The 55,710-nt window shown below is 64.6% G+C and carries 57 protein-coding genes and 2 tRNA genes (1 of these 59 cut by a window edge); 48 read left to right on the top strand and 11 right to left on the bottom strand.

Annotation, left to right across the window (positions count from 1 at the left end):
• Positions 1 to 270: 270 nt before the first annotated feature.
• The 4 genes from M8R19_RS18120 to ntrC all read left to right on the top strand — a co-directional run bounded on the left by M8R19_RS18120 (position 271) and on the right by ntrC (position 4,110).
• Positions 271 to 816 carry a DUF4124 domain-containing protein gene (locus M8R19_RS18120; protein ID WP_249918506.1) on the top strand — a complete coding sequence of 182 codons (546 nt, stop codon included), beginning with the start codon at positions 271 to 273 and terminating at the stop codon, positions 814 to 816.
• Entirely contained in the window at positions 816 to 1,370 is a 555-nt protein-coding gene (locus tag M8R19_RS18115) for a DUF4124 domain-containing protein (protein ID WP_074980089.1), read from the top strand. The genes M8R19_RS18120 and M8R19_RS18115 overlap by 1 nt, the downstream gene beginning before the upstream one ends.
• Positions 1,371 to 1,600: 230 nt before the next feature.
• Positions 1,601 to 2,683: a nitrogen regulation protein NR(II) gene (gene glnL, locus M8R19_RS18110; RefSeq protein WP_074980092.1), complete on the top strand. Its 1,083-nt coding sequence runs from the start codon at positions 1,601 to 1,603 to the stop codon at positions 2,681 to 2,683.
• Positions 2,680 to 4,110 carry a two-component system response regulator NtrC gene (gene ntrC, locus M8R19_RS18105; protein WP_009613816.1) on the top strand — a complete coding sequence of 477 codons (1,431 nt, stop codon included), beginning with the start codon at positions 2,680 to 2,682 and terminating at the stop codon, positions 4,108 to 4,110. The genes glnL and ntrC overlap by 4 nt, the downstream gene beginning before the upstream one ends.
• Before the next feature lie 389 nt (positions 4,111 to 4,499).
• Here ntrC and trmL read toward each other — a convergent pair whose 3' ends face one another.
• Complete coding sequence (gene trmL / locus M8R19_RS18100) at positions 4,500 to 4,961, bottom strand: tRNA (uridine(34)/cytosine(34)/5-carboxymethylaminomethyluridine(34)-2'-O)-methyltransferase TrmL (RefSeq protein WP_074980097.1); 462 nt, start codon at positions 4,959 to 4,961, stop codon at positions 4,500 to 4,502.
• A 52-nt stretch (positions 4,962 to 5,013) separates the two neighbouring features.
• On the opposite strand from trmL, the gene M8R19_RS18095 reads away from it, so the two are divergent.
• Positions 5,014 to 5,409, top strand: coding sequence for a hypothetical protein (locus M8R19_RS18095; RefSeq protein WP_249918505.1), 396 nt, complete (start codon positions 5,014 to 5,016; stop codon positions 5,407 to 5,409).
• Between the two features lie 704 nt (positions 5,410 to 6,113).
• Here the strand turns inward: M8R19_RS18095 and secB are convergent.
• The 3 genes from secB to M8R19_RS18080 are packed head-to-tail and all read right to left on the bottom strand — an operon-like array spanning position 6,114 to position 7,318.
• A complete protein-coding gene (gene secB, locus M8R19_RS18090) occupies positions 6,114 to 6,599 on the bottom strand; it encodes a protein-export chaperone SecB (RefSeq protein WP_009613819.1) in 486 nt (161 codons plus the stop codon).
• A gap of 40 nt (positions 6,600 to 6,639) precedes the next feature.
• Positions 6,640 to 6,894, bottom strand: coding sequence for a glutaredoxin 3 (gene grxC, locus M8R19_RS18085; protein ID WP_009613820.1), 255 nt, complete (start codon positions 6,892 to 6,894; stop codon positions 6,640 to 6,642).
• Position 6,895: 1 nt separating this feature from the next.
• Positions 6,896 to 7,318 (bottom strand): rhodanese-like domain-containing protein, encoded by a 423-nt coding sequence (locus tag M8R19_RS18080; RefSeq protein ID WP_058070782.1) that lies wholly within the window; start codon positions 7,316 to 7,318, stop codon positions 6,896 to 6,898.
• Positions 7,319 to 7,463: 145 nt separating this feature from the next.
• Here M8R19_RS18080 and gpmI point away from each other — a divergent pair, with 145 nt between their 5' ends.
• The 4 genes from gpmI to M8R19_RS18060 all read left to right on the top strand — a co-directional run bounded on the left by gpmI (position 7,464) and on the right by M8R19_RS18060 (position 12,487).
• Positions 7,464 to 8,999, top strand: a complete 1,536-nt coding sequence (gene gpmI, locus M8R19_RS18075; protein ID WP_249918504.1) for a 2,3-bisphosphoglycerate-independent phosphoglycerate mutase — start codon at positions 7,464 to 7,466, stop codon at positions 8,997 to 8,999.
• Between the two features lie 107 nt (positions 9,000 to 9,106).
• Positions 9,107 to 10,393 (top strand): murein hydrolase activator EnvC family protein, encoded by a 1,287-nt coding sequence (locus tag M8R19_RS18070; RefSeq protein ID WP_249918503.1) that lies wholly within the window; start codon positions 9,107 to 9,109, stop codon positions 10,391 to 10,393.
• Between the two features lie 27 nt (positions 10,394 to 10,420).
• Positions 10,421 to 11,725, top strand: a complete 1,305-nt coding sequence (locus tag M8R19_RS18065) for a S41 family peptidase (protein WP_249918502.1) — start codon at positions 10,421 to 10,423, stop codon at positions 11,723 to 11,725.
• 3 nt (positions 11,726 to 11,728) lie between these two features.
• Positions 11,729 to 12,487 carry a divergent polysaccharide deacetylase family protein gene (locus M8R19_RS18060; RefSeq protein ID WP_249918501.1) on the top strand — a complete coding sequence of 253 codons (759 nt, stop codon included), beginning with the start codon at positions 11,729 to 11,731 and terminating at the stop codon, positions 12,485 to 12,487.
• A gap of 309 nt (positions 12,488 to 12,796) precedes the next feature.
• On the opposite strand, the gene M8R19_RS18055 is transcribed toward M8R19_RS18060, so the two are convergent.
• The 7 genes from M8R19_RS18055 to hisB form a co-directional block, all read right to left on the bottom strand.
• Positions 12,797 to 13,555 carry a substrate-binding periplasmic protein gene (locus M8R19_RS18055; RefSeq protein ID WP_043269104.1) on the bottom strand — a complete coding sequence of 253 codons (759 nt, stop codon included), beginning with the start codon at positions 13,553 to 13,555 and terminating at the stop codon, positions 12,797 to 12,799.
• Between the two features lie 148 nt (positions 13,556 to 13,703).
• The gene (locus M8R19_RS18050; RefSeq protein ID WP_116425084.1) at positions 13,704 to 14,450 is read right to left on the bottom strand and encodes a substrate-binding periplasmic protein; all 747 of its coding nucleotides are present in this window, start codon (positions 14,448 to 14,450) and stop codon (positions 13,704 to 13,706) included.
• Between the two features lie 183 nt (positions 14,451 to 14,633).
• Complete coding sequence (gene hisF, locus M8R19_RS18045; RefSeq protein ID WP_009613829.1) at positions 14,634 to 15,404, bottom strand: imidazole glycerol phosphate synthase subunit HisF; 771 nt, start codon at positions 15,402 to 15,404, stop codon at positions 14,634 to 14,636.
• 98 nt (positions 15,405 to 15,502) lie between these two features.
• Positions 15,503 to 16,246, bottom strand: a complete 744-nt coding sequence (hisA, locus tag M8R19_RS18040; RefSeq protein WP_116425085.1) for a 1-(5-phosphoribosyl)-5-[(5-phosphoribosylamino)methylideneamino]imidazole-4-carboxamide isomerase — start codon at positions 16,244 to 16,246, stop codon at positions 15,503 to 15,505.
• Between the two features lie 41 nt (positions 16,247 to 16,287).
• Positions 16,288 to 16,548, bottom strand: coding sequence for a DUF2164 domain-containing protein (locus tag M8R19_RS18035; protein WP_043268350.1), 261 nt, complete (start codon positions 16,546 to 16,548; stop codon positions 16,288 to 16,290).
• A gap of 4 nt (positions 16,549 to 16,552) precedes the next feature.
• Entirely contained in the window at positions 16,553 to 17,191 is a 639-nt protein-coding gene (hisH, locus tag M8R19_RS18030) for an imidazole glycerol phosphate synthase subunit HisH (protein ID WP_074980117.1), read from the bottom strand.
• Complete coding sequence (gene hisB, locus M8R19_RS18025) at positions 17,191 to 17,784, bottom strand: imidazoleglycerol-phosphate dehydratase HisB (RefSeq protein WP_043256084.1); 594 nt, start codon at positions 17,782 to 17,784, stop codon at positions 17,191 to 17,193. Before hisB ends, hisH begins: the two co-directional genes overlap by 1 nt.
• 151 nt (positions 17,785 to 17,935) lie before the next feature.
• On the opposite strand from hisB, the gene M8R19_RS18020 reads away from it, so the two are divergent.
• The 39 genes from M8R19_RS18020 to M8R19_RS17830 form a co-directional block, all read left to right on the top strand.
• Complete coding sequence (locus M8R19_RS18020) at positions 17,936 to 18,334, top strand: acetyl-CoA sensor PanZ family protein (protein WP_249918500.1); 399 nt, start codon at positions 17,936 to 17,938, stop codon at positions 18,332 to 18,334.
• A gap of 44 nt (positions 18,335 to 18,378) precedes the next feature.
• Entirely contained in the window at positions 18,379 to 18,615 is a 237-nt protein-coding gene (locus tag M8R19_RS18015; RefSeq protein WP_249918499.1) for a helix-hairpin-helix domain-containing protein, read from the top strand.
• Entirely contained in the window at positions 18,612 to 19,712 is a 1,101-nt protein-coding gene (locus M8R19_RS18010) for an NAD(P)/FAD-dependent oxidoreductase (RefSeq protein WP_249918498.1), read from the top strand. Before M8R19_RS18015 ends, M8R19_RS18010 begins: the two co-directional genes overlap by 4 nt.
• Before the next feature lie 62 nt (positions 19,713 to 19,774).
• Positions 19,775 to 22,012: an AsmA family protein gene (locus M8R19_RS18005; RefSeq protein ID WP_249918497.1), complete on the top strand. Its 2,238-nt coding sequence runs from the start codon at positions 19,775 to 19,777 to the stop codon at positions 22,010 to 22,012.
• A complete protein-coding gene (mutY, locus tag M8R19_RS18000; RefSeq protein WP_249918496.1) occupies positions 22,009 to 23,076 on the top strand; it encodes an A/G-specific adenine glycosylase in 1,068 nt (355 codons plus the stop codon). The genes M8R19_RS18005 and mutY overlap by 4 nt, the downstream gene beginning before the upstream one ends.
• A complete protein-coding gene (locus M8R19_RS17995) occupies positions 23,073 to 23,345 on the top strand; it encodes an oxidative damage protection protein (protein ID WP_074980133.1) in 273 nt (90 codons plus the stop codon). Before mutY ends, M8R19_RS17995 begins: the two co-directional genes overlap by 4 nt.
• Before the next feature lie 77 nt (positions 23,346 to 23,422).
• Positions 23,423 to 23,498, top strand: a tRNA-Phe gene (locus M8R19_RS17990).
• Between the two features lie 208 nt (positions 23,499 to 23,706).
• Positions 23,707 to 24,921, top strand: coding sequence for a tyrosine-type recombinase/integrase (locus M8R19_RS17985; RefSeq protein ID WP_249918495.1), 1,215 nt, complete (start codon positions 23,707 to 23,709; stop codon positions 24,919 to 24,921).
• Between the two features lies 1 nt (position 24,922).
• The gene (locus M8R19_RS17980; protein WP_249918494.1) at positions 24,923 to 25,462 is read left to right on the top strand and encodes a hypothetical protein; all 540 of its coding nucleotides are present in this window, start codon (positions 24,923 to 24,925) and stop codon (positions 25,460 to 25,462) included.
• Positions 25,463 to 25,559: 97 nt separating this feature from the next.
• Positions 25,560 to 25,775: a helix-turn-helix transcriptional regulator gene (locus M8R19_RS17975; protein WP_249918493.1), complete on the top strand. Its 216-nt coding sequence runs from the start codon at positions 25,560 to 25,562 to the stop codon at positions 25,773 to 25,775.
• 92 nt (positions 25,776 to 25,867) lie between these two features.
• Complete coding sequence (locus M8R19_RS17970; protein ID WP_249918492.1) at positions 25,868 to 26,122, top strand: hypothetical protein; 255 nt, start codon at positions 25,868 to 25,870, stop codon at positions 26,120 to 26,122.
• 275 nt (positions 26,123 to 26,397) lie between these two features.
• On the top strand, positions 26,398 to 26,658 hold the full coding sequence (locus M8R19_RS17965) for a hypothetical protein (protein ID WP_249918491.1): 261 nt from the start codon (positions 26,398 to 26,400) through the stop codon (positions 26,656 to 26,658).
• Positions 26,655 to 26,924 (top strand): hypothetical protein, encoded by a 270-nt coding sequence (locus M8R19_RS17960; protein ID WP_249918490.1) that lies wholly within the window; start codon positions 26,655 to 26,657, stop codon positions 26,922 to 26,924. Before M8R19_RS17965 ends, M8R19_RS17960 begins: the two co-directional genes overlap by 4 nt.
• On the top strand, positions 26,921 to 27,235 hold the full coding sequence (locus M8R19_RS17955) for a hypothetical protein (protein WP_249918489.1): 315 nt from the start codon (positions 26,921 to 26,923) through the stop codon (positions 27,233 to 27,235). Before M8R19_RS17960 ends, M8R19_RS17955 begins: the two co-directional genes overlap by 4 nt.
• Complete coding sequence (locus tag M8R19_RS17950; protein ID WP_249918488.1) at positions 27,216 to 27,683, top strand: hypothetical protein; 468 nt, start codon at positions 27,216 to 27,218, stop codon at positions 27,681 to 27,683. Before M8R19_RS17955 ends, M8R19_RS17950 begins: the two co-directional genes overlap by 20 nt.
• A gap of 983 nt (positions 27,684 to 28,666) precedes the next feature.
• Complete coding sequence (locus tag M8R19_RS17945) at positions 28,667 to 29,893, top strand: phage major capsid protein (RefSeq protein WP_249918487.1); 1,227 nt, start codon at positions 28,667 to 28,669, stop codon at positions 29,891 to 29,893.
• Positions 29,894 to 30,051: 158 nt separating this feature from the next.
• Positions 30,052 to 30,252: a hypothetical protein gene (locus tag M8R19_RS17940; RefSeq protein ID WP_249918486.1), complete on the top strand. Its 201-nt coding sequence runs from the start codon at positions 30,052 to 30,054 to the stop codon at positions 30,250 to 30,252.
• Between the two features lie 9 nt (positions 30,253 to 30,261).
• Positions 30,262 to 30,606, top strand: coding sequence for an HNH endonuclease (locus M8R19_RS17935; RefSeq protein WP_249918485.1), 345 nt, complete (start codon positions 30,262 to 30,264; stop codon positions 30,604 to 30,606).
• A 70-nt stretch (positions 30,607 to 30,676) separates the two neighbouring features.
• On the top strand, positions 30,677 to 31,159 hold the full coding sequence (locus M8R19_RS17930) for an HK97-gp10 family putative phage morphogenesis protein (RefSeq protein ID WP_043272278.1): 483 nt from the start codon (positions 30,677 to 30,679) through the stop codon (positions 31,157 to 31,159).
• A 9-nt stretch (positions 31,160 to 31,168) separates the two neighbouring features.
• The gene (locus tag M8R19_RS17925) at positions 31,169 to 33,487 is read left to right on the top strand and encodes a phage tail tape measure protein (protein WP_249918484.1); all 2,319 of its coding nucleotides are present in this window, start codon (positions 31,169 to 31,171) and stop codon (positions 33,485 to 33,487) included.
• A 350-nt stretch (positions 33,488 to 33,837) separates the two neighbouring features.
• Positions 33,838 to 36,147, top strand: a complete 2,310-nt coding sequence (locus M8R19_RS17920; protein ID WP_502942905.1) for an LTA synthase family protein — start codon at positions 33,838 to 33,840, stop codon at positions 36,145 to 36,147.
• A gap of 291 nt (positions 36,148 to 36,438) precedes the next feature.
• Positions 36,439 to 37,212: an ABC transporter ATP-binding protein gene (locus M8R19_RS17915; RefSeq protein WP_043268338.1), complete on the top strand. Its 774-nt coding sequence runs from the start codon at positions 36,439 to 36,441 to the stop codon at positions 37,210 to 37,212.
• A gap of 14 nt (positions 37,213 to 37,226) precedes the next feature.
• Positions 37,227 to 37,979, top strand: coding sequence for an ABC transporter substrate-binding protein (locus M8R19_RS17910; RefSeq protein WP_058488106.1), 753 nt, complete (start codon positions 37,227 to 37,229; stop codon positions 37,977 to 37,979).
• 54 nt (positions 37,980 to 38,033) lie between these two features.
• A complete protein-coding gene (locus tag M8R19_RS17905; RefSeq protein ID WP_058488105.1) occupies positions 38,034 to 38,729 on the top strand; it encodes an ABC transporter permease in 696 nt (231 codons plus the stop codon).
• Positions 38,726 to 39,418, top strand: coding sequence for an ABC transporter permease (locus M8R19_RS17900; RefSeq protein ID WP_074980141.1), 693 nt, complete (start codon positions 38,726 to 38,728; stop codon positions 39,416 to 39,418). The genes M8R19_RS17905 and M8R19_RS17900 overlap by 4 nt, the downstream gene beginning before the upstream one ends.
• Before the next feature lie 68 nt (positions 39,419 to 39,486).
• Positions 39,487 to 40,698, top strand: coding sequence for a methyltransferase (locus M8R19_RS17895; protein ID WP_249918482.1), 1,212 nt, complete (start codon positions 39,487 to 39,489; stop codon positions 40,696 to 40,698).
• A gap of 402 nt (positions 40,699 to 41,100) precedes the next feature.
• Positions 41,101 to 41,571, top strand: a complete 471-nt coding sequence (locus M8R19_RS17890) for a MarR family winged helix-turn-helix transcriptional regulator (RefSeq protein ID WP_009613856.1) — start codon at positions 41,101 to 41,103, stop codon at positions 41,569 to 41,571.
• Positions 41,572 to 41,574: 3 nt separating this feature from the next.
• Positions 41,575 to 43,053, top strand: a complete 1,479-nt coding sequence (locus M8R19_RS17885; protein WP_249918481.1) for an efflux transporter outer membrane subunit — start codon at positions 41,575 to 41,577, stop codon at positions 43,051 to 43,053.
• A gap of 12 nt (positions 43,054 to 43,065) precedes the next feature.
• Entirely contained in the window at positions 43,066 to 44,253 is a 1,188-nt protein-coding gene (locus M8R19_RS17880) for an HlyD family secretion protein (RefSeq protein ID WP_249918480.1), read from the top strand.
• 13 nt (positions 44,254 to 44,266) lie between these two features.
• On the top strand, positions 44,267 to 45,805 hold the full coding sequence (locus M8R19_RS17875) for a DHA2 family efflux MFS transporter permease subunit (protein ID WP_074980147.1): 1,539 nt from the start codon (positions 44,267 to 44,269) through the stop codon (positions 45,803 to 45,805).
• A 71-nt stretch (positions 45,806 to 45,876) separates the two neighbouring features.
• Positions 45,877 to 45,952, top strand: a tRNA-Thr gene (locus tag M8R19_RS17870).
• A 407-nt stretch (positions 45,953 to 46,359) separates the two neighbouring features.
• Complete coding sequence (locus M8R19_RS17865; RefSeq protein ID WP_249918479.1) at positions 46,360 to 47,271, top strand: glycosyltransferase family 2 protein; 912 nt, start codon at positions 46,360 to 46,362, stop codon at positions 47,269 to 47,271.
• A 5-nt stretch (positions 47,272 to 47,276) separates the two neighbouring features.
• The gene (rfbB, locus tag M8R19_RS17860) at positions 47,277 to 48,335 is read left to right on the top strand and encodes a dTDP-glucose 4,6-dehydratase (protein ID WP_249918478.1); all 1,059 of its coding nucleotides are present in this window, start codon (positions 47,277 to 47,279) and stop codon (positions 48,333 to 48,335) included.
• Positions 48,332 to 49,240, top strand: a complete 909-nt coding sequence (gene rfbD, locus M8R19_RS17855; protein ID WP_249918477.1) for a dTDP-4-dehydrorhamnose reductase — start codon at positions 48,332 to 48,334, stop codon at positions 49,238 to 49,240. Before rfbB ends, rfbD begins: the two co-directional genes overlap by 4 nt.
• Positions 49,237 to 50,118: a glucose-1-phosphate thymidylyltransferase RfbA gene (rfbA, locus tag M8R19_RS17850; protein ID WP_249918476.1), complete on the top strand. Its 882-nt coding sequence runs from the start codon at positions 49,237 to 49,239 to the stop codon at positions 50,116 to 50,118. Before rfbD ends, rfbA begins: the two co-directional genes overlap by 4 nt.
• A complete protein-coding gene (rfbC, locus tag M8R19_RS17845; RefSeq protein WP_249918475.1) occupies positions 50,118 to 50,663 on the top strand; it encodes a dTDP-4-dehydrorhamnose 3,5-epimerase in 546 nt (181 codons plus the stop codon). Before rfbA ends, rfbC begins: the two co-directional genes overlap by 1 nt.
• A 36-nt stretch (positions 50,664 to 50,699) precedes the next feature.
• Positions 50,700 to 51,530, top strand: a complete 831-nt coding sequence (locus M8R19_RS17840; protein WP_249918474.1) for an ABC transporter permease — start codon at positions 50,700 to 50,702, stop codon at positions 51,528 to 51,530.
• A gap of 43 nt (positions 51,531 to 51,573) precedes the next feature.
• A complete protein-coding gene (locus tag M8R19_RS17835; RefSeq protein ID WP_249918473.1) occupies positions 51,574 to 55,047 on the top strand; it encodes a glycosyltransferase in 3,474 nt (1,157 codons plus the stop codon).
• Positions 55,044 to 55,710 carry the 5' portion of an NAD-dependent epimerase/dehydratase family protein gene (locus M8R19_RS17830; RefSeq protein WP_249918472.1) on the top strand. Its footprint extends 272 nt past the window's final position, so only the first 667 of its 939 coding nucleotides appear in the window; it begins with the start codon at positions 55,044 to 55,046; its stop codon lies beyond the right edge, outside the window. Before M8R19_RS17835 ends, M8R19_RS17830 begins: the two co-directional genes overlap by 4 nt.

The following is a 55,710-nucleotide window of genomic DNA, read 5'->3' as shown; positions in this document are numbered from 1 at the left end:
CACTCCGGGCGCCCCGGCGAAGGGGCGCGCGTACGATTCGGTGCGCCTATCTCAAGCCATGCCCCGGGAAGTACCGTTGACATTTGTCAGAAAACGCAGAGATCAACAACGAAACCACGCTAGATATCAAATAAGTTCGACAAAAGCAGCAGCACTCCGTCGGCTGCGCACTGTTAACTCCCGCGCAAACCCGGCGGCGTGATGGCGTTTCACTTGCCACCCGTCGGCGCCGATGCAAGGCTTAGCCCATTGTCTTCCGGGAGATCACGCATGCGCGTGCCAGTCCTCTGCCTGCTGCTCGCCCTGGCCGTGCCGGCCAGCGCGCAGATCTACAAGTACACCGACGCCAACGGCAAGACGGTGTTCACCAACCAGCCGCCCAGCGGCGTGAGCGCCAAGCCGGTGGAACTGCCGCCGACCAACACCGTGGGCGCCCAGCCGCCCGGCGCGCCCATGGGCAGTGGCGATGGCGAGCAGCGCCAGGCCCGCTACGCCATCCTGGCCATCACCGGGCTGCCCGACGAGGAGGCCCTGCGCGCCAACAACGGCAACTTCGACGTCGAGGTGGCCATCCAGCCGCAACTGGCCATGGGCGACCGCCTGCAACTGCGCCTGGACGGCCAGCCCTACGGCGCGCCCAGCAGCTCCACGCGCTTCAGCCTGAACAACCTCGAACGCGGCGACCACAGCCTCTCGGTGGACGTGGTGCAGGGCGACCGCGTGCTGCAATCCAGTGCGCCGGTCAGCTTCACCCTGCAGCGCATCAGCACCAACAGCCCGGCGCGCGTCAGGCCCATGCCGAGGAGCGGCAACTGATGAAACGCCCGCTGCTGCTCGGCCTGCTTCTGCTGGCGGCGTTCCAGGCCAGCGCCGAGGTCTATACCTACATCGACAAGGACGGCAACCGCGTCTTCACCGACCAGCCCAAGCGCAGCAACGCCCAGCGCCTGAACCTGGCGCCGCCCAACGGCATGCCGAACATGCCCCCGCCACTGTACGCGCCCGCCGCCTCGGCCCTGCCGCCGCAACCGCCGCAATACCAGGTGCTGCGCATCCTGGTGCCCGAGCCCGACGCCACCGTCCGCGCCAACAACGGCGAGCTGATCGTCACCGTCTCCAGCGACCCCAACCTGCTGCCCGGGCACAGCTACCGGCTGTTCCTCGACGGCGTTCCGGTGGGCGAGCCAAGCCGCAGCCCGGTGTTCCCCCTGCACAACCTCGATCGCGGCACTCACCAGCTGTCGGTGGAGATCCTCGACCAGCGCGGCCAGACCCTGGAACAGACGCCCAACCAGCCGTTCCACATGAAGCGCGTATCGGTCGCCGAAAGCGACGCCGGCGAGCGGCCCGCCCTGGCATCGCGCCCCTGAACCCAGCGAATTTTCGCACGCCCTCTTAAGAAGCCTTCCCTGAAGATGCGCACCACATTGGTGCGAGCGCCTGCACCACTTTCTATACTCTCCCCATTTCGGGTCACGCTGACGGCCCGTTTTCCTTGAGGAAATGCCACGAGTCGGCGCAGATCGCGGCCTGGCGCGTCTTTTCGGGGCTTGGTTTGCTTTTTGCATTTTCCTGCCCAACCTTGGAACGCTTGTCCGCCATGCCTACAGAAACCCAGCTCAGACTGTTGCTCGACAACCTCACAACGGCGGTGATCCTGCTCAACGCCGAACTGCGCCTGGAGTACATGAACCCGGCCGCCGAGATGCTCCTGGCGGTCAGCGGCCAACGTAGCCACGGGCAGTTCATCAGCGAGCTGTTCACCGAATCCCAGGAGGCCCTGCAGTCGCTGCGCCAGGCGGTGGAGGAAGCGCACCCGTTCACCAAGCGCGAAGCCACGCTGACCTCGCTCACCGGCCAGAGCATCACCGTCGACTACGCGGTGACGCCCATCCTCAACCGCCGCGAGACCCTGCTGCTGCTGGAAGTGCACCCGCGCGACCGGCTGATGCGCATCACCAAGGAAGAGGCCCAGCTGTCCAAGCAGGAGACCACCAAGCTGCTGGTGCGCGGCCTGGCCCACGAGATCAAGAACCCCCTGGGCGGCATCCGCGGCGCGGCCCAGCTGCTGTCCCGCGAGCTGCCGGACGAAGCGCTCAAGGACTACACCAACGTCATCATCGAGGAAGCCGACCGCCTGCGGAACCTGGTGGACCGCATGCTCGGCTCGAACAAGCTGCCGCAACTGCGGGTAACCAACATCCACGAGGTGCTGGAGCACGTCTGCAGCCTGGTGGGCGCCGAGACCCAGGGCAGCATCCCGCTGATCCGCGACTACGACCCGAGCATTCCCGACCTGCTGCTCGACCGCGAGCAGATGATCCAGGCGGTGCTCAACATCGTGCGCAACGCCATGCAGGCCGTCACCGCGCACAACGAATTGCGCCTGGGCCGCATCACCCTGCGCACCCGCACCCTGCGCCAGTTCACCATCGGCCACACGCGCCACCGCCTGGTGTGCAAGGTGGAAATCATCGACAACGGCCCGGGCATCCCGGCCGAACTGCAGGACACCATCTTCTACCCCATGGTCAGCGGCCGCCCGGACGGCACCGGGCTGGGCCTGGCCATCACCCAGAACATCATCAGCCAGCACCAGGGGCTGGTCGAATGCGAGAGCCACCCCGGCCACACCGTATTCAGTCTGTTCCTGCCCCTGGAACAAGGAGTGCACCACCCATGAGCCGTTCAGAGACCGTCTGGATCGTCGACGACGACCGCTCCATCCGCTGGGTACTGGAAAAAGCCCTGCAACAGGAAGGCATGACCACCGTCAGCTTCGAGAACGCCGACAGCGTCATCCACCGCCTCGGCCGGCAGCAGCCGGACGTGATCATCTCGGACATCCGCATGCCCGGCTCCAGCGGCCTCGACCTGCTGGCGCAGATCCGCGAGCTGCACCCGCGTCTGCCGGTGATCATCATGACCGCGCATTCGGACCTGGACAGCGCGGTGGCCTCCTACCAGGGCGGCGCCTTCGAATACCTGCCCAAGCCGTTCGACGTCGACGAGGCCGTGTCCCTGGTCAAGCGCGCCAACCAGCACGCCCAGGAGCAGCAAGGCCTGGAGGCGCCGGCCAACCAGGCGCGCACCCCGGAGATCATCGGCGAGGCGCCGGCGATGCAGGAGGTGTTCCGCGCCATCGGCCGCCTCAGCCACTCCAACATCACCGTGCTGATCAACGGCGAGTCGGGCACCGGCAAGGAACTGGTCGCCCACGCCCTGCACCGCCACAGCCCGCGCGCGGCCGAGCCGTTCATCGCGCTGAACATGGCGGCGATCCCCAAGGACCTGATGGAGTCCGAGCTGTTCGGCCACGAGAAGGGCGCCTTCACCGGCGCCGCCGCGCAACGCCGCGGGCGCTTCGAGCAGGCCGACGGCGGCACCCTGTTCCTCGACGAGATCGGCGACATGCCGGCCGACACCCAGACGCGCCTGCTGCGCGTGCTGGCCGACGGCGAGTTCTACCGCGTCGGCGGCCACACCCCGGTGAAGGTCGACGTGCGCATCATCGCCGCGACCCACCAGAACCTGGAAAACCTGGTGCGCGAGGGCAAGTTCCGCGAGGACCTGTTCCACCGCCTGAACGTCATCCGCATCCACATCCCGCGCCTGGCCGACCGCCGCGAGGACATCCCGGCGCTGGCCCGGCACTTCCTCGCCCGCGCCGCGCAAGAGCTGGCGGTGGAGCCCAAGCTGCTCAAGCCCGAGACCGAGGACTACCTGAAGAACCTCGGCTGGCCGGGCAACGTGCGCCAGCTGGAGAACACCTGCCGCTGGATCACCGTGATGGCCTCCGGCCGCGAGGTGCACATCGACGACCTGCCGCCGGAGCTGCTGACCCAGCCCCAGGACAGCCTGCCGGCGGCCAACTGGGAACAGGCCCTGCGCCACTGGGCCGACCAGGCCCTGGGCCGCGGCCAGTCGAGCCTGCTGGACAGCGCCGTGCCGGCCTTCGAGCGGATCATGATCGAGACCGCCCTGAAGCACACCGCCGGCCGCCGCCGCGACGCCGCCGTGCTGCTGGGCTGGGGACGCAATACCTTGACGCGCAAGATCAAGGAACTGGGCATGAAAGTGGACGGCCCGGACGACGAAGGCGACGACTGAAACGTCAGCGCCTTTCGCAAGGGGCCTTCGGGCCCCTTTTTCGTCCTCACGCGGGGAACAGGGTTATCCACAGCCACATATGGTAAAGGCCTGGCAGAGGGCGAGCCAATCGCGGACGGAGTCCGCTCCTACGCCCGTGCTTCCTGGAACCGTAGGAGCGGACTCCGTCCGCGATGCTCTATCCACACAAACTGTGGATAACCCTGTGCACAGGGCGGGGATCGATCCCCCCGCAGCCCAGGCCCCGCGCCCCTTACAGCCCCGGCTGAATTCTGTGCAGGATTTCCCACGTTGCCCACAATCGCTGTGCGCCCGCCTGTGGACAACCTTGGGATGAATGGCTGCGGCGCAGGCCCCACGGGCCCTGAGCCGGATCGATCAATCGCTGCTCAATCCATGGCGAAGCCGAGCTGGCGCCAGGCTTCATAGACAGTCACGGCGACCGTGTTGGACAGGTTCAGGCTGCGGCTATCCGGGCGCATCGGCAGGCGCAGACGCTGCTCCGGCGGCAGCGCGTTGCGCACATCTTCCGGCAGGCCGCGGCTTTCCGGGCCGAACAGGAAGGCGTCGCCACGCTGGTAGGCGACTTCGTGGAAGGCGTGGGAGCCCTTGGTGGTGAAGGCGAACAGCCGCGGGTGGCCGAGCTTCTCCAGGCATTCCTCCAGGCTCGCGTAGCGCTGCACCGGGGCGTATTCGTGATAATCCAGCCCGGCCCGGCGCAGGCGCTTGTCGTCCAGTTCGAAGCCCAGCGGCTCGATCAGGTGCAGGCTGCAGCCGGAATTGGCGCAGAGCCTGATAATGTTGCCGGTATTGGGTGGAATTTCCGGTTGGAAGAGGATGACGTGGAACATGCAGCGCTCCGGGCCTGAGGACGGCCGGCATTCTACTCCCGCGGCGGCGGATGTGCGGCCCCGGCCGTGGTTGCGGGTGTTCTCGGCGCTGGCCATCGGCGGGCTGATGATCGGCCTGATGCTCGGCCGCCTCACCGGGCCCACGCCGGGCGAGCCGCATCTGCTCGCCGTCCAGGCGCAGGATGGCGTCCTGCTGCTGCGCTTCGACCAGAACGCCAGGGTCGAGGCCGGGCAGATCGAGGGCGCCCTGGCGCTGCGCGTGCGGGCAGCGGGCGCGGCCGCCGAGGGCCAGATGCGCCTGGACGGCCAGCCCTTGCGCTGGCGCGTGGAAACCCGGGAGGGACAATTGTGGATAATCCTGCTCTCCACCCGCCACCTGGGCGGTAGCTGGGACAGCGAGGAGAAGGACGGGGACTGGGTGCTGCGGGTCCATCCGCAATTGCGCTGAGGGGACCGGCGGCCACCCTAGGGAAGAAAGAAGGGGATTCCCCGGCCTGCCTGAACCGAGGGCCCCGAAAGGGGCGGAGGCCGCATCGCGAACCTCCGGTGTAAAAAGGGGGTTTCCCCGGCCTGCCTGTACCAGGACCCCCGAACCGTTCACGCCTTCCACCGCATCGGGCCGCGGCGGCGCGCCTTGTGTAAAAGTGGGGTTTCCCCAGCCTGCCTGTACCGAGGCCCCCGAAATCGTTATTGGGACTATTGCAGGGGCTGTGCCAGTTTTGCCGACAGGTCGTATTTCCCACACGGCACAGCCATGCAGGCCAGTATTCATGGGGCTTTCAGCGCATTCCCCTGTGAGCATCCAGGCAGAAAAGACATGGCCGAAATGCCCGCACAGGCTGGCCGAGAAGGCGCCTTGCTAGTGCACGCGCACCAAATTTGAACGCGCAGCGATGCTCGCTCCTACGAAAAGAACAGCCAGCCGGTAATTGTAGGAGCGCGCCCTGCGCGCGAATCGCGGGCAGGGCCCGCTCCTACGTTGTTTTCTGGGTTCCCGCGTTCGCGGGAATGACGTCGGAAAACACGACTCTCGACCCATCATTCCCGCGAACGCGGGAACCCAATAGACGCGCGGAAGAAACGCCATCGCCCGTAGAAACGCCAGGCAAAAGAAAAGGCGCCCTTGGGCGCCTTTCTTCGCTACGACGGACCTTACTGGACCGAAGGAATCTCGCCGGAAGCCTGCAGGCGGGCGATTTCCTGGGCGTACAGGGCGTCGAAGTTCACCGGCGAGAGCATCAGCGCCGGGAACGAGCCGCGCACCACCAAGCTGTCCAGGGCTTCGCGGGCGTAGGGGAAGAGGATGTTCGGGCAGAAGGCGCCCAGGGTGTGGCTCATGCTGGAGGCGTCCAGGCCCTTGATCAGGAAGATGCCAGCCTGCTGCACTTCGACGATGAAGGCCACGTCGTCCTTGTTCTTCACGGTCACCGAAACGGTCAGCACCACTTCGTAGAAGTCGCCGTCGAGCTGCTTCTGGCGGGTGTTCAGGTCCATGCTGATCGCCGGCTGCCATTCCTGGCGGAAGATTTCCGGAGCCTTCGGCGCCTCGAAGGACAGGTCGCGGATGTAGATGCGCTGCAGGGAGAACTGCGGGCCGTTTTCTTGCTCGTTGGCGCCGTTGCTAGATTGCTCAGTCATTTCAGGACCTTCTTATGGCTCGTTTGCAGTAATAAGGGGATCACGCCGACAGCAGCGCATCCAGCTTGCCCGCGCGCTCCAGCGCGTAGAGATCGTCGCAGCCGCCGACGTGGGTGCTGCCGATCCAGATTTGCGGTACCGAGGTGCGGCCGGCCTTGCGGCTCATTTCGGCGCGCAGGTCGGGCTTGCCGTCCACGCCGATCTCCTCGTAGGCCACGCCCTTCTTGTCCAGCAGCGCCTTGGCGCGGATACAGTAGGGGCACCAGGCCGTGGTGTATATCAGAACCGCCTGCATCTCACTTCACCAGGGGCAGGTTGTCGCCGCGCCAGCTGCCGATGCCACCGCCCAGCTTGGCCACGTTGTAGCCGGCCTTCTTCAGCACGCCGCACCAGGTGCCCGAATGCTGGCCCATGGCGTCGACCACGATGATGGTCTTGGCCTTGTGCTTGTCCAGCTCGCTCATGCGGCTGTTCAGCTTGTCGGCGGGGATGTTCAGCGAACCGGAGATGTGGCCGCCGGAGAACTCCTTGCTCGGGCGGATGTCCAGTACGACACCCTGCTCGGCATTGACCAACGCGGTCAGCTCGCGGGTCGACAGCGCGCGGCCGGCCTTGTTCAGCTCGTGCAGCGCGAGCAGGACCAGGAGCACCACCAGGGCGCCGACCAGCAGGTAGTGATGGGTGGCGAATTCGATCAGACGGGGAAGGAACGACGACATGGCGCAAGGCATCCACAGGTAAAAATGCCGGCCAGTATACACGCGCCCTCCTGACGGCTGAACCCTGCGAATCATGGCGCCCGTCGCCCCCAGACGGTAAAATGCCGATCCTTTTCTGACCCCCGTTTTGGAAAGAGCCGCACCTATGACTGCATCGCCCAAACCCCTGGTCCTGATCATCCTGGACGGCTTCGGCCATAGCGACAGCCCCGAGTACAACGCCATCTTCGCCGCGAAGAAGCCGAACCTCGACCGCCTGCTGGCCACCCAGCCGCACGGCCTGATCTCCGGCTCGGGCATGGACGTGGGCCTGCCGGACGGGCAGATGGGCAACTCCGAGGTCGGCCACATGAACCTCGGTGCCGGGCGCGTCGTCTACCAGGACTTCACCCGCGTGACCAAGGCCATCCGCGACGGCGAGTTCTTCGACAACCCGGTGCTGACCGGCGCGGTGGACAAGGCGGTGGGCGCCGGCAAGGCCGTGCACATCCTCGGCCTGCTTTCCGACGGCGGCGTGCACAGCCACCAGGACCACCTGATCGCCATGGCCGAACTGGCCGCCCAGCGTGGCGCGCAGAAAATCTACCTGCACGCCTTCCTCGACGGCCGCGACACCCCGCCCAAGAGCGCCGAGCCGTCGCTGAAGCTGGTCGACGATGCCTTCGCCCGCATCGGCAAGGGCCGCACCGCCAGCATCATCGGCCGCTACTTCGCCATGGACCGCGACAACCGCTGGGACCGCGTCGAAGCCGCCTACAACCTGATCACCGAAGGCGCCGCCGAATTCACCGCCGACAACGCCGTGGCCGCGCTGCACGCCGCCTACGAGCGCGGCGAGAGCGACGAGTTCGTCAAGGCCACGCGCATCGGCGAGCAGGTGCGCGTGGAAGACGGCGACGCCGTGGTCTTCATGAACTTCCGCGCCGACCGCGCCCGCGAACTGTCGCGCGCCTTCGTCGAGCCGGGCTTCAAGGAATTCCCGCGCCAGCGCGAGCTGCACCTGGCCGAGTACGTGATGCTCACCCAGTACTCGGCGAACATCCCGGCGCCCAGCGCGTTCAAGCCCGAGTCGCTGGACAACGTCCTCGGCGAATACCTGGCCAAGAACGGCAAGACCCAGCTGCGCATCGCCGAGACCGAGAAATACGCCCACGTCACCTTCTTCTTCTCCGGCGGCCGCGAAGAGCCGTTCGAGGGCGAAGAACGCATCCTCATCCCCTCGCCGAAGGTCGCCACCTACGACCTGCAGCCGGAAATGAGCGCGCCGGAAGTCACCGACAGGATCGTCGACGCCATCGAAAACCAGCGCTACGACGTCATCGTGGTCAACTACGCCAACGGCGACATGGTCGGCCACACCGGCGTGTTCGAGGCCGCGGTCAAGGCCGTGGAATGCCTGGACACCTGCGTCGGACGCATCGCCGCGGCGCTGGACAAGGTCGGCGGCGAAGCCCTGATCACCGCCGACCACGGCAACGTCGAGCAGATGGAAGACGAGAGCACCGGCCAGGCGCACACCGCGCACACCTGCGAGCCGGTGCCCTTCATCTACGTCGGCAAGCGCAAGCTGAGCATCCGCGAAGGCGGCGTGCTGGCCGACGTGGCGCCGACCATGCTGACGCTGATGGGCCTGCCGGTGCCGGCCGAGATGACCGGCAAATCCATCGTCACCCTGGAGTGACCTTCGCGAGCTGCAGGCGGCGTGATGCTTTTCACTCGCCGCTTGCGGCTTGTAACGATTTTTTTATGCATACTAGGCCGATTCCGCCTCCAGGTGCCCGCCACCCCATGCATCGCGCCCTCTCCTCCCTGCTGCTGATCTGCCTGCTGAGCCCGCTGGCGGCCGTCGCCGACGATCGCGCCGACACCCAGAAGCAGATCGAGCGGACGCAGAAAGACATCGCCGAGCTGAAGAAGACCCTCAGCGGCATCCAGGAAGAGAAATCCGGGGTGCAGAAGCAGCTCAAGTCCACCGAGACGCAGATGGGCGACCTGGAGAAGCAGGTCAAGGCGCTGCAGGAGGAGCTGGAGAAGAGCGAAAAGGAGCTCCAGCGCCTGGACGAGGAGAAAAAAAAACTCCAGGGCGCGCGCCTTGAACAGCAAAGGCTGATCGGCATCCAGGCCCGCGCCGCGTACCAGAGCGGCCGCGAGGAATACCTCAAGCTGCTGCTGAACCAGGAACATCCCGAGAAGTTCAGCCGCACCCTCACCTACTACGACTACATCAACCGCGCGCGCCTGGAACAGCTCAACGCCTTCAACGAGACCCTGCGCCAGCTGGAAAACGTCGAGCGCGACATCACCACGCAGAAGAGCCAGCAACTGGCCCAGCAGCAGGACCTCGAGGCCCGCCGCCAGGAACTGGCCGAGGCGCGCAAGCAGCGCCAGGAAGCCCTGGCCAAGCTCAACAGCGACTACAGCGACAGCAACCGCAAGCTGCAGGACCGCCAGCAGGCCCAGGCCGAGCTGAACAAGGTGCTCAAGACCATCGAGGAAACCCTCGCCCGCCAGGCCCGCGAAGCCGAGGAAGCGCGCCAGCGCGCCCTGGCCGCCGAACGCGAGCGCGCCCGCCGCGAACGCGAGATGGCCAGCAGCGGCGGCAGCGCGAAGCCCAAGCCCCGCGCGGACTACAGCGGCCCGCTGGTGTCCAGCGGCGCCGGCTTCGGCGGCGCCTTCGACGCCACCCGCGGCAAGCTGCCCTGGCCGGTCAACGGCCGCATCCTGGCGCGCTTCGGCAGCCCGCGCGGCGACGACCCGCGCGCCACCTGGGACGGCGTGCTGATCGGCGCCAGCGCAGGCGCCACGGTACGCGCCGTGCATGGTGGGAGGGTGGTGTTCGCCGACTGGCTGCGCGGCGCGGGGCTACTGGTTATCCTCGACCACGGTGGTGGATACCTGAGCCTTTATGGTCATAATCAGAGTCTGCTGAAAGGCGCCGGGGATACGGTCAAGGCCGGGGATCCCATCGCTACCGTCGGCACCAGCGGCGGGCAGGAGACTCCGGCGGTGTATTTCGCCATTCGTCATCAGGGCCGCCCGACGGACCCCACTACCTGGTGTCGCACGCAAGGATAAGCAGCGGACACGCCTTAGGAGCCAAACATGTCGCATCGCTTCCGTCTCATCACCCTGGCCCTGCTGCTCGGTATCGGGGCGGCCCAGGCCGCCGAGACACCGCCCGCCGCGTCCGCTGCGGCCAGCGGCAAGGAGGCGCCGCTGCCGCTGGACGAACTGCGTACCTTCGCCGAGGTCCTGGACCGGGTGAAGGCCGCCTACGTCGAGCCGGTGGACGACAAGACCCTGCTGGAGAACGCCATCAAGGGCATGCTCAGCAACCTCGACCCGCACTCCGCCTACCTGGACCCGGAAGAGTTCGCCGAGCTGCAGGAAAGCACCAGCGGCGAGTTCGGCGGCCTGGGCATCGAGGTGGGCACCGAGGACGGCTTCATCAAGGTGGTCTCGCCGATCGACGACACCCCGGCGGCCGCGGCCGGCATCCAGCCCGGCGACCTGATCGTGCAGATCGACGGCAAGCCGACCAAGGGCCAGTCGATGAACGAGGCGGTGGACAGCATGCGCGGCAAGCCCGGCTCGTCCATCACCCTGACCATAGTGCGCGGCGGCGGCCGGCCGTTCGACGTCACCCTCAAGCGCGCCATCATCAAGGTCAAGAGCGTCAAGACCCAGCTGCTGGAGCCGAACTACGGCTACCTGCGCATCACCCAGTTCCAGGTCAACACCGGTGACGAGGTGGTCAAGGCCCTGGCGCAGCTGAAGAAGGACAACAAGGGCAAGCTCAAGGGCCTGGTCCTGGACCTGCGCAACAACCCCGGCGGCGTGCTGCAGTCCGCGGTGGAAGTGGCCGACGCCTTCCTCACCAAGGGCCTGATCGTCTACACCAAGGGCCGCATCGCCAACTCCGAGCTGCGCTTCTCCGCCGACCCGGCCGACCCCAGCGAGGGCGTGCAGCTGGTGGTGCTGATCAACGGCGGCACCGCCTCGGCGGCGGAAATCGTCTCCGGCGCCCTGCAGGACCAGAAACGCGCCATCCTCATGGGCACCGACAGCTTCGGCAAGGGCTCGGTGCAGACCGTGCTGCCGCTGAACAACGACCGCGCCCTGAAGCTGACCACCGCGCTCTACTACACCCCCAACGGCCGCTCCATCCAGGCCCAGGGCATCGTCCCGGACATCGAGGTGGAACGCGCCAAGGTGACCCGCGAGCAGAGCGACTTCGAAGGCTTCAAGGAAGCCGACCTGCAGGGCCACCTGGCCAACGGCAACGGCGGCAAGGACCGTCCGACGCAGTCGGGCAAGGCGCCCCAGGCCGCCCCGCAGGACAGCGACTTCCAGCTGAGCCAGGCCCTCAGCCTGCTGAAGGGGCTCAGCGTCAGCCGCGGCAACTGACCGGTGCGCCGGGCACGGCTGCTGTTCGGCCTGTGCCTGGCCGCCCTGTTCGGCCAGGCGCAGGCCAAGCCGCTGCTGAGCGTGGTGATCGACGACCTCGGGCAGAACCTGGCGCGCGACCGCCAGGTGTTCGAACTACCGGCCGCAGTGGCCCTGGCGATCATGCCGGACACCCCGCACGCCGCCGAACTGGCCCGCGAAGCCCACCAGCGCGGGCGCACCCTGATCCTGCACCTGCCGATGGACCCGGCCGGCGGCCCCTACGCCTGGCGCCCCGACCTGCCGCCGGCGGAACTCGCCCGCCGCCTGGATGCGGCGCTGGCCGCGGTGCCCTACGTGCAAGGCGTGAACAACCACGAAGGCAGCCGCATGACCGCCGACCGCGCCGGCATGGACCTGCTGATGGGCACCCTGCAGGAACGCCACCTGTTCTTCCTCGACAGCCGCACCAGCGCCGCCACCGTGGCCGCCGCCGAAGCGCAGAAGCGCGGCCTGGCCAGCCTGTCCCGCGACGTATTCCTCGACGACCAGCCGGATGAAGACAGCATCGCCCGCCAGTTGCAGAGCGGCGTGGCCCTGGCGCGCAAGCAGGGCTCGGCGCTGCTGATCGGCCACCCGCGCCCGGCCACCCTGCGGGTGCTGCTGCGCGAACTGCCGAAGCTGAAGGCGGCGGGCATCGAACTGGTGAAGCCCGACCTGCTGATCGCCGAACGCGGCAACCGCGCCATGGCGGCGCATGGCAAGGATGGCGTCTACCGCTAAACCCCCGCTCGCCGGCCGCGCCTCAGCGCTTTTCGTAGGATGGGTTGAGCGAAGCGATACCCATCACCATGCCCGGCCGAGCACCAGCCGTTGCAGGCGAGCATGGCTCGCTCCTACGAAGAGCACCCCGGTGCAGCCTGTAGGACAGCTTCGCCAACACCTGTAGGAGCGCGCCCTGCGCGCGAATCGCGGGCAGGGCCCGCTCCTACAATCGTGCATCCGCGGATAACCGCGAACGATTATCCGCCCTACAGATGCATCGCGGGCGCAGCAGCGGACTCCGTCCGCGATCCGGCCGACAGGCCGGCCTCAGAGGTAATTGTTGGTAACCTCATCCACATACCCCTCGGCCCTCATCTGATCCAGGGCCTTCTGCAGCCGCTCGACCACCTCGTCCGGGGTGTCCTTGTTCAGCGCCAGGTACAGCTGCGCCTCGTTGAAGCGCAGCACCGTCTGCAGACCGCTGACGCCCTCCTGCTTGGCCAGGTAGCGGCCCACCGGGTCGGTGGTGGCCCAGAGGTCGATCTGCCCGGTCATCAGCTTCTTCACGTTCTCCTGGTCACGCAGGGCGTTGATCACCGGGATGCCCTGGCTCTCCAGCGCCTGGCTGACGGCGTCATTCTTGTAGGCGCCGAGCTTGTACTTGCCGGCCTCCTTGACGTCCTTCAGCGCGGTGATCTTGCTGCCCGGCGGGGCCAGCACCACCCAGCCGGTCTTCGCCAGCGGGCCCACCCACTTGAACAGCGGCACCCGCTCGGGGGTGTAGGTGGTGGAGAACAGGCCGTAGCCGGCGCGGTCCAGGGTCAGCTTGTACAGCCGGTCCCAGGGGAAGCGCAGGCTCAGGGTGTAGCCGATGCCGGCGCGCTTGAACATCTCGCGGACGATGTCCGCGCTGATGCCGTCGATGCCTTCGTCGCGGGCGAAGTTCTTGTCGTCCACCGCCATGTTGAACGGCGGGAAGTTCTCCGTCAGCAGCACCACCTTGTAGTCGGCGGGCAAGTCGGCGCGGGCCGTGGCGGCCCCCAGCAGCAGGCCGATGAACAGCCCGCAGGTCTTGAGTTTCAGCATGGTCATACCGCTCGCTTGGTTATCGTTATGGCTAGCGGCATCCCTGCATCGTGGACGCGATTCCCGTCCTGTACACCATCCCTGGCACAGCTCCGGCCGTGGCCGGCAACGCAGCGCGGCGCCGCTCCCCTCGAGCGGCGCCGGCGGATCACAGGTAGCTGTTCAGTACATCGTCGACGAAGCCTTCGGCGCGCATCTTGTCCAGCGCGGCCTGCAGCTTCTGCACCACTTCGTCGGGGGTTTCCTTGTTCAGCGCCAGGTACAACTGGTCGCTGTTGAAGCGCAGCACCGTCTTCAGGCCGCTGACGCCGACCTGCTTGGCCAGGTAGCGCCCGGCCGGGTCGCCGCTGGCCCAGAGATCGATCTCGCCCTTCTGCAGCTTGCCGGCGTTCTCCTGGTCGCGCAGCACCAGCGCCGGCTCGAAGCCGTGATCGGCGAGGTACTCGGCCATGGCGTCGCCCTTGTAGGCGCCCACCCGGTACTTCTTCGCCTCGTCCAGGCTCTTCAGGGCGATGGGGCTGTCGCCGCGGGCCAGCAGCACCCAGTCGTCCGGGCCGATGGGGCCGACCCACTTGAAGGCGCTTTCCCGCTCTGGCAGCCGCGCGGTGACGAAGACGCCGTAGTCCGGCTTCTCCAGCGCCAGCTTGTAGATGCGCTCCCAGGGGAAGCGCAGGGTCATGCTGTATTTGATGCCAGCGCGCTTGTACATCTCCCGGACGATGTCCACGGCGATGCCGTCGATGTTGTCTTCCTGGGCGAAGTTCTTGCCGTTGATGGCCATGTTGTAGGGTGGGAAGTTCTCCGTCAGCAGGACCATGCTGTAGTCTGGAGAAATTTCCGCATGCGCTGTGCCAGCCAACAGCAAGGAGCTGGCCAGCAGGAGGCGTTTCAGCATCGCAGAACATTCCTGGTTGTAAGCGAAGGCGCAGAGCTTACCGCAAGTTTGCCATCATTCGGCCTTGCATCTTTCAGACCGTGTCACGCCTTGTAGGAAACATCGCCAGAAAGCACAAGGCCCGGCCGCCATGAGCGGGCCGGGCCCTGTCGCAAGCTGCACGCCGGCAGTGCGGCGCGCCCTTCAGCGCACCACGATGCCGCGGCTGGCCAGGTAGGCCTTGGCCTCCGGCACGCTGTACTCGCCGAAGTGGAAGATGCTCGCCGCCAGCACCGCGTCGGCCTTGCCTTCGAGGATGCCGGCCGCCAGGTGCTCCAGGTTGCCGACGCCGCCGGAAGCGATCACCGGCACGTTCACCGCCTCGCTGATGGCGCGGGTCACGCCCAGGTCGTAGCCGCTCTTCACGCCGTCCTGGTCCATGCTGGTCAGGAGGATTTCGCCGGCGCCCAGGCCTTCCATCTTTTTCGCCCACTCCACCGCGTCCAGCCCGGTGGGCTTGCGTCCGCCGTGGGTGAAGATTTCCCAGCGCGGGGTTTCGCCCGGCGCCGAGACCTTCTTGGCGTCGATGGCGACCACGATGCACTGCGAGCCGAAGCGCGCGGCGGCTTCGCCGACGAACTCCGGGGTGAACACCGCGGCGGTGTTGATCGAGACCTTGTCCGCGCCGGCGTTGAGCAGGTTGCGGATGTCCTGCACGGTGCGCACGCCGCCGCCGACGGTCAGCGGTATGAACACCTGGCTGGCCATGCGCTCGACGGTGTGCAGCGTGGTGTCGCGGCCATCGACGCTGGCGGTGATGTCGAGGAAGGTGATCTCGTCGGCGCCCTGCTCGTCGTAGCGGCGGGCGATCTCCACCGGGTCGCCGGCGTCGCGGATGTTCTCGAACTTGACGCCCTTGACCACGCGGCCGTTGTCCACGTCGAGGCAGGGGATGATGCGCTTAGCGAGGGCCATTCTGGTGTCTCCCAATCTTGAAATTCGCGGGAGGCTGAAGGCTGGAGGCTGAACGAAAAAGCGACTCGGTCACGTCCAGCCTTCAGCCTCCCGCGCTTTTATTCGTCTTTTGCCTGCCGATCGCAAAGCGCCTGCGCCTCGGCGACATCGAGGGTGCCCTCGTAGATCGCCCGGCCGGTGATGGCGCCGATGATGCCCGGGGTGCGCGCATCCAGCAGTTTCTGGATGTCGCCCAGGTTGTGGATGCCGCCGGAGGCGATCACCGGGATGCGCGTGGCGTTGGCCAGGGCGGCGGTGGCTTCGACGTTGCAGCCCTGCATCATGCCGTCCTTGGAGATGTCGGTGTAGACGATGGCGGAGACGCCGTCGGCCTCGAAGCGCTTGGCCAGGTCGATCACCTGCACCTCGCTGACCTCGGCCCAGCCGTCGGTGGCGACGAAACCGTCCTTCGCGTCCAGGCCGACTATCACCTTGCCGGGGAAGGCGCGGCAGGCTTCGCCGACGAATTCCGGCTGCTTCACCGCCTTGGTGCCGATGATCACGTAGCTGACGCCGGCGCGCACGTAGTGCTCGATGGTCTCCAGCGAGCGGATGCCGCCGCCGATCTGGATCGGCAGGTTCGGGTAGCGCCTGGCGATGGCGGTGACCACCTCGCCGTTCACCGGCTTGCCTTCGAAGGCGCCGTTGAGGTCTACCAGGTGCAGGCGGCGGCAGCCACCGTCCACCCATTTGGCGGCCATGGCCACCGGGTCGTCGGAGAAGACCGTGGCGTCTTCCATCAGGCCCTGGCGCAGGCGCACGCAGGCGCCGTCCTTCAGATCGATTGCGGGGATGATCAGCATCGGTTGAACCTGCTCGAATCCAAGTCGTGAATGGGGTCGGGTCAGCTCTTCTCGAGCGCCCACAAGTCGCTTTCGATGCTTTCGAACCTGTCTTTCAGGTGCGCCTGCACATCGAGAATCGCCTTGTTGTAGAACAGCGGGCCGAACTCGCGCATGAAGAAGTCCAGCACTTCCTCGGCCTCGAAGCCGCCCAGGTCCAGCTCGAAGCGCTCCTCGAGGAAGCGCTGGATGGCCCGCGCCGCGCTCTGGCGCTGCGCGCCATCGAGCTCGAGGATGGCGGGTTTGTCCTTCTGCCGGGCCATGGGCTTACCAGCGGCCGTCCCAGGCGGCGAAGTTCTGCAGCAGCTGCAGGCCGTGGGTGTGGCTCTTCTCCGGGTGGAACTGCACGGCGAAGCGCGGGCCCTCGGCCAGCGCGGCGGCGAAGTCGCGGCCATAGTGGCCGCGGCCGGCGACCTGGCGCGGGTTGCCCGCCTCGATGTAGTAGCTGTGCACGAAGTAGAAGCGCGCCTCGTCGGGGATCTCGTGCCACAGCGGGTGGTCGAGACTCTGTTTGACCTGGTTCCAGCCCATGTGCGGCACCTTCAGGTGCTCGCCGTCCTCGTACAGGTCCTTGCCGAAGAAGCGCACCTGGCCGGGGAACAGGCCGATGCAGTCGACGCCGCCGTTCTCCTCGCTGTGCTCCAGCAGCGCCTGCATGCCGACGCAGATGCCGAGGAAGGGGCGGTCCTGGCTGACTTCACGCACCAGTTCGTCGAAGCCCAGGCGCCTGATCTCGGCCATGCAGTCGCGGATGGCGCCCACGCCGGGGAACACCACGCGGTCGGCCTCGCGGATCACCGCGGCGTCGCTGGTCACCAGCACGCGGCCGGCGCCCACGCGCTCCAGCGCCTTGGACACCGAGTGCAGGTTGCCCATGCCGTAGTCGATGACGGCGACCGTCTGCATTACAGGCACCCCTTGGTCGACGGCATCTGCCCGGCCATGCGCTCGTCCAGCTCGATGGCCATGCGCAGGGCGCGGCCGAAGGCCTTGAACACCGTCTCGATCTGGTGGTGGGTGTTGTGTCCGCGCAGGTTGTCGATGTGCAGGGTCACCTGGGCGTGGTTGACGAAGCCCTGGAAGAACTCCATGAACAGGTCGACGTCGAAGCCGCCGACGCTGGCGCGGGTGAAAGGCACGTGCATCTGCAGGCCGGGGCGGCCGGAGAAGTCGATCACCACGCGCGACAGCGCCTCGTCCAGCGGCACGTAGGCATGGCCGTAGCGGCGGATGCCCTTCTTGTCGCCGATGGCCTTGGCGAAGGCCTGGCCGAGGGTGATGCCGATGTCTTCGACGGTGTGGTGGTCGTCGATGTGCAGGTCGCCCTTGCACTCGATGTCCAGGTCGATCAGGCCATGGCGGGCGATCTGGTCCATCATGTGCTCGAGGAAGGGCACCCCGGTATCGAAGCGGGCCTTGCCCGTGCCATCCAGGTCGATGGACACCTTGATCTGGGTTTCCAGGGTGTCGCGCGCGACGGTTGCCTTGCGTTCGGCCATCACCAGCTCCACAGCTAACACTGCACTTAATTATAAGAGGGCCCGCATTATAGGCGCGGCGGGCCCCGCAGGGCTACGGGCGACGGTCGGCGGCGCTGGCCGCGGGGCGCCGCTTGTCCGTAAACTGCTCATCCCCGCCGAGGATGCCGCCATGCCCGTGATCGTCGAACACCTTGCCCAGCCCTCCGCCCAGGACCGCCTGGACCTGGCCCGGCTCTACGCCGAGGCGCCGGCCTGGCTGCTCGCACCCTTCGCCGACGGCGAGGCCCTGGTGGACGCCGCGCTGGCCGCGGGCACGCTGCTGACCGGGCGCTTCAACGACCGCCTGCTGGGCGCCGCCTGGCTGCAGCGCGATGCCGACGCCTGGCGCCTCTCGCGCCTGTGCGTGCGCCGCGTCACCCGTGGCCGCGGCGTGGCCCGCCGGCTGCTGGAGGAAGCCCAGCGCCAGGCGGTGCTCGCCGGCTGCCCGCTGCGCCTGCAGGCCCCGGCCGGGCAGGCGGAAGCGGCCGAACTGGCCGAACGCCTCGGCCTGGCCCTGGAGCCGGCCTGAGCCCTGCCAGCCCGGGACGCAGCGCATGACCACGAGGAGCACGCATGCCTTTCGAAGAACGTGAACGCGCGGCGCTGCTCGCGCTCAAGGGCGTCGGCCCGACGATCCTGCAACGCCTGGAACAGATGGGCCTGGACAGCTTCGGCAAGCTGCGCGAAAGCGATGCGCAGAGCATTCTCAGCGCCGGCGCCGCACTGACCGGCAGCAGTTGCTGGAAGAACAGCCCGCAGGCCCGCGCCGCCATCGCCGCAGTGCTGCACAGAGCCAGCGAGGACGCATGAACGACATCGACATCCTGGTCATAGGCGCCGGCGCGGTCGGCCTGGCCTGCGCCGCGCGCCTGGCCGCCGCTGGGCGCAGCGTGCTGATCGTCGAAGCCGAGCGACTGATCGGCAGCCACACCTCCAGCCGCAACTCCGAGGTCATCCACGCCGCCCTCTACTACCCGCCCGGCTCGCTCAAGGCCGAACTCTGCCTGGAAGGCCGCGAGCGCCTGTACGCCTGGTGCGCCAGCCACGACGTGCCGCACAGCCGCATCGGCAAGCTGCTGGTGGCCGTGGAAGACGCCGAATTGGGCAAGCTGGAAGCCCTCGCCGCCAATGCCGAAGCCAGCGGCGTACATGACCTGCAGCCGCTGGACGCCACCCAGCTGCATGCGCTGGAGCCGGCGGTGCGCGGCGTGGCCGCCCTGCTCTCGCCGAGCACCGGGATCATCGACAGCCATGCCTACATGCTGTCGCTGCAGCACGCCGCGCAAATCCAGGGCGCACAGCTGGTGCTGGACACCCGCATCGACAGCCTGCGCCGAGCCGCCGACGGCTGGGTCGCCGAAGGCGTCAGCGTCGGCGAGCCGTTCAGCATCCAGGCCGAACAGGTGATCAACGCCGGCGGCCTGTTCGCCCAGCAACTGGCCGCCCGCACCGAAGGCCTGGAAGGCGTGCCGCCGCTGCACCTGTGCCAGGGCCGCTACTTCACCTACAGCGGCCGCTCGCCGTTCAGCCACCTGATCTACCCGATGCCCGAGGCCAACACCGCCGGCCTGGGCGTGCACGCCACCCTCGACCTCGGCGGCCAGCTGCGCTTCGGCCCGGACGTGCGTTACCTGGAAACCATCGACTATCTGGTCGACGAAGCGCTGCGCGAGCCCTTCGCCCAGGCCATCCGCCGCTACTTCCCGGGCCTGGACGCCGAACGTCTGCAGGCCGGCTACGCCGGGATTCGTCCTAAACTGAGCGGCGCCGGGGAACCCGCCTCCGACTTCGTCATCCAAACCGCCGTGGACCACGGCCTGCCGGGCCTGGTCAACCTGTTCGGGATCGAGTCGCCGGGGCTCACCGCCAGCCTGGCCATCGCCGAACGCGTCGCCGCCGCCTGCTGAAGCGGGCGGGCGCATTGATATACTCCCGCCAATTCACCCGCCGCCAGAACAAGGACCCGTCCATGAAAGCGTTCGGCAAGATCCTGGGCATAGCCGTCCTCGCCCTGCTGCTACTGGTAGTCGCCGCCGGCTTCATCCTCACCCATTTCTTCGACCCCAACGACTACAAGGACGAGATCCGCCAGCTCGCCCGCGACAAGGCCAACCTGGAGCTGGACCTGCGCGGCGACATCGGCTGGAGCCTGTTCCCCTGGCTCGGCCTGGAGCTGCACGACACCAGCGTGGCCAGCGTGCGCAGCCCGGACAAGCCGTTCGCCGACCTGCAGTTGCTCGGCCTGTCGGTGCGGGTGCTGCCGCTGCTGCGCCGCGAGGTGCAGATGAGCGACATCCGCGTGCAGGGCCTGACCCTCACGCTGAACCGCGACAAGGCCGGCAAGGGCAACTGGGAAGACATCGGCAAGCCGGCCCAGCCCGCCGGCGCCACCCCCGCCACGCCGGCCGGCCAGGCCAGCGCGCCCGCCGAAGCGCCCAAGGCGCCGGCCGAGAGCGCTTCCACGCCGATGAAGCTGGACATCGACAGCCTCAACGTCAGCGGCGCGCGCATCGACTACAGCGACGAGCAGAGCGGCAAGCAGTACACCGTCGAAGGCCTGGACCTGAACACCGGCGCCATCCGCGAAGGCAGCAGCATCCCCTTCAAGCTCAACGCCTACCTGGGCACCAACCAGCCGGTGACCCGCGCCAAGACCGAGCTGACCGGCAACCTGCGCTTCGACCGCGCGCTCAAGCGCTACCAGTTGGAAGACGCCAAGCTCTCCGGCGAACTGGCCGGCGACCAGTTGCAGGGCCGCACCGCGACCTTCTCCGCCCAGGGCCAGCTGCTGCTCGACCAGGCCGCGCAGGTCGCCGAATGGAACGGCCTGAAGCTGTCGATCAACCAGCTGCGCGCCCTCGGCGAGCTGAAGGCGCGCAACCTCGACAAGGAGCTGCAGTTCACCGGCGGCCTGTCCATCGCCCCGTTCAACCTGCGCGAATTCCTCGAAGGCCTCGGCCAGAAGCTGCCGGAAATGGCCGACGGCAACACCCTGACCAAGCTGGAACTGGCCGCGCGCCTGGACGGCAGCCGCAACGCCGTCAACCTCAGCGATATCCAGCTCAAGCTCGACGACAGCAGCTTCAGCGGCAGCCTGGGCCTGGCCGACATCGCCAAGCAGGCCGTGCGCGCCCAGCTCAGCGGCGACAAGCTGAACCTCGACCGCTACCTGCCGGCCAAGGCCGCCAAAGGCGCCGAGGCGGCCAGCGCCAGCCGCAAGGCGGAAGTCGACGCCACCGTCGCCAGCGCCACCGGCAAGGGCGACAGCCCGCTGCCCAACGCCCCCACCCAGCAGGCCTGGAGCGACGCACCGCTGCTGCCGCTGGCCAAGCTGCGCACGCTGGACCTGGACCTCAACCTGAACCTCGGCCAGCTCACCCTCGACAAGCTGCCGATCGAGAACGCCGTGCTCAAGCTGCGCGGGCAGAACGGCCAGTTCAGCCTCGACGACATGCGCGGCGAACTCTACGACGGCCGCTTCAACGCCAAGGCCAGCCTCGACGTGCGCCAGGACGTGGCGCTGCTGGCGGCGCAGAAGCACATCGAAGGCGTGCCGGTGGAGAAACTCCTCCAGGCCCAGGGCCAGAAGCCGCCGGTCACCGGCCTGCTGAACCTGGACGCGGACATCACCACCCAGGGCAACAGCCAGAAGGCCTGGATCGACAACCTCAACGGCAAGGCCAACTTCAAGCTGAGCAAGGGCGTGCTGCTCAACGCCAACCTGGAAGAGCAACTGTGCCGCGGCATCGCCACCCTCAACCGGAAGAGCCTGAGCGCCGAGCACGGCGGCAAGGACACGCCCTTCCGCGAGCTCAACGGCAGCCTGACCTTCCACAACGGCGTGGCCAGCAACCCCGACCTGCGCGTCGCGGTGCCCGGCCTGACGGTAAAGGGCGACGGCGACCTCGACCTGCGCGTACTGGGCATGGACTACCGCGTCGGCGTGATCATCGAAGGCGACAAGAGCGACATGCCCGACCCGGCCTGCGAGGTGAACAAGCGCTACGTCGGCATCGAATGGCCGCTGCGCTGCCGCGGCCCGCTGGAACTGGGCGCCAAGGCCTGCCGCCTGGACCAGGACGGCATCGGCCGCATCGCCGGGCAACTGGCCGGGCAGCGCCTGAACGAGAAACTCGAAGAGAAATTCGGCGACAAGGTCAGCCCCGACCTGAAGGACGCCCTGAAGAACCTGCTGAAGAAGAAATGACCCCCGAACGCTTCAATACCGCGGTCCTCGACTGGTACGACCGCCACGGCCGCCACGACCTGCCCTGGCAGCGCGACATCAACCCCTACCGGGTGTGGGTGTCGGAAATCATGCTGCAGCAGACCCAGGTGAGCACCGTGCTGGGCTACTTCGACCGCTTCATGGCGGCGCTGCCCACGGTGGCCGACCTGGCCGCAGCGCCCGAGGACGAAGTCCTGCACCTGTGGACCGGGCTGGGCTACTACACCCGCGCGCGCAACCTGCAGAAGACCGCCAGGCTGGTGATGGAGCGCCACGCCGGCGAATTCCCCCGCGACGTTGAGCAGCTCACCGAGCTGCCCGGCATCGGCCGCTCCACCGCCGGGGCCATCGCCAGCATTTCCATGGGCCTGCGCGCGCCCATCCTCGACGGCAACGTCAAGCGCGTGCTGGCCCGCTACCTGGCCTGCGACGGCTACCCGGGCGAGCCCAGGGTGGCGAAACAGCTGTGGGAAGCGGCGGAACGCTTCACCCCGCACGCGCGGGTCAACCACTACACCCAGGCGATGATGGACCTGGGCGCCACCCTCTGCACCCGCAGCAAGCCCAGCTGCCTGCTGTGCCCATTGAGCGAGGGCTGCCGCGCCCACCTGCTCGGCCGCGAAAGCGCCTACCCGGTGCCCAAGCCGCGCAAGGAACTGCCGCAGCGGCGCACGCTGATGCCAATCCTGGCCAACCGCGAAGGCGCCATCCTGCTCTACCGCCGCCCGTCCACCGGCCTGTGGGGCGGCCTGTGGAGCTTCCCGGAACTGGACGACCTCGCCCAACTCGACCCGCTCGCCGCGCAGCACGCCCTGCGCCTGGGGCAGCGCCACGAACTGCCCGGTCTGACCCATACCTTCAGCCACTTCCAGCTGGCCATCGAGCCCTGGCTGGTGCGCGTGGAAGACGCAGCCGGCGGCGTGGCCGAGGGCGACTGGCTCTGGTATAACCTGGCCACCCCGCCGCGGCTCGGTCTCGCGGCCCCGGTCAAGAAGCTGCTCAAGCGGGCAGCCGACGCGTTGAATGCAGGAGAGATGACATGAGCCGAATGGTGATGTGCCGCAAGTACAAAGAAGAGCTGCCCGGCCTCGATCGCCCGCCCTACCCCGGCGCCAAGGGCCAGGACATCTACGAGCACGTGTCGAGGCAGGCCTGGGACGAGTGGCAGAAGCACCAGACCATGCTGATCAACGAGCGCAGGCTGAACATGATGAACGCCGAGGACCGCAAGTTCCTCCAGGGCGAGATGGACAAGTTCCTCTCCGGCGAGGAATACGCCCAGGCCGACGGCTACGTCCCGCCGAGCGCGTAAGCTCCGGTATTAACTGAAAATTTTTTCGCAGCACGCTTGACACCCCTTCGGAAAACCCTTTTAATGCGCGCCACGTTGCCCAGGTAGCTCAGTTGGTAGAGCAGGGGATTGAAAATCCCCGTGTCGGCGGTTCGATTCCGTCCCTGGGCACCACATACTAGTCCCGAGAGTTCTCTAGCAGTCTCGGAACCCTAAGAAAACCGGCCTCTGAGCCGGTTTTTTTGTTTCTACCGATCCCAAGCGATCCCTTGTAAGCCCAAAACTTTGTGAGTAGATTCGTGAGTAGACGCAGTTCGGTCATGAATTTCTACTCACACCCGGATGCCTATCCGGCGCCCGGCGTGGCTTTCCGGGGATATCCGTGCCTCTCACCGACTCCGCAGCCCGTACCGCCAAGCCCCGCGAGAAGCTTTACCGCCTCTCCGACACCCTGGGCCTGAGCCTCGAAATCACCCCCACCAGCAGCAAGCTCTGGCGCTTCCGGTACCGCTTCGCCGGCAAGCCGAAAATGATCAGCCTGGGCGCCTATCCTGCCGTCACACTCGCCAGAGCCCGAGAATTGCGCGACGTTGCACGATCACAGGTTGCCGCTGGGGTAGATCCATCTAAGCACAAACAGGCCGAGAAACGCGCCAGAGAGGCCGAGGCGTACACATTCGAGAAACTGGCCAACGAGTGGTACGCCTACAGCGCCCCTCGATGGGCAGACGCCACCGCCTACAAGGCCCGCCTGTACCTGGACAACGACATCATCCCTGGCATCGGCAAGCGGCCGGTGGCCGAAATCACCAGGCCCGATCTGGTGGAACTAGTGCGCAAGGTCGAAGCCCGGGGAACCCTGAACGCCGCCGGCAAGATCCGGCAGTGGCTCAACCAGATATTCCGCTTCGGCCTGGCCAAGGGGGTGGCCACCACCAACCCGGCCACCGACCTCGACGTGGTGGCTGCGCACGCGCCCCAGGTGAAGCACCACCCTCACGTCCCGCTGTCGGAGCTCCCCGAACTGCTGGAGAGGCTGGCCGGGGCCAGGTGCGACCAGCCCACCAAGATAGCCATTCACCTGCTGGTGCTGACCGGAGTGCGCCCTGGCGAGCTGCGCCAGGCACCTTGGAATGAGTTCGATCTGGACGCCGCCACCTGGACCATCCCAGCGGCCAGGATGAAGGCCAGGCGCCCGCACATCGTCCCGCTACCCACCCAGGCCGTGGACCTGCTGCGCGACCTGCAGAAGATCACCGGCCGGTATGACCTCGCCTTTGCCGGCAAGGCAAACCCCGGTCGCCCGCTGAGCGAGAACACTATCAACAAGGCGCTCAGGATCATCGGCTACGAGGGGCGGCAGACAGGCCATGGCTTCCGGCACCTGATCAGCACTGAGCTGAACAGCCGCGGCTACAACCGCGATTGGATCGAGCGCCAGCTAGCCCATGGCGACAAGGACGAGATCCGCGACACCTACAACCACGCCCACTACCTCGAGCAGCGCCGGGGAATGATGCAGGCTTGGGCGAACGAGATCGACGCGCTAGGCGCCGGAACGAATGTGGTGAGTTTTAATCACCAGGGGAGGGGTTGATTTGTTAGTGAAAGTTAAAGGCTTTTACGCCAAAGAGATAACCATATTCTCAGCAGGAGTCGTTTCAGGAATGGCCATAATTCTTCTTTATGTGTGGTTAATCAGGAACGGCCTTGAGAAATACGGATGGTTCTTTGCTGCAACAATGGCCGGGATTCTTTCAACGCTACTAGGAGTAAGCAGAGTCCTGCGCGATGCAACAACATTTGAAAAAGGCAGTCAAACATCGAAGCAAATTGAGGAAGATCAATCTATACATGATAAAGCCAGAAACCAGACAGCAAGCACGAATACCGTTGAAAGTCCGGCCCCTGATATCTCTTCACCGGTTACTCTGATTTTCCCTTACGCTACAAAAGCACTGGAAGCCGCTCGCAACGCAGCTATTAGGTACTGGGTTGAATATGATCCAGAAAATCAACCCCTGCAGAAAAATGTAACGTCATTTATATCTGAACAAGGTATTCCTAGCAGGCAGGCACAAGAATTAGCTAACGCCATCAAACCTGACACATTAAAGGGTAGTGACACAACGGCATGACATATCGACGTGTCGTTATGTCAGATATTTTCGTCACTATTTGCGCGCATCTAAGTTTCGGCCATCGCTCCCAACCAGCCCCAAGGAGGCTAAAGCGATGGCAGACAAAGCAACTCAGCCCCAGCGCTTCATCCGCATCAAAGAAGTGCTCTCCATCACCTCGCTCAGCAAGTCCGATCTGTATCGCCGGATCGCTGCTGGCACCTTCCCCGCTCAGATCAATCTCGGCCCGATGACCGTCGTATGGGCCGAAGAAGAAGTTCGTGCCTGGATGGATTCCCGCATCGCTGAAGCTCGCGGGGTGGCCGCCTAATGGACAAAAAAAAGGCCGACCAACAGGCCAGCCCTCAAAATTCGCAACGTAATACTATCACAGTCGCCAACGCTCCAACCAAGCTGAGCCGCGTGCTCGCCTTCCTGGTGGCCGGCGGCTCCCTCAATCGCTTCGAGGCCGAGCGCATCGGCGACCACTGCCTCAACTCCACCATCAGCGCCCTGGCCCACAACTGGGGCATCGAGTTCCAGCGCCAGCCTGAGCGCGTGCCCACCCGCTGGGGCAAGGACTGCGACGTCATCCGTTACAGCATCCCCGCATCCCAGCTCAAGCGTGCCCAGCGTGCGCTGGCGATGATGGCCATCAACCGGAGGGCTGCCGCATGACTCTTGCGCTCAGCCCTTCCTCCCGCTATTGTGAGGTCGTCACGGTAAATCCCGTGACCGACCTTGGCCGGTCGTTCAACTTGGCGCGCAGGCGCCCCATTCCGTTGCAGGCGCTTTTTTTGCGTCTGCACATTCGTGTTATGGCGGCTGTGCGTGGGACACCTTCGGGTGTGCCGGGTGCCAAGTTCCCGGTCGGCCAACCCGCGTACAGCTGCCTCCCTAACTCGCTTGGCCGCGAGCGGTGGCAGCTCCACATCAAACTTGGAGCTTCGCCCATGACCAGCCGTAATCCGTCTAAAGCACGCGCCGCCGCCCATCGGGCCATGGCCCTTGCCGCCCTCCGCAGCAATTCCTCCCTCGCTGTTCGACTCAACCGCTACAACCACCACCGCGCTATCCAGCGCGCCCTTGAAGCCCAGCCCAACGCCTGCGATTGGCTGGAGAACCTGGAAGGGGATGCCTGGGCCGATGCCTGCGAAGAGATTGCCGCCGCTCTGAAAGCCCGCGCCCTGAATGCGCAAGGGGGTGCGCAATGAGCACCATTGAAAGCATCGCCGACGACGGCATTGAGCATGCCCGCTATTGCACCGAACAGGCACGCTGGCTGAATGCCTTGGCTGCTTCGATCTGCGATGCCCTTGAGGGCGGAAAGGCCAGGCCGGAAATCCGGGAAGAGCGCGCCAAAGAACTGGCCAGCCTGATCAGCTACCTGGCGCATGACCTCACCCACTACTCGGAGCGCCGCGCCTCCGAAATGGAGAAGGAGCTTGCCGCCGCGCAAGCTCAAGGAGGTGCGGAATGAGCGCAGTGAACTGGAGCGACCTGCTCGACAGCGTGCGTGATTTCGAGCGCCTGCCCGATGACAAGAAAGAGCGCGCGAACGAGGCCGCGGACCATTACATCGGCCAACTGGCGGCTGGCATCTCTGGCATTGGCAATCTCCTGGCCTGTACCGCCTCCAACGGCAAAACCGGCCTGGACGATGAGACGGCTACCGATATCGGCTGGATGCTGAAGAACATCGGCGATTTGATTGTCAGGCTCAGTGATATCGCGGTAGCGACGAAGCCCGAGGCCGGCCAAGGCGGTGGAAATGGCCCGAACGCTGGCTAAATCGAAAGGCCGCCGGGAGTCTGGAAACTTCGCTGCCCTGCCCCACGTTGTGATGGACAGCGAAGATTTCCGGTCTCTTTCGGGTGGCGCGCTCAAGGTACTGCTGGGCTTGCTCCGGCAGTACCGCGGATCGAACAACGGCGACCTCAGCGCCACCTTCGCTAGCGCTAGCGAATGGGGTATCGGCAGCAAGGCCACCCTCGCCAAGGCCCTGGAAGAGCTCCAGGAGCGCGATCTGATCGTGCGCACCCGGGAAGGCAGGTTCATCAAGCCTGGTGGCTGCTGCGCGCTGTACGCGATCACCTGGCGTCCTATCGACCCGTGCGAAGGAAAGATTGAGGTATCGCCGACCACCACCCCGCCGCGCAAATTCAGCCTCGAAAGAGCAAAACACCCGGTACAGAAACTGTACCGACAGGGTACAGAAACTGTACCCATGGAGGCCTGACGGACCATGAAAAACACGCTCATGGGTACAGAAACTGTACCGATGGAGGGGTTTCACTTGGTACAGAAACTGTACTCCTTCTTAGATATACCAGGGCGTAGCCCTGGCCATCTCCAATCTACTGCCCTTGGAAATGGCTCCAAAGAGGGCTCAGAAGTGCGCGCGCCCCCCACGGTGCGCAAATTTGGGCGCCAATTCTGCTGGCTGGAAGAGTTAGCAAACGCCAGATCTGGGGCTAGCCCACTGGTGGCGTTTGAAACGCGGGCAGTGAAGCGTCCGCAGGGAGCGGCCCAGTGTGGCGATTTGGTCTCAGTGAGGCGTTTTCGCCACAGTTGGGCGAAGCAGGCCAACCGGCCGCCAGTCGTTCCAAAGATCCGCATTTCAAATGCTACCCTTCCGAACTGCCGTTTCAAACGGAACTTGGAACCCAGTGCTAACCGGCTGGGTTTCTTCCGGGTTTCCGCCCCGGATTGGAAAGTGTGCAGATCCTCACCTTTTCCTAAAGGTCGGAATCCCGGCTTTAGAGGAAGTAAGCTTGATCCTCATTCAGGAGAGAAAACCGCTCCACAACGCCGCCGCCAGCGCGCCTTGCCCTCGCTTCCTTTTGAAAGGGAAGCGAGCCCAGTTCCTTCCAGAACGAAACGTGTACGCCTGGTGACGATGGCTGATACCGGAAAATCCGGCGTCAAAAGTGACCCCACCTCACCTTTAAATCCCTCTGATCAGAGGGATTTAAATCCCCGGGATTCCGGGTATCTCGATCTGTTCAATGCTCGCCCACAATACCGTTCGTCGGATGAATCCAGGCTCTGAAACGGTACGGGACAGTACGGGACAAACACCAAAAACCACCAGTAGATCAGGGGATTGGCGCGCGCGTAGATTGGTTGCCATAGCCTCATGCTTGGCGCTGGGGCTCCGTCATGCTTGGCGCTGGCGGGACGGGTGAAAGCCCATCTCCCTATCTGACTGGAGTCCCTGATATGCCCACCCATGAGACCGTTGCTGCTCGAACCAGCCGACTGCGCGCCCATCTGAATGCTGGCGGCGCTGCCGATCCCCGTGTTCTGGCGGCCATTAGCGAAGAGGTCAGCGCCCTGGGGAATGACCTGAGCGAAACCCTCAAGGCCTTCACCGAAAGCAACCAAGCCATCAAGCAGCACGGCGCTGAAGTGAATTCCCGACTGCTGGCCCTGGAACAGTCCTTCCTGGCTGGTGGTGACGGCCAACAGCGTCAGCACGGCACCCTGCGCGACGTGTCCGGCGAGGTCGTCCGCTCCCTGGGTGAGTCCACCGCCTTCGCCGCGCTGAAGGAATGGAACCACGGCACCGCTCGTACCAAGCTTAGCGCCAGCATCCGCGCCATCGTCACCGAAGGCCGCGGCGATTCGAACAGCAGCACCATGCCGAGCAACCCGGAACGCTCCGGCATCGTCGGCCCGGTGCTGCCGCCGCTGACTCTGATCCAGGTCCTGCCGTCCCGTCCGACCACCAGCGATGCCGTCGAGCACGTCCGCCTGAACGTCACCGGCGATGCCGCCCAGCAGGTCAAGGAAGGCGATGAGAAAGCTGAACTTGACTTCGAAGGCGCCCTGGTCCGTGCCGACATCATCACCGTGGCCGGTCATACCACCGCGTCCAAGCAGGTTCTGTCTGACAACGGCGCCCTGCAGAGCCAAATCGACTTGGTGATCCGCTCCAAGGTGATGAGCAAGCTGGAGGACCACATCCTGAACGGCCAGGGTGGCGACGACATCGAGGGCCTTCTGCACCTGGCCACAGTGATGGTTCCGTCGCTTACCACCACGGCCGCCGACCGCATCGGCGAGACCGTCACCGCAATGCGCGCCAACGGCTACAACCCGAACGTCATCGTGATGAACGTGTGGGATTGGCTGAAGCTGGGTATCACCAAGGACGCCGACGGCAACTACCAGTTCGGCAGCCCGCTCTCCCCGGCCGGCATGACGCTGTGGAACAGCCCTGTCGTGACTAGCAGCAAGATCCCGCAGGGTCAGGTGCTGGTACTCGACACAGCGTACATCACCGTCCTGGACCGTGAAGCCGCCAGCGTGATGGTGAGCAACAGCCACAAGGACTACTTCACCCGCAATCTGGTGCTGATCCTGGGTGAACTGCGTGCCGGCCTGGAAGTCCTCGATGGCCAAGCCATCTACCTGGTGGACCTGGAAGACGCCACCAGCAGCTGATAGCAGACCGGGCCTGTCTCGCGACGGGCTCGGCGTGGATTAGCGGTGAGTGCCACGGTCAAGAAAACCGCCGCAGCCTGAGCTGTAAGGAGGATCGCAGTGATCAGGCACTAGGCCCGCGCCAGGCGGGCCTTTTACCAATACTCGGGAGAGAACCAATGACCACCACCAACGAACTGCCCAAGCACGTACAGCGCGCACTCAACACCATCGCCCACGCTCGCGCCCTGCTCCATGAGGTAAGCCAGCGTGATCGCCTGCGCCGTGAGATCGATGACTTGCTGTCCCGCGGTATGAGCCACGCCGACGCGCTGGAACACCTGCGCGCCAATCCGCCGATTGTCGATCCGAACTACTGAGTACCTGTCATGCCTGACCTTCCTCGCTCGCACAGCGCCAGCAGCACCACGGTCCAGAAGCACAAGCCTCGCTCTGCACGTGGCACTGCTGCTCAACGTGGCTATGGCTACAAGTGGCAGAAGGCTCGCGCTGCCTTCCTCGCACGCAATCCACTGTGCGCTGAGTGCGAGCGCCATGGAAAGATCAAGCTGGCCACCGAGGTTGACCACATCAAGCCACACAAGGGCGACCAGTTGCTGTTCTGGAGCGAGTCGAACTGGCAAGGCCTCTGCAAGCCCTGTCACTCGGCCAAAACAGCGAGCGAAGACGGCGGCTTCGGCAACAAGCAACGGGAGGGCGGGGCGAAAGTTTGAGGACTCTGGCTTCCAGACCGCCCGCCCCTAAGAGCTTTCATTTCCACAGAATTCAGGTTCAGGAGGCCCTATGGCCGACGCATTCGAAGTGAATCTCAAAGGCCTCGACGAGATCATGAAAAAGCTCCGCGAGCTGGGGCCAAAGCTGGAGCGCACCTACCTTCGGCGCGCAGCGCGCAAGGCCATGAACATCGTCAAGGATGACGCCAAGGCTCGCGTCAAACCCACCGACAACCCCAAGACCGCCGAGAACATCGCCAAGAACATCGTCGTCCAGGAGTCCAGCCGGCGCAGCAAGGCCGTGGGCGGTGTGGTCATGCGGGTGGGTGTCCTGGGCGGCGCTCAGAATGCCAAGGCGGGTGGCCTGATCGGCAAGAAGAACCTGAAGGAAAACCCGGGTGGCGACACCTGGTACTGGCGGTTCATGGAGTTCGGCACCGAGCATCAGGCCGCCCAGCCCTTCATGCGCCCGGCCCTTGAAGAGAACACCGAGAACGTCACCGAAACCATGGCTGTCGAGCTGAACAAGGCCATCGACAAGCTCGCCCAATAGGAGGCCCCAATGGCCAGCCGATCCCTCGGACAACTCACGCTGGACCTCATTGCCAAGACTGGCGGCTTCACCGGCCCCCTGAGCAAGGCGGAGCGTGACGCCCAGCAGCGCATGCAGAACATCAGGAAGAACGCCGAGGCGGCCGGCAAGGCAATCGGCGGCTTCACCGTTGCCGCGGCAGGCAGCCTTACCGCGCTGACGCTGAGCACCGTCAAATCCGCGGCCGAGATAACGCGGCTCTCCCAGGTAGCCAACGCCAGTACGACGGAATTCCAGAAGTATGCCCTGGCCGCCGAGACGATGGGCGTCGAGCAGGACAAGCTCGCCGACATCTTCAAGGATGTGAACGATAAGGTCGGCGACTTCCTGAACACCAAGGGCGGCGCGCTGAAGGACTTCTTCGACAATGTGGCGCCCAAGGTTGGCGTTACCGCCGATGAGTTCCGCAAGCTCTCTGGCCCCCAGGCCCTGGGCCTGTATGTGTCCAGCCTGGAGAAGGCTGGCGCCAGTCAGCAGGATATGACCTTCTACCTAGAGGCAATTGCGAGTGACGCCACTGCGCTCCTGCCCCTGCTGAAGAACAACGCTGCCGGCTTCAAGACTCTGGCCGATACCGCCTCTGCTGCTGGCGCCGTTCTCGACAACGACACGATCAAGTCGGCCAACGAACTGAATGCCGCCATCTGGCTCATCGAGAAGAGCTCGGCCGGCATGAAGAATCAGATCGAGAAGGCCCTGTTGCCGGTCCTCTCCAACTTCGCTGGCAAGCTGAGCGACACCGCCATCAACGGCACGCTGAGCCGCTCCGTCTCGGATGACCTGGCCGCGAGCTTCACCACCTTGGCCAAGGGAGCGGTCGGCGCCGTGGCTGGCGTTCACATGCTTTACACCGGCCTGAAAACACTCTCCGACCTGGATGACGCCTCGATGAAAGGCTCGTCCTACTGGGAGAAGTTCGTGCCGCCGGCGCGCTTCTATCGGACGTGGCAGAACTTCGACGAGATCGAGAAGGTTCTGACCGATGCCGGGGTGAAGTTCGACGGTCTGGCCAACGGCTATGCCGACCTGATCACCAGCTTCAACACACCGATCTCCAATCAGCCGAGCAACAAGGTCAAGGAGATTGCCGAGCTGATGGAACTGCTGCAGAAGAATGGCACCAACGCCGGCATCGTGTTCGACCAGAACGCCGCCAATCAGGCCCTGGCAGCAAAGCAAGCAGCGGACGCCATCAATTCCCAGATCGAGGCGCTGAAGCTCCAGGCCGCAACGCTGGGCATGACGGCCGACCAGCAGACGATCTACAAGCTCGCCCTGGATGGCGCGACCGAGGCCCAGGTCAGTCAGGCCAAGGCCTACCTGGATACCGTCGCAGCCTTCGAAAAGCACGCCAAGGAGCAGGAGGACTACAAGGGCCTGGTCGCCGATCTGCGCACCGAGGAAGAGAAGCTCAATGACCAACTCAAGGAGCGGCTGAAGATCATCGACGCGATGCCCGACCTCAGCGATTCCGAGCGACATACTCAAGCAGCTCGGGCAGTAAATGCGGCCTTCACGAAAGCCCCCGATTTCGGTGGCGTGGATGCCTCGGTTGGTGGACCAGCCGGCGAATTGATGAAGGTGGACAAGGCACAGGAAGAGCTGGAGAAATGGTACGAACAGCAGCTCGAAATGCTGGATAAAAATCGTGAAGCGCGCGCCGAACTCAATGCCGAGTGGGATGCCAAAGAACTTGATCTGAAGCGCCAGCACGAAGACGCCTTGGCGAACATCGAAAGGAACCGCCAACTCGTCCAGATATCAGCTGCGGAGAGTACCTTCGGCAGCCTGGCGGAAATGGCCAAGTCCTATGCCGGTGAATCCTCGGGGATCTACAAGGCAATGTTCGCCGTAGAGAAAGGCATCGCCATTGCCCGAGCAGCTGTCGCCATTCAGGAAGGTATCGCCCTGGCTGCCGCGAATCCTTTCCCGCTGAACCTGGCAGCGATGGCCACGGTAGCAGCAGAGACAGCCAGCATAGTCGGGAACATCGCCGCTATCGGTATGGCCCACGACGGCATCGACGCAGTACCTGAAACCGGCACTTGGCTGCTGCAGAAGGGCGAGCGTGTCGTCACTTCGGCTACCAGTGCAAAGCTCGACAAGACCTTGAGCAGGGTACAAGAAGGAATGTCCCAAACAACGAATAACACCAGCCACGGCGACCGCAACATCAATGTCACTGTCACCTTGCCCGCTGGTGGATCATCCAAAGAGCAGAAGGTGAGCGGGGCGAAGATCGGGCGCCAGATCGCCCGCGCAGTCGACGCGGCCGGGAGGTACAGTTAATGGTCCAAGCCACTCGCACAAACGTGAGTAGATTTGTGAGTAGAAAGAAAACAGGAAATCGTTAAAGCCAGCAATGACAAGGCCTGCAGGCGACCATTCGATTCCGTCCCTGGCACCAAGACTCCGAAAGGCCCCTGCGTTCACCAGAACCAGGGGCCTTTTGCATTTCCGCCCTCAGCCGATCACGGCCGCGCTTCCGCCACTGGTCGCCCGCCCGGCGAAACTCCCTCTGTTTCCGTTGTCTACTGGCGCGTAGCACAACGTTTTTTCAGAATGATGACATTCCGGATGATTTCCGCCCGATGGATGGGATACTTTCAGGCCCTTCGATGCCTGAAAAGGGAGTGCTCGTGCATCCTCTAAAACGCTGGTGGCAACAACGCGGCAACCTCGCGACGCTTGCCATCCTGTTCCTGGTGATCCCGCTGGCCAGCCGCCATGCCTTTGGCTGGGGCAACCTCTATGGCTACCTTTCGGATCTGGCCATCGGCAGCCTGCTGGTCCTGTTGCTGCACCGCCTGCGCCTGTTCGTAGCCCTGCCGATCATGCTGCTGTGGGCGCTGATGACGATCGGTAACGCCGAGCTGGTCAGCGCCGTGGGCCGCATGCCCGATCCCAGCGACCTGCACTTCATGGCCGACCCGACCTTCGTCGGCAACTCCACCCAGGGCGGCGGCATCGCCCACCCTTGGCTGGCCGGCGCGCTGCTCGGCGCCATCGTGCTCTGCGCAGTGCTGTGGCGCCGCCGCGAACAGCGCCTGTCGCGCTTCGCCTATAGCGTGCCGGTGGTCCTGCTGGGCGCCCACTTCGGCCTACAGTACGTGATCCCCAACGACGTCGACGTGTGGAAGCAGTTCAACCTGCCGCACCGCCTGCTGGCCGGCGTCGCCAGCCAGGGCCAGCTCGCCGCCGAGGACTGGCTGGCCGGCGACCAGGGCGACACCCCGCCGGACGTCACCGGGCTGACCCAGCTCGACCTCTCCGGCACCCCGCTGCTGTCCGGCCCGGGCACGGCGAAGAACGTGCTGATCATCACCATGGAAGGCATCCCCGGCGCCTACGTGGCGACCAACCGCGCGGCGCTGAGCAGCAGCTACGAAGAATCCATGATGCCCAGGCTCAGCGCCTGGGCCGAACGCTCGATGACCACCCCGGACTACGTGGTGCACAGCCACCAGACCATCCGCGGCCTCTACGCCCTGCTCTGCGGCGACTACAGCAAGCTGGACAACGGCACGCCCAAGGGCGTCGAGCTGCTGTCCAACCCCGGCCGCGCCGCCGAGTGCCTGCCGGCGCAGCTGCGCCAGCACGGCTTCAGCACCCACTTCCTGCAGGGCGCCGGCCTGCGCTTCATGGCCAAGGACAAGGTGATGCCGGCCATGGGCTTCGACAAGACCCTCGGCCGCGACTGGTTCAAGAAGAAGCCCTACCTGGAGTTCGCCTGGGGCATGGACGACAAGGCCTTCTTCGAGGGCGCGCTGGACTACGTCGGCCAGCTGCGCAAGGACAAGAAGCCGTGGATGCTCACCCTGCTCACCGTCGGCACCCACCAGCCCTACTCGGCCACCCCGGAATACCTGGCCAGGTATCCCACGCCGCGCCAGGCCGCAGTCGGTTACCTGGATGACGCGGTCGACGCCTTCCTCGCCGGCCTGGAAAAACAGGGCGTGCTCAAGGACACCCTGGTGATCGTCACCTCCGACGAATCCCACGGCATCGACAACGTGCGCCTGGCCTCGTCCTGGGGCCTGAACCTGGTGCTGGCCCCCGAGCAGGCGGCGCTGCCGCCGGTGAAGAGCGGCGTCTACGGCCACGTCGACATGGACGCCTCGATCCTCGACTACTTCGGCTTCACCCCGCCGAAGGACGTTTCCGGCCGCTCGCTGTTCCGCGAGTACGACAAGGGCCGCGAGATGGTCTCCTTCACCAACGGCATGCTGCGCTTCCACGATGGCAGGCAGACCTTCACCGAGTGCGACTTCCAGCAGGTCTGCCGGCGCTACAAGAGCGATGGCTTCATCGCCGACAGCGCCCAGTTCGTCGGGCGCTTCAGCGGCCGCGACGCGCGCCTGGTCGCCGCCCGCGCCGGCATCCTCGACCATTCGGTGACCGGCAGCGGCCCGGGCGGCGAATACCAGTTCGCCACCCAGGAGAAGATCCGCATCAAGCCGCAGGTCACCAACGAGTACACCGACAACCTGATCGGCGCCCAGTACCTGGAGTTCCCGGCCGACAGCCACACTACGGTGAACCTGAAGATCCGCGCGCTGCAGATGGACAAGGCCGGGGCCAAGGTGCAGCTGAAGACCCGCGAGTTCGAGCGCCCGGTGGACCTGGCGATCCCCGAGTTCCCGCGGCTGACCCGCGACAAGCCGCTGGAGGTGACCTTCGGCTTCGACAACGAGCGCGCGCGCAAGGCCTTCTCCTTCCACCTGCTGGCCGAAGGCAAGGGCATCATCGAGATCACCGATTTCCACGTGCAGACGCAGCCGCGCAAATCGGCCATCGACGCCAGCGAGCATCCCACCCGCCTGGCCGGCGGCAGCGTGCTGCCCGGCCCGCGCATCGGTGGCCGCCCGGCGCTGATGGCCGGCCAGCTCGACCAGCTCGACGAAGAGAGCCGCGACAGCAACGCCGCCGAGCCGCAGATCACCCAGTGAACCCGGGCCCCGACCAATGTCGGGGCCTGCGGTCTTTTCCCCCGCCGGCGAAGCTGGCACTATCGCGCCCCTCGTTTCGCCGGCCCCCTCGCCAGGCTTCCGGGCCCCCGGTGTTCAGCCCAGGCGACAAGGCACTGCGGCAATGCGACAAGATGCCACCATCCAGGCCCGGCGCGGCCCCCGGACGCTTGGCGCCCCCCGGGTCGCGTGATAGGTTGCGTTCGCCAGGAAGGCCCTACCCCCTGCCGCGGCGCGCCGCGAAGCATCCGAACAACAATAGAGGAGCCCCCAATGGCCGAGGCCATACCCGCACTGGAAATCCGTAACCTGCACAAGCGTTACGGCGACCTGGAAGTGCTCAAGGGCATTTCCCTGACCGCCCGCGAAGGCGACGTGATCTCCATTCTCGGCTCCTCGGGCTCCGGCAAGTCGACCTTCCTGCGCTGCATCAACCTGCTGGAAAACCCGCACCAGGGCCAGATCATCGTCGCCGGCGAAGAGCTGAAGCTGAAGAAGGCCAAGGACGGGGCGCTGGTCGCCGCCGACAACCGCCAGATCAACCGCCTGCGCAGCGAACTGGGCTTCGTCTTCCAGAACTTCAACCTCTGGCCGCACATGAGCATCCTCGACAACATCATCGAGGCGCCGCGCCGCGTGCTGGGCAAGAGCCGCGCCGAAGCCATCGAGATCGCCGAGGCCCTGCTGGCCAAGGTCGGCATCGCCGACAAGCGCCACAGCTTCCCCGCGCAGCTCTCCGGCGGCCAGCAGCAGCGTGCGGCCATTGCCCGCACCCTGGCCATGCAGCCCAAGGTCATACTGTTCGACGAGCCCACTTCCGCACTGGACCCGGAGATGGTCCAGGAAGTGCTCAACGTGATCCGCGCGCTGGCCGAGGAAGGCCGCACCATGCTGCTGGTCACCCACGAAATGAATTTCGCCCGCCAGGTTTCCAGCGAGGTGGTGTTCCTCCACCAGGGCCTGGTCGAGGAACAGGGTTCCCCCGAGCAGGTCTTCGGGAACCCGCAGTCCGCGCGCTGCAAGCAGTTCATGTCCAGCCACCGCTAACGGAGCAACTTTGCATGAAGAACTATAAGAAGATCCTTCTGGCCGCTGCCGCCACCCTGGCCTTCGGCGCCCACGCGGTCGCCGCCGAGAAGTTGCGCATCGGCACCGAAGGCGCCTACCCGCCCTTCAACGGCATCGACGCCAGCGGCCAGGTGGTCGGCTTCGACCTCGACGTCGGCAAGGCCCTGTGCGCCAAGATGAAGGTCGAGTGCGAGGTGGTCACCTCCGACTGGGACGGCATCATCCCGGCGCTGAACGCCAAGAAGTTCGACTTCATCGTCGCCTCCATGTCGATCACCGACGAGCGCAAGCAGGCGGTGGACTTCACCAACCCCTACTACACCAACAAGCTGCAGTTCGTGGCGCCCAGGTCGGTGGACTTCAAGACCGACAAGGGCTACCTGAAGGGCAAGGTGATCGGCGCCCAGCGCGCGACCATCGCCGGCACCTGGCTTGAGGACAACATGTCCGACACCGTCACCATCAAGCTCTACGACACCCAGGAAAACGCCTACCTGGACCTGTCCTCGGGCCGCCTGGACGGCGTGCTGGCCGACAAGTTCGTGCAGTACGACTGGCTCAAGAGCGACGCCGGCAAGGACTTCGAGTTCAAGGGCGAGCCGGTGTTCGACAACGACAAGATCGGCATCGCCGTGCGCAAGGGCGACCCGCTGCGTGACAAGCTGAACGCCGCCCTGAAGGAAATCGTCGACGACGGCACCTACAAGAAGATCAACGACAAGTACTTCCCCTTCAGCATCTACTGATGCCAGCCCGGCGCGCCCTGTGACCCAGGGCGCGCCCCTTCAGGCGCGATCCCCATGATTTTCGACCTGCACGGTTTCGGCCCGCAGCTGGCGGCCGGCACCCTGATGACGCTCAAGCTGTCCCTGGCCGCGGTCTGCCTCGGCCTGATCCTCGGGCTGCTCGGCGCCATCGCCAAGACCTCGAAGAATGCCTTGCTGCGCATGCTCGGCGGCGCCTACACCACCCTGGTGCGCGGCGTGCCGGAAACCCTCTGGGTGCTGATGATCTATTTCGGCACCGTGGCCGGGCTGAACGCCGTGGGCGACCTGTTCGGCAAGCCCGACCTGGCCCTGAGCCCCTTCGCCGCCGGCACCTGCGCCCTGGGCCTGTGCTTCGGCGCCTACGCCACCGAAGTCTTCCGCGGCGCCCTGCTGGCCGTGCCCAAGGGCCACCGCGAGGCCGGCCAGGCGCTGGGCCTGTCCGCCCCGCGGATCTTCTGGCGCATCGTCCTGCCGCAGGTGTGGCGCGTGGCCCTGCCTGGCCTGGGCAACCTGTACCTGATCCTGCTCAAGGACACCGCCCTGGTCTCGCTGATCACCCTCGACGAGATCATGCGCAAAGCCCAGGTCGCCTCCAACGCGACCAAGGAGCCGTTCACCTTCTACATGACCGCCGCGCTGATCTACCTGGGCCTGACCGTGTTCGTCATGGCCGCCCTGCACTTCCTGGAGCGCCGCGCCGGCCGCGGTTTCGTGAGGAACGAGCTATGACCGACATGGAGCTGATCCTCAAGTGGCTGCCGAAGATGCTCCAGGGCGCCGGGCTGACCCTCGAGCTGCTGGCCTTCGCCGTGGTCGCCGGCCTGGCCCTGGCCGTGCCGCTGGGCATCGCCCGCGCCTCGCGGCACTGGTACGTGCGCGCGCTGCCCTACACCTACATCTTCTTCTTCCGCGGCACCCCGCTGCTGCTGCAACTGTTCATCGTCTACTACGGCCTGGCGCAGTTCGAGTCGGTGCGCCAGGGGCCGCTCTGGCCCTACCTGCGCGATCCCTACTGGTGCGCGCTGCTGACCATGACCCTGCACACCGCGGCCTACATCGCCGAGATCCTCCGCGGCGCCATCCACGCCATCCCGGTGGGTGAAGTGGAAGCCGCGCGGGCCCTGGGCATGTCGCGCCGCCAGGCGCTGCTGCACATCATCCTGCCGCGCGCCGCGCGCATCGCCCTGCCGGCCTACAGCAACGAGGTGATCCTCATGCTCAAGGCCAGCGCCGTGGTCTACACCGTGACGCTGTTCGACATCATGGGCATGACCCGCACCATCATCGCCCGCACCTACGAGGCCATGCTGTTCTTCTGCCTCGCCGGGGTGTTCTACCTGGTCATCACCCTGGTCCTCACCCGCCTGTTCCGCCTCGCCGAGCGCTGGCTGCGGGTGGACTCCATGCAGGGGCGCTGACCGGCGCTTCCCGGATGTGGCGGGGCCGCTATAATCGCCGCCCCGCCACTCACTCCCAGCGCACCGCCGTGGCCAACCGCCTCACCGACGACGTCCTGCTCCAGCGCTTCCAGGCCCTGGACGCCTTCCTGCTCGCCCACCAGGGGCTGTGGCGGCCCAAGCCCTTCACCCTGCTGGAACTGCCCTGGGAAGCCGAACACCGGGAACTGGCCACCTGGCTGCGCGGGCGCGATCTGGAACAGGCCGACGCCGCGCACAACCAGCCCGAACGCCTGCCCGCGCCGGCGCCCTTCCCGGAGCTGGCGAGCCGCGCCGCGCAACTGAGCGAAGTCGAGGACCTGCCGTCACATCCGCTGCCCAGGCTGCCGGCGCAGTTCCAGGTCGACGTGCCCGGGCGCAAATGGCAGCAGATCGAGGCCTTCGCCAGCCGCCTGGAGTTCGCCACACCCTCCGTGCAGTGGCTGGACTGGTGCGCCGGCAAGGGCCACCTGGGACGCCTGCTGGCCCATGGCGGGCAGCCGCTGCTGAGCCTGGAGCGCGACCTCGCGCTGGTCAGCGACGGCCAGCGCCTGAGCGACCGCCTGGGCCTGCGCGCCATGCACGTCGAGCAGGACGTGCTCGCCGGAGGCGCCGCCCGCTACCTGCAGCCCGGCCAGACCGCCGTGGCCCTGCACGCCTGCGGCGACCTGCACGTCCAGTTGCTGCGCCTGGCGGCAAGTAAGCGCTGCCGGCAACTGGCGGTGGCGCCCTGCTGCTACAACCGCATCACCGGCGAGCACTACCAGCCGTTATCCACAGCCGCGGGCGCTTCCCGCCTGAAGCTGGACCAGGACGACCTGCGCCTGCCGCTCGCCGAGACGGTCACCGCCGGCGCCCGGGTGCGGCGCCAGCGCGACAACTCCATGGCCCGGCGCCTGGCCTTCGACCTGCTGCAGCGCGAGCTGCGCGGCGAGGACAGCTACCTGCCGGTGCCCTCGGTGCCCATGGACTGGCTGCACAAACCCTTCGCCGACTACTGCCGCGACCTGGCCGCGCTCAAGGACCTGCCGTCCCCCGCCGAGCGCGACTGGAGTGCGCTGGAGGCCCAAGGCTGGCGGCGCCTGGCCGAGGTGCGCAATCTCGAACTGGTGCGCGGCCTGTTCCGCCGTCCACTGGAGCTCTGGCTGCTGCTCGACCGCGCGCTGTTCCTCGTCGAACAGGGCTACCGGGTACGCCTGGGGCGCTTCTGCGCCAGCCAGGTCACGCCGCGAAACCTGCTCATCCTCGCCGAACACGTCTAGTACGAGCGTTCCAGAGAGAAGCCCACAGAACCTGTGGATAACTCTGTTGAGAACACCGGGAAAATCGCTCACGCGGCCCGCTGCTGGCCTGCCGGCGCGGCTCTGTTCGAATTTTGAACAGATCAGATAATTTCTTTTAAAAACATAACCTTAAGAAAAACCTGAAAAGCACTGAGGCTTTTTTAGCACTAGCCGCCAAGCCATGCCCCGGCATTGTGCATAAGCACTGCTGCCGGGGCCGCGTCGCACACCGAGCGGGCACATCCTGTTTCGCGGAACGCTCGCATAGTGCTTTCAGGAACGGATTGTTGCCCATTTGCAACAATCTGCTATTTGTCATTAGCTGCCTAGGCAGTATTATTTCGAAACACATTACCTGCCTAGACAGTTATTAGCCTTGCCATGGATCACTACCGCGTCACGGACTTCCCGTTCAGGGGCTCGATCGGCCAGTTGCTGGGGCTGGCGGCCATCCTCAAGGACCGCCTGCTGGACAAGCACCTGATCCACCTGGACATCACCGCCGCGCAATTCAAGGTGCTGTTCTTTATCGGCCAGAACCGCGCCAACACCCCGGGCGAGCTATGCCGCGAGCTGTCCATCGACAGCGGCTCGATGACGCGCATGCTCGATCGCCTGGCGAAGAAGGACCTGCTGCTGCGCCAGCCCTGCCCCAACGACCGGCGCAGCGTGCGCCTGCAGCTCAGCCCCGCCGGCGAGGCGGTGAACGCCCAGGCGCCACAGATCGCCGTGCGGGCGATGAACGAACTGGTCGGCTGCCTCAACCCCGAGGAACTGCTGACTCTCACCCGGCTGCTGGACAAGATCCTCGCCAGCCATGGCGTCGCACCCGGCGCGACCCAGGAGAAGTAGGCCATGCGTGCATTCCGCTTACCCGCCGCTACCCTGCTGGCCAGCGCCGTGGCGCTGGCCGGCTGCGTCAGCTCCTCGGGCCTGGCGCCCAGCGGCAAGGCGCTCGACAGCGCCTCGCTGCAGGCCGGCCGCAGCCTCGACGGCACACCGCTGTCCAGCGCCGCCTGGCCCCGCCGGAACTGGTGGAGCAGCCTGGGCGACGCCCAGCTCGACAGCCTGATCGACGAGGCCCTGAAAGGCACGCCGGACCTGCAGATCGCCGACGCCCGCGCTCGCCAGGCCGCCGCCGCAGCCAACGCCGCCGATGCCGAGCGCATGCCCACGCTCAATGGCAAGGCCAGCTATGCGGGCATCCGCGCGCCCACCAGCGTGCTCCCCGCGCCAACGGGCGGGCATTATTCGGCGGTGAAGTACCTGTCCCTGGGCTTCAACTACGATTTCGACCTCTGGGGCGGCCAGCGCGCCGCCTGGGAAGCCGCCCTCGGCCAGGCCAACGCCGCCGAGGTGGACCGCCAGGCCGCGGCCATCACCCTCTCGGCCAACGTCGCCCGCGCCTATAGCGAGCTGGGCCACGCCTTCGCCGTGCGCGACCTGTCCCGCGACGAGCTGGAACGCTCGCAGCGCCTGTTCGAGCTCAGCCGCAAGCGCATGGACGCCGGCCTGGACAGCAAGGTGCAGTTGCAGCAGACGCAAACCCAGGTGGCCAGCGCCCGCCAGCAGCTGGCCGCCGCCGAACAGCAGATCGCCAGCGACCGTATCGCCCTGGCCGTGCTGCTCGGCCAGGGGCCGGACCGCGGCCTCGACCTGCAGCGCCCGCAACCGCTCAAGACCGACGCCCTGAGCCTGCCGCCCGACCTGCCGGCGGAACTGCTCGGCCGCCGTCCGGACATAGTCGCCGCGCGCTGGCGCGTCGAGGCCGCGGGCAAGGACATCCAGGCGGCGAAGACGCAGTTCTACCCGAACCTCAACCTGGGCGCGATGATCGGCCTGGCCAGCATGCACACCAGCGACCTGCTGGAGGCGCCGAGCCGCTTCTACCAGATCGCCCCGGCCATCTCCCTGCCGCTGTTCGACGGCGGCCGCCTGCGCGCCAACCTGGCCGGCAAGGACGCGGACTACGACCTCGCCGTGGCGCAGTACAACAAGACTCTGGTCGGCGCCCTGGGCGAGGTCAGCGACGACCTCGGCCAGTTGCACTCGCTGGAGCAGCAACTGGTCGACCAGCGCGAGGCCCGCGACATCGCCAAGTCCAACTTCGAACTGGCCATGCGCCGCTATGGCGAAGGCGTCGGCAACTACCTCGACGCCCTCAGCGTGCAGCAACAGCTGCTGCTCGCCGAGCGCCAACTGGCCAACCTGCAAGCCCAGCGCATCGACCTCTCCGTCCAGCTGGTGCAAGCCCTGGGCGGCGGCTTCCAGGCCGACTCCGTTCCCCCGTCTTCCGCCCCGCTCGCCCAGGCGGGCGCAGCCGCCGTGCACTAAGAGGCAACCGCCATGACCACCGATACCCAAGAAACCACCGGCGGCAACCCCCAGCGCAAGCGCTGGCTGCTGATCCTGCTGGTCGTCGTCATCCTCGCCGGCATCGCCGCGGCGCTCTGGGAGTTCCTCTACGGGCGCTGGCACGAAGACACCGACGATGCCTACGTCAACGGCAACGTGGTGCAGATCACCCCGCAGATCACCGGCACCGTGGTCAGCATCGGCGCCGACGACGGCAACCTGGTGCACAAGGGCCAGATCCTGGTGAAGTTCGACCCCAGCGACGCCGACGTGGCCCTGCAGCAGGCCGAAGCCAACCTGGCGCGCACCGTGCGCCAGGTGCGCGGGCTGTTCAGCAACGTCGACGGCTACAAGGCCGACGTCGCCGCGAAGAAGGTCGCCCTGGCCAAGGCCGAGGCCGACTTCAAGCGCCGCCAGCACCTGGCCGACGACGGCGCCATCTCCCGCGAGGAGCTGGCCCACGCCCGCGACGCCCTGGATACCGCGCGCAACGCCCTGACCAGCTCCGAGCAGCAGCTGGACACCAACCGCGCGCTGGTGGACGACACCGTCGTCGCCTCCCACCCCGACGTCAAGGCGGCCGCCGCCAAGCTGCGCCAGGCCTACCTGGACGACGCCCGCGCGGTGATAGTCGCGCCGGTGGCCGGCTACGTGGCCAAGCGCACCGTGCAGGTCGGCCAGCGCGTGCAACCGGGCACCGCGCTGATGGCGGTGATCCCCCTGGACCAGGTGTGGATCGACGCCAACTTCAAGGAAACCCAGCTGCAGCACATGCGCATCGGCCAGCCGGTGGAGATCCGTTCCGACCTCTACGGCAGCTCGGTCAAGTACCAGGGCAGCGTGGAAAGCCTGGGCGTCGGCACCGGCAGCGCCTTCTCCCTGCTGCCGGCGCAGAACGCCACCGGCAACTGGATCAAGATCGTCCAGCGCGTGCCCGTGCGCATCCGCGTCGACGCCAGGCAACTGGACGAGCATCCGCTGCGCATCGGCCTGTCGATGGACGTCAACGTCGACCTGCACGACCAGAGCGGCCCGGCCCTGTCGCAGCAGCCGCCGAAGGAAGCGCTGTTCTCCACCGACGTCTACCAGCAGCAACTGGCCTCGGCGGACCAGCTCATCGAGCAGCTGATCCACGCCAACATGGCCGACGGCCGCGGCCGCAGCACCGCCGCGCGCTGAGCCCGGAAGCATCATGAGCGAGAACAGCAGCAACGGCGCCTTCAGCCCGCCCAGCCTGGTGATGGCCACCATCGGCCTGTCCCTGGCGACCTTCATGCAGGTGCTGGACACCACCATCGCCAACGTCGCCCTGCCGACCATCTCCGGCAACCTGGGGGTGAGCGCCGAGCAGGGCACCTGGGTGATCACCTCCTTCGCGGTGAGCAACGCCATCGCCCTGCCGCTGACCGGCTGGCTGAGCCGCAAGGTCGGCGAGGTGCGGCTGTTCATCGCCGCCACCATTCTCTTCGTGATCGCCTCCTTCCTCTGCGGCGTGGCCCAGCAGATGGGCATGCTGGTGGGCTTCCGCGCCCTGCAGGGCTTCGTCGCCGGGCCGCTGTACCCGATCACCCAGACGCTGCTGATCTCCATCTACCCGCCGGCCAAGCGCGGCATGGCCCTGGCGCTGCTGGCGATGGTCACGGTGGTGGCGCCCATCGCCGGGCCCATCCTCGGCGGCTGGATCACCGACAGCTACAGCTGGCCGTGGATCTTCTTCATCAACGTGCCGATCGGCCTGTTCGCCGCCTTCGTGGTCTACCAGCAACTGAAGAAACGCCCGGTGGTGATCAAGCACGCGCCCATGGACTACATGGGGCTGATCCTGCTGGTCCTCGGCGTGGGCGCCCTGCAGATCGTGCTCGACAAGGGCAACGACCTGGACTGGTTCGAGTCGAACTTCATCGTCGGCGGCACCGTGGTGTCGGTCATCGCCCTGGCGGCCTTCATCATCTGGGAGCTGACCGACAAGCACCCGATCGTCAACCTGCGCCTGTTCGTGCACCGCAACTTCACCTTCGGCACCCTGGCGCTGGTGGGCGGCTACGCCGGCTTCTTCGGCATGAACCTGCTGCTGCCGCAGTGGCTGCAGACGCAGATGGGCTACACCGCCACCTGGGCGGGCCTGGCCGCGGCGCCGATCGGCATCCTGCCGGTGTTCCTCTCGCCGCTGGTCGGCCGCTACGCCAACAACTTCGACCTGCGCATCCTCGCTGGCCTGGCGTTCCTGGTGATGTCCGTCACCAGCTTCATGCGCGCCGCCTTCAACACCGAGGTGGACTACGCCCACATCGCCCTGGTGCAGACCCTCATGGGCCTGGGCGTGGCCTTCTTCTTCATGCCCATCCTGAGCATCCTGCTCTCCGACCTGCCGCCGGACCAGATCGCCGACGGCTCGGGCCTGGCCACCTTCCTGCGCACCCTGGGCGGCAGCTTCGCGGCCTCCCTCACCACCTGGATCTGGGACCGCCGCGCCACGCTGCACCACGCCCACCTGACGGAGAGCCTGAGCACCTACGACCCGGCCACCCGCGACGCCCTGGACCTGCTCGGCGGCGCCAACCAGCACGGCGCAGCCATGCTCGACCGCATCGTCGAAGGCCAGGCCTACATGCTCTCCACGGTGGAATACTTCACCCTGCTCGGCTGGCTGTTCCTGACCCTGCTGGCCATCATCTGGCTGGCCAAGCCCCCCTTCGGCGCCAAGCCGGGAGCGGCCGCCAGCGGCCACTGAGCAAGCGGACACAAGCTGGAAAATCAGAGGTTTACACCGCCCGGCGCGTGGCTATAATGGCGTCCCTCCTTGCCGGTATAGCTCAGCTGGTAGAGCAACTGACTTGTAATCAGTAGGTCCCGGGTTCGACTCCTGGTGCCGGCACCATCTTTCTCAAGACGACTTGGGCTCACCTTCGGGTGGGCCCAAGTCGTTCTTGCCGTAGGGAAAAGCTCTATCTCCGGGGTTGTACCGGCGAAGAAACTTTTTGCCTTGAGTGGAATCCAATTACGCCTTATAGATGCCGCTGAGTTTTGGCCTCTCTCGGGGCCACCCACCGTCCAGCAGCCTAGAATAACCAGAGTGTGTTTACGGGTTTACTCCCCAGGTCCGATGCATATAATTGCCGCCTTTTCCACCAGATCGCCCAGACCGGCAGCTGTCCCACACCTGCCGGCACCCCATGGATGGCGGATTCGCAAGAACCGGATGGATTCGCCGGAGGCCCTGTGTTGACTTCTTCGCCCTCTGCATCATCCCCAAAGGGGCAGAGTTCGCCTTCCGCGTCCGAGCGGGTGGCCATCCTGCTGTCGACGTACAACGGCGAACGCTTTCTCGCCGAACAGCTCGACTCCCTGATCGCCCAGACCCACCAGGACTGGACGATCTATGCCTCCGACGATGGCTCCAGCGATGCGACATTGAACATCCTGGCGAAGTACCGCTCGCAGCTTGGCGATGATCGCCTCGTCATTGTGCCGGGCCCCCGCCAGGGGTTCGCGGCGAACTTCCTGAGCCTGCTAGCTCGGGAAGAAATCCAGGCACCCTATTTCGCTTTCTGCGACCAGGATGACCTCTGGATTCCCGAGCGACTCGCGATGGGGCTGGAGTGGATGCGTGGCCTTCCCGCCGATCGCCCGGCGCTTTTCTGCTCCAGGACGCAGCTGATCGACAGTAGTGGCAAGCCCATTGGGCTGTCGCCCTTGTTCAACAAACCGCCATGTTTCGAAAACGCCCTCGTTCAAAGCATTGCCGGCGGCAACACGATGCTCTTCAACGCGGCGGCTCGCCACCTCCTCAGCCAGACGGATCGCAGTACGCATATCGTCTCGCATGACTGGTGGGCCTATATTCTGGTTACTGGCTGCGGAGGGGCTGTCGCTTATGAGCAACGCCCAACCATAGGCTATCGCCAGCATGGCAATAATATCGTGGGCTCCAATTCGAGCTTGCAGGACCGCTTGGTTCGCGTCCGGAAAATGTTCCAAGGTACTTTTCGTCAATGGACGGATGACAATCTGAATGCACTTTCATCGTTCAAACACCATCTGACGCCTCACAACCAGAAGACGCTCAGCCTGTTCGAAATGGGTCGTCATGCTCCTCTTTTCATTCGGCTAAGACTCATGCATCAATCAGGAGTCCACCGCCAGACGCTCCCAGGCACACTCGGCCTGACCGCTGCGACAATCCTCCAAAGGGTATGATTTCAATGACCATCCTCGTGACCGGCAGCGCCGGCTTCATCGGCGCCAACTTCGTTCTCGACTGGCTGGCAGGCAATGACGAAAAGGTCATCAGCCTCGACAAGCTGACCTACGCCGGCAACCGCCAGAACCTGGCCAGCCTGGATGGCGACGAGCGGCACGTGTTTGTGCACGGCGACATCGGCGATGGCGAACTGGTTTCCCGCCTGCTGGCCGAACACCAGCCCCGCGCCATACTGAACTTCGCCGCCGAATCCCACGTGGACCGCTCCATCCACGGCCCGGAAGACTTCATCCAGACCAACATCGTCGGTACCTTCCGCTTGTTGGAAGCAGTGCGTGCCTACTGGAACGGCCTTGGCAACGAGCAGAAGTCCGCCTTCCGCTTCCTCCACGTCTCCACCGACGAGGTCTACGGCTCGCTGGGCCCGAACGACCCGGCCTTCCGAGAAAGCAACAAGTACGAGCCGAACAGCCCCTACTCGGCCTCCAAGGCCGCGTCCGACCACCTGGTCCGCGCCTACCACCACACCTACGGGCTGCCGGTACTGACCACCAACTGCTCGAACAACTATGGCCCCTACCACTTCCCCGAAAAGCTGATCCCGCTGGTCATCCACAACGCCCTGGCCGGCAAGCCGCTGCCGATCTACGGCGACGGCCAGCAGGTCCGCGACTGGCTGTACGTGAAGGACCATTGCGCCGCCATCCGCCGCGTGCTGGAAGCCGGCCAACTGGGCGAGACCTATAACGTCGGCGGCTGGAACGAGAAGGCCAATATCGACGTGGTCCATACCCTGTGCGACATCCTCGACCAGGAACAGCCGCGGACCGACGGACGGAGCTACCGCGAGCAAATCACCTTCGTCAAAGATCGCCCCGGTCACGACCGCCGCTACGCCATCGACGCCAGCCGCCTCGAGCGCGAGCTGGGCTGGAAGCCGGCGGAAACCTTCGAGACCGGCATCCGCAAGACCGTGCGCTGGTACCTGGACAACCAGGCATGGGTGAACAACGTCACCAGCGGCGCATACCGTGAATGGGTAGGTAAGCAGTACGCATGAACAAGATTCTTCTACTCGGCGCCAACGGCCAGGTCGGCTGGGAACTCCAGCGCGCCCTCGCGCCCCTGGCGCAACTGGTGGTCTGCGACCGGCAACGGGCCGACCTGAGCGACCTGGCCAGCCTGGCCCGACTGGTCGCCGAAGAGCGCCCCGACGTGATCGTCAACGCCGGTGCCTACACCGCGGTCGACAAGGCTGAAAGCGACGTCGACACTGCCCGCCGCATCAACACCGAAGCAGTCGCGACCCTGGCCCAGGCCGCGCGGGAAATCGATGCCTGGCTGGTGCACTACTCCACCGACTACGTCTTCGACGGCAGCGGCGACGCCCCCTTCGAGGAAGACGCCGCCACCGGCCCACTGGGCGTCTATGGCCAGACCAAGCTGGAAGGCGAATTCGCCATCCGCGAGAGCGGCTGCCGTCACCTGATTTTCCGTACCAGCTGGGTCTATGCCGCGCGTGGGGCGAACTTCGCCAAGACCATGCTGCGCCTGGCCAAGGAGCGCGACGAACTGCGCGTCATCGCCGACCAGGTGGGCGCACCGACCAGCGCCGAACTGATCGCCGACGTCACCGCCCTGGCGCTGCAGCGCCTCGCCCATGATGCCGACCTGCGCGAACGTGCCAGCGGTACCTATCACCTGGTCGCCAGCGGCGAGACCAGTTGGCACCGTTACGCCCAATTCGTCATCGGCGAAGCCATCCGCCTGGGCGCCGGCCTGCGCGCCACGCCAGAACGCATCGCCCCCATCGCCACCAGCGAATACCCGCTGCCGGCGAAACGCCCGGCCAACTCGCGCCTGGCCAACGACAAGCTGCAACGCACCTTCGGCCTGGTACTACCCTGCTGGGAGTACCATGTCCAACGCATGATCCGGGAACTGGTAGACCAGGGAGCAGTATGAAACGCAAAGGCATCATCCTCGCCGGAGGCTCCGGCACCCGCCTGCATCCGGCGACCCTGGCCATCTCCAAGCAGCTGCTGCCGGTCTACGACAAGCCGATGATCTACTACCCGCTCAGCACCCTGATGCTGGCGGGCATCCGCGACATCCTGATCATCTCCACCCCACAGGACACCCCGCGCTTCGAGCAACTGCTCGGCGACGGCAGCCAATGGGGCCTGAACCTGCAGTACGCCGTGCAACCGTCCCCGGATGGCCTGGCCCAGGCGTTCCTGATCGGCGAGGAGTTCATCGGCAACGACCTCTGCGCCCTGGTGCTGGGCGACAACATCTACCACGGCCACGACTTCCAGGAACTGCTGGTCAGCGCCATGCAGCGCACTTCCGGCGCCAGCGTGTTCGCCTACCACGTGCATGATCCGGAACGTTACGGCGTGGTCGAGTTCGACGCCGATGGCAAGGCCATCAGCCTCGAAGAGAAGCCGGCCAGGCCGAAATCCAGCTATGCGGTGACCGGCCTGTACTTCTACGACAACCAGGTGATCGACATCGCCAAGAGCATCAAGCCCTCCGCCCGCGGCGAGCTGGAGATCACCGACGTCAACAAGGCCTACCTGGAAGCCGGCAAGCTTTCCGTAGAGATCATGGGCCGCGGCTACGCCTGGCTGGACACCGGCACCCACGACTCGCTGCTGGAAGCCAGCCACTTCATCGCCACCCTGGAAAACCGCCAGGGCCTGAAGGTCGCCTGCCCGGAAGAGATCGCCTTCCGCCAGAAGTGGATCAGCGCCGAGCAGCTCGAAGCCCTCGCCGCCCCGCTGGCCAAGAATGGCTACGGCCAATACCTGAAACGCCTGCTGGTCGAGATCGTCTACTGATGAAAGCTACCCGTCTTGCAATCCCCGATGTCGTACTGATTGAGCCTAAAGTTTTTGGTGATGATCGCGGGTTCTTCTTCGAGAGCTTCAACCATCGTCAATTCGAAGAGGCCATCGGGCGGTCGGTGAGCTTCGTGCAGGACAATCATTCGCGCTCTATCGGTGGGGTATTGCGTGGACTGCATTATCAGCTGGCACAGGCACAGGGAAAGCTTGTGCGTGTGGTCAATGGCGAAGTATTCGACGTCGCAGTGGACCTTCGCCGTGGCTCTCCAACTTTCGGTACCTGGGTAGGGGAACGCCTGAGCGCCGAGAACAAACGGCAGTTGTGGATTCCGGAAGGCTTCGCTCACGGCTTCCTGGTATTGAGCGAAACTGCCGAGTTTCTCTACAAGACGACTGATTACTACGCACCAGAACATGAACAGTGCATCGTCTGGAACGACCCTTCGCTGAACATTTCCTGGCCCATTACCCAACAGCCGCAATTGTCCGCAAAGGACCAGGCAGGTCGTCAACTGGCCGACGCACAAGTCTATGAGTGAACGAACGACTATGGACCCGCAGGCCGAGGCAGGAAAATGAGCACTCTCACCCACCATCCGTCTGGCGTGAACGCAGCGGCTCGCAGCTTCTGGGTGAACCGTTCGATCATCGCCAAGATGACTGTTCGCGAAGTCATCGGGCGCTACAGAGGCTCGATCATGGGCCTGGCGTGGTCGTTCTTCAATCCGATCCTACTGCTCGTCGTCTATACCTTCATCTTCGGCGTGATCTTCAAGTCGAGATGGGGTAATACCGAGCCGCATGAAACCGGAGAATTCGCCATCATCATCTTTTCCGGGATGATCGTTCACGGCTTGTTCGCTGAATGCTTCAACAGGGCCCCCTCACTGATTACCGGGAACCCCAACTACGTCAAAAAAGTCATTTTTCCTCTTGAAATACTCCCGTGGATTTCCATGGGAGCAGCACTTTTCCATACCTGCATAAGCTGGTTCGTCTTGCTCGTCGCAGAAATCCTGTTGAAGGGCCATATTCCGCTGACAGCAGTACTGTTTCCCATTGTATTGCTGCCGCTGATTATCCTGACCATGGGCCTGGCCTGGTTTCTGGCCGCCTTGGGTGTCTACCTTCGCGACATATCCCAGATCACAGGGATCATCACCACCGTGCTGATGTTCCTGTCGCCGATGTTCTATCCCATCTCGGCGATACCGGAAACCTACCGACCACTTCTTTACATCAACCCGCTGACGTTGATCATCGAAGAATCACGACAAGTACTCATATGGGGGAACCTCCCGTCTCTCAGCCAACTAGGAACCTACTACGTTCTCAGTCTTGTTATAGCCTGGATCGGTTTCTGGTGGTTCCAGAAAACCCGCAAGGGCTTTGCTGACGTTATCTGAGCAGACTTGGTCACTGCCGTGCACTTTCTAGGAAAAGAAGACAATGCGACTCTTGAAAACGCTCCCTGACAGCCTTGCTCGTAAAATGGAGCGTCTAAAGTGGCAGATGGCGCTCGCGAAAAGCCCTCTTTTCGATACTGACTGGTATCTCGCCCAGAACCCGGACGTGAAAGCTGCCGGGATCAACCCGTTAAAGCACTACCTGAGCATTGGCTGGCGCGAGATGCGAGATCCCTGCGCAGAGTTCGATGGTGCCTACTACCTGACCCGCTACCCCGACGTGGCGTCCCTCGGTGTTCCGCCACTCGTGCATTACTGGCTGCATGGACGCCACGAAGGCCGGCATCTGAACCCTTCGCTTGACCTGCGGTGGATTGGCGACCATCACCAACAGATGCGTGATTCGACAGCAGAAGCTCCATCGTCCAAGGCCTGGACTGGGACTGATCAATCACCCTACATCAGTGTGATCATCCCCACATATAACCGCATCCGGCTGCTACCTACCGTAATAGAGGCATGGCGCCTGGTGGATCGGGAAACGCCCTTCCCCTACGAAATCATCTTCTCGGATGACGGCTCGGAAGATGGCAGTGTCGAGTACCTCGAGCAGTTGGAAGGCCTGCCCCTTCGCGTCCTACGCAATGATCACGGTGGAGCATCCAAAGCACGAAATACCGCCATCCAGGCCGCCAAGGGAGAACGTCTACTCATCATCGGCGACGACATCTTCCCGGACCCTCAGTTGCTCAATGTGCATGCCCGCCTGGCCAGGTCGCTCGGCAAGAACGTTGCCACATTGGGCGTCGTCGATTGGGCGAACAATCTCACCGTCAATCATTTGATGCAGCACATCACAGAGATTGGCAACGAGCAGTTCAGTTACAACCGGCTTCCGGATCAGTCATTTGTCGATTTCCGACACTTCTACACCTGCAATATCTGCGTCGACAAGGACCTGATCCTGCAGGAGAAGAAAATTTTCGATGATCGCTTTGATCAATATGGCTTCGAAGATATAGAACTCGGCTACCGCCTGTCCCTGAAGGGCATGAAGATATTCTATACAACCGAGGCCAAGGGTGATCACTACCACCCCTATATCGTAGAGGGTTTCTGCAAGCGCCAGATATGTGCCGGGAGAATGGCGGTAGTCTTCCGTGATGCCCACCCCGGCGTCGGCAAAATACTGGGCATCGATGCGCTTGAAGCCCTGGTCAACAGCAAGAGCATCGCCAATTCGCGGGCAGGCCAGCAACGCTGGCAGAAAAGGCTCGACGCCCTTGTCCAGCGCTGTAATGCGTTGGAGAAAGCCATCGAGCAGGGCAACAACTCGGTGAAGAAACTGATCGGAACCTACCTGAGTACCATTTACAGTACATTGTTCAGGGCAATGTATGAATATGGTGTGCTCCAGCGCATTGCTAAAAGCGATCAGGTCCTATCGATTGCCATGGAAAGGAATTTCTCCGAACTCTGGAATGAATACTGGGCACTGATTGAAAGCCATTCCGCACAAGATCTGGAGCTTGCACTAAGTGATTCGCACAACCTGTTGGATGCGCTTGTCCTGAAGGATCCAAGCGTACTGCCGGCCTTGCAGACACAACCAGCAGCATTCCAGGAGTTGCTGTTGCTGGAAGCGCTAAACAGCACACCCAACCCTACCAACAACCGCCGACTGCATCTGCAGCGCATGGCTGGTCGAGTACTTTATTGGCTGGTCAACGATCCCAGGTACCTGTTCCGTCGCATACTCGAAACCTATAGGTCGAGAACACAGAGCACCTCAAGCGCCCCCCGCCCGGCCAACGCCCCGGTCAACCCGAGGCTGGTCCTGATCCTGAAAAGGGGCAACCCCGACAGCTCGGCGCTTGAGGAGCACTTCACTCACCTGATGGGCGATAGAGCATCCATAGCTTGGTTATCCGAGCAGGGACAGCTCACTCCCGAAGAATATGCGCAACCCGGCAACTGCTACTTCCGCCCCTCGTCCCTCGCCAACTTCCCCCACAGGGATCACCTGCTGGGCGCTTGGCTCGCGCTGATGGAAAACCGCGTCGACATCTCCTTGATTTCCTATGGGCTGGAAAACGATGGGAACGTTATCCACGCAAGTCTGCAAGACCAGATGGTTTTCTCGGAAAGAGTGCGGGAGGCGGTTCTGCAGGGAAATTTCGACGGCACGCCATTCACGGGAAAGATCTATCGTACGGAACCGAGCCAGAAGCGCAGATGGCAGAAGTCGTCGCTGGACGAACTGTTCGGTACGAGAGTGTCCTTCAACGAACACAACTCGTTGTTCTCAACGCAGGGAAAAGTCCCCACTGCAACTTCCTACACCCCCTCGTCGCTGTTCCCAGCCGCCAAGAACCGACCGACCATCTTTGTATTTCCAGTCTTCGTGGCCGTCGGTGGGGTTGAAAGAAATACCGTCGAGATCATCCGCAGGCTCGAGCAGACCTATGATTTCGTCGTCATCACTATGGAGCGGCTGCGCCAGGAACAAGGCAGCCTGGCATCGCAGTTCCAGGAAGCAGGCGCCCGACTCATCGAAATGTCGGAGATCGTTGTTCACGACGATTACCTTCGCGTATTGCTCAAGCTCAAGAAGTGGCTGAAACCCGACCTGGTATGGATCTGTAACGGCTCTCCCTGGCTCTGCGACAATGCGCAGAACTTGCGCACGCTGTTCCATGATATCCCCATCGTCGACCAGGAGGTCTACGACGTGAACGAGGGGTGGATCAACCGATATCACGAACCAGGTATCCAATCGTTCGATCGCTTCATCGCCATCAACAGGAAGATCGAGCAGAAATTCGTTGACTTCCTGAATATCAAGCAAGAAAAAGTCGACCTTATCTATTCCGCGGTCAACACTCAGCGAATCATCGACTACAAGCACAACGCACTGCCTCCTGAGCAAGTCAAAGCGAAGCTCGGCCTTCCTGAAGGTAAGAAAATCTTCACCTTCGTCGGCAGGCTCACCGCCCAGAAACGTCCGGTGGAGTTTCTGAAAATCGCCCAGAGCCGCCAGGCATTGACCGACGAGGTATTCGTTCTGGTCGGCGATGGCGAACTCGCACAGCAGTGCCATGATTTCATCGGACAACACCGCCTGACCAATGTCATCTGCATTCCCTATGTCGCCAATACGTTGGAATTGGCCTCCGTGACCGACGGTCTGATCATCACCTCCGCTTATGAAGGCCTACCCATTGCCATGTTGGAAGTGATCAGCTTCGCTGTGCCGGTATTCTCCACCGACGTCGGTGACATCGCCCTGGTGCTCCAGGACTACCAGGCCGGGATGACTATCCCCGTCGAAGCGCAAGAGTCTGAAAGACTGACAAGCCTCTGCGCATGGATGGAGAAACTTTTCGCGTACCGCAGCAATCTGCGCAAGCACGAGCAGGAGATTATGGAGCGCTTTTCCAGCCAGAAGATTTCCGAGCAGTACATTGACTGCTTCTATAAGGCGAGCATTCCCTATCTTGAGCAAGCGACGACATGAAAGTTCTGCTCATCGGAGGGAGTGGCTTCATCGGCAGGCACTTGGCGCGCAGTCTGGCAGCCAGAAACGATGACGTCCTAATCATCGGTAGAAACTCGCCAGCAACCCCTGAGGCATCATCGATCAGGCACATCGTCGGCAGCTATGCCGATACACCGACGCTAAGGGCCGCGCTTCAGGGAGTGGACGCTGTCGTCCACCTGGCTCACGACAGCCTGCAGCTCAATCAGACCTGTGATATGGCGGCGGAGTATTCGAGGAACATACTTCCCTCTATCAACCTGATGGAGGAATGTCTCAGGGCCAATGTAGCCAAGTTAATCTTCGTCTCTTCTGGCGGCACCGTTTACGGCAACACCCAGGCCCGTGTTCCGCTGAAGGAGAACGCTACGACGGCGCCGATTTCGCTGTACGGCACCTCGAAGTTGAGCATCGAACAGATTGCTCACCTCTACCACGTGCAACGTGGCCTGCCGGTAGTCATTGTTCGCCCAGGCAATGCCTATGGTCCGGGGCAGATTCCCTTCAAGGGCCAAGGTATCATTGCCACGGCCCTAGCGTCGGCCCTTATCCAGAGACCGATAGCGGTCTTCGGAGATGGCGGAGCTATTCGAGACTATGTCCACGTCCGGGATATTTCCGAGGCAATCGTCCAGTTGCTCC

The organism is Pseudomonas sp. R3.Fl (assembly GCF_023516765.1).
Taxonomy (GTDB): domain Bacteria; phylum Pseudomonadota; class Gammaproteobacteria; order Pseudomonadales; family Pseudomonadaceae; genus Pseudomonas; species Pseudomonas citronellolis.
This window is presented reverse-complemented; position numbering and strand designations above follow the sequence as displayed.

Coding starts and splice junctions, on each gene's coding strand:
- M8R19_RS17975 (WP_249918493.1), top strand. CDS start 25,560: ATGGCAGACAAAGCAACTCAGCCCCAGCGCTTCATCCGCATCAAAGAA.
- M8R19_RS17965 (WP_249918491.1), top strand. CDS start 26,398: ATGACCAGCCGTAATCCGTCTAAAGCACGCGCCGCCGCCCATCGGGCC.
- M8R19_RS17910 (WP_058488106.1), top strand. CDS start 37,227: ATGAAGAACTATAAGAAGATCCTTCTGGCCGCTGCCGCCACCCTGGCC.
- rfbB (WP_249918478.1), top strand. CDS start 47,277: ATGACCATCCTCGTGACCGGCAGCGCCGGCTTCATCGGCGCCAACTTC.
- hisA (WP_116425085.1), bottom strand. CDS start 16,246: ATGCTGATCATCCCCGCAATCGATCTGAAGGACGGCGCCTGCGTGCGC.
- M8R19_RS17950 (WP_249918488.1), top strand. CDS start 27,216: ATGGCCCGAACGCTGGCTAAATCGAAAGGCCGCCGGGAGTCTGGAAAC.
- M8R19_RS18070 (WP_249918503.1), top strand. CDS start 9,107: ATGCATCGCGCCCTCTCCTCCCTGCTGCTGATCTGCCTGCTGAGCCCG.
- M8R19_RS18010 (WP_249918498.1), top strand. CDS start 18,612: ATGAACGACATCGACATCCTGGTCATAGGCGCCGGCGCGGTCGGCCTG.
- rfbC (WP_249918475.1), top strand. CDS start 50,118: ATGAAAGCTACCCGTCTTGCAATCCCCGATGTCGTACTGATTGAGCCT.
- M8R19_RS17935 (WP_249918485.1), top strand. CDS start 30,262: ATGCCTGACCTTCCTCGCTCGCACAGCGCCAGCAGCACCACGGTCCAG.
- hisF (WP_009613829.1), bottom strand. CDS start 15,404: ATGGCCCTCGCTAAGCGCATCATCCCCTGCCTCGACGTGGACAACGGC.
- gpmI (WP_249918504.1), top strand. CDS start 7,464: ATGACTGCATCGCCCAAACCCCTGGTCCTGATCATCCTGGACGGCTTC.
- hisH (WP_074980117.1), bottom strand. CDS start 17,191: ATGCAGACGGTCGCCGTCATCGACTACGGCATGGGCAACCTGCACTCG.
- mutY (WP_249918496.1), top strand. CDS start 22,009: ATGACCCCCGAACGCTTCAATACCGCGGTCCTCGACTGGTACGACCGC.
- M8R19_RS17945 (WP_249918487.1), top strand. CDS start 28,667: ATGCCCACCCATGAGACCGTTGCTGCTCGAACCAGCCGACTGCGCGCC.
- M8R19_RS17875 (WP_074980147.1), top strand. CDS start 44,267: ATGAGCGAGAACAGCAGCAACGGCGCCTTCAGCCCGCCCAGCCTGGTG.
- ntrC (WP_009613816.1), top strand. CDS start 2,680: ATGAGCCGTTCAGAGACCGTCTGGATCGTCGACGACGACCGCTCCATC.
- M8R19_RS17890 (WP_009613856.1), top strand. CDS start 41,101: ATGGATCACTACCGCGTCACGGACTTCCCGTTCAGGGGCTCGATCGGC.
- secB (WP_009613819.1), bottom strand. CDS start 6,599: ATGACTGAGCAATCTAGCAACGGCGCCAACGAGCAAGAAAACGGCCCG.
- M8R19_RS17885 (WP_249918481.1), top strand. CDS start 41,575: ATGCGTGCATTCCGCTTACCCGCCGCTACCCTGCTGGCCAGCGCCGTG.
- M8R19_RS18115 (WP_074980089.1), top strand. CDS start 816: ATGAAACGCCCGCTGCTGCTCGGCCTGCTTCTGCTGGCGGCGTTCCAG.
- M8R19_RS18080 (WP_058070782.1), bottom strand. CDS start 7,318: ATGTCGTCGTTCCTTCCCCGTCTGATCGAATTCGCCACCCATCACTAC.
- M8R19_RS17880 (WP_249918480.1), top strand. CDS start 43,066: ATGACCACCGATACCCAAGAAACCACCGGCGGCAACCCCCAGCGCAAG.
- M8R19_RS17930 (WP_043272278.1), top strand. CDS start 30,677: ATGGCCGACGCATTCGAAGTGAATCTCAAAGGCCTCGACGAGATCATG.
- M8R19_RS17900 (WP_074980141.1), top strand. CDS start 38,726: ATGACCGACATGGAGCTGATCCTCAAGTGGCTGCCGAAGATGCTCCAG.
- M8R19_RS17955 (WP_249918489.1), top strand. CDS start 26,921: ATGAGCGCAGTGAACTGGAGCGACCTGCTCGACAGCGTGCGTGATTTC.
- M8R19_RS18005 (WP_249918497.1), top strand. CDS start 19,775: ATGAAAGCGTTCGGCAAGATCCTGGGCATAGCCGTCCTCGCCCTGCTG.
- M8R19_RS18050 (WP_116425084.1), bottom strand. CDS start 14,450: ATGCTGAAACGCCTCCTGCTGGCCAGCTCCTTGCTGTTGGCTGGCACA.
- M8R19_RS17960 (WP_249918490.1), top strand. CDS start 26,655: ATGAGCACCATTGAAAGCATCGCCGACGACGGCATTGAGCATGCCCGC.
- M8R19_RS18035 (WP_043268350.1), bottom strand. CDS start 16,548: ATGGCCCGGCAGAAGGACAAACCCGCCATCCTCGAGCTCGATGGCGCG.
- rfbA (WP_249918476.1), top strand. CDS start 49,237: ATGAAACGCAAAGGCATCATCCTCGCCGGAGGCTCCGGCACCCGCCTG.
- M8R19_RS18055 (WP_043269104.1), bottom strand. CDS start 13,555: ATGCTGAAACTCAAGACCTGCGGGCTGTTCATCGGCCTGCTGCTGGGG.
- M8R19_RS17840 (WP_249918474.1), top strand. CDS start 50,700: ATGAGCACTCTCACCCACCATCCGTCTGGCGTGAACGCAGCGGCTCGC.
- M8R19_RS17915 (WP_043268338.1), top strand. CDS start 36,439: ATGGCCGAGGCCATACCCGCACTGGAAATCCGTAACCTGCACAAGCGT.
- M8R19_RS18020 (WP_249918500.1), top strand. CDS start 17,936: ATGCCCGTGATCGTCGAACACCTTGCCCAGCCCTCCGCCCAGGACCGC.
- M8R19_RS17925 (WP_249918484.1), top strand. CDS start 31,169: ATGGCCAGCCGATCCCTCGGACAACTCACGCTGGACCTCATTGCCAAG.
- trmL (WP_074980097.1), bottom strand. CDS start 4,961: ATGTTCCACGTCATCCTCTTCCAACCGGAAATTCCACCCAATACCGGC.
- M8R19_RS18065 (WP_249918502.1), top strand. CDS start 10,421: ATGTCGCATCGCTTCCGTCTCATCACCCTGGCCCTGCTGCTCGGTATC.
- grxC (WP_009613820.1), bottom strand. CDS start 6,894: ATGCAGGCGGTTCTGATATACACCACGGCCTGGTGCCCCTACTGTATC.
- M8R19_RS17835 (WP_249918473.1), top strand. CDS start 51,574: ATGCGACTCTTGAAAACGCTCCCTGACAGCCTTGCTCGTAAAATGGAG.
- rfbD (WP_249918477.1), top strand. CDS start 48,332: ATGAACAAGATTCTTCTACTCGGCGCCAACGGCCAGGTCGGCTGGGAA.
- hisB (WP_043256084.1), bottom strand. CDS start 17,784: ATGGCCGAACGCAAGGCAACCGTCGCGCGCGACACCCTGGAAACCCAG.
- M8R19_RS17940 (WP_249918486.1), top strand. CDS start 30,052: ATGACCACCACCAACGAACTGCCCAAGCACGTACAGCGCGCACTCAAC.
- M8R19_RS17995 (WP_074980133.1), top strand. CDS start 23,073: ATGAGCCGAATGGTGATGTGCCGCAAGTACAAAGAAGAGCTGCCCGGC.
- M8R19_RS17905 (WP_058488105.1), top strand. CDS start 38,034: ATGATTTTCGACCTGCACGGTTTCGGCCCGCAGCTGGCGGCCGGCACC.
- M8R19_RS18015 (WP_249918499.1), top strand. CDS start 18,379: ATGCCTTTCGAAGAACGTGAACGCGCGGCGCTGCTCGCGCTCAAGGGC.
- M8R19_RS18120 (WP_249918506.1), top strand. CDS start 271: ATGCGCGTGCCAGTCCTCTGCCTGCTGCTCGCCCTGGCCGTGCCGGCC.
- glnL (WP_074980092.1), top strand. CDS start 1,601: ATGCCTACAGAAACCCAGCTCAGACTGTTGCTCGACAACCTCACAACG.